51 protein-coding genes and 1 tRNA gene (1 of these 52 running past the window's edge) are annotated in these 57,671 nt (G+C 68.5%); 15 read left to right on the forward strand and 37 right to left on the reverse strand.

Annotated elements, in window-relative coordinates; all coding sequences use genetic code 11:
* Positions 1-96: 96 nt before the first annotated feature.
* The 3 genes from ABIC28_RS23515 to ABIC28_RS23525 form a co-directional block, all read right to left on the reverse strand.
* On the reverse strand, positions 97-567 hold the full coding sequence (locus ABIC28_RS23515; protein ID WP_097211442.1) for a DUF5130 domain-containing protein: 471 nt from the start codon (positions 565-567) through the stop codon (positions 97-99).
* A complete protein-coding gene (ctaJ, locus tag ABIC28_RS23520) occupies positions 554-811 on the reverse strand; it encodes an aa3-type cytochrome oxidase subunit CtaJ (RefSeq protein WP_097211443.1) in 258 nt (85 codons plus the stop codon). The genes ABIC28_RS23515 and ctaJ overlap by 14 nt, the downstream gene beginning before the upstream one ends.
* A 63-nt stretch (positions 812-874) precedes the next feature.
* Complete coding sequence (locus ABIC28_RS23525; protein WP_097211544.1) at positions 875-1,537, reverse strand: HNH endonuclease; 663 nt, start codon at positions 1,535-1,537, stop codon at positions 875-877.
* Positions 1,538-1,690: 153 nt separating this feature from the next.
* Here ABIC28_RS23525 and ABIC28_RS23530 point away from each other — a divergent pair, with 153 nt between their 5' ends.
* The 3 genes from ABIC28_RS23530 (at position 1,691) to ABIC28_RS23540 (ending at position 4,489) form a co-directional block, all read left to right on the forward strand.
* Entirely contained in the window at positions 1,691-2,086 is a 396-nt protein-coding gene (locus ABIC28_RS23530) for a globin (protein WP_097211545.1), read from the forward strand.
* Positions 2,087-2,154: 68 nt separating this feature from the next.
* Complete coding sequence (locus ABIC28_RS23535; RefSeq protein ID WP_097211444.1) at positions 2,155-3,744, forward strand: glycoside hydrolase family 13 protein; 1,590 nt, start codon at positions 2,155-2,157, stop codon at positions 3,742-3,744.
* Positions 3,745-3,847: 103 nt separating this feature from the next.
* Positions 3,848-4,489, forward strand: a complete 642-nt coding sequence (locus tag ABIC28_RS23540; RefSeq protein WP_097211445.1) for a hypothetical protein — start codon at positions 3,848-3,850, stop codon at positions 4,487-4,489.
* A gap of 271 nt (positions 4,490-4,760) precedes the next feature.
* On the opposite strand, the gene gad is transcribed toward ABIC28_RS23540, so the two are convergent.
* From gad to ABIC28_RS23605, 13 genes are all read right to left on the reverse strand, one after another.
* Positions 4,761-6,137, reverse strand: a complete 1,377-nt coding sequence (gene gad / locus ABIC28_RS23545) for a glutamate decarboxylase (protein ID WP_097211446.1) — start codon at positions 6,135-6,137, stop codon at positions 4,761-4,763.
* Positions 6,138-6,235: 98 nt separating this feature from the next.
* Entirely contained in the window at positions 6,236-8,218 is a 1,983-nt protein-coding gene (locus ABIC28_RS23550; RefSeq protein ID WP_269589174.1) for a YhgE/Pip domain-containing protein, read from the reverse strand.
* A 3-nt stretch (positions 8,219-8,221) separates the two neighbouring features.
* Positions 8,222-8,962 (reverse strand): ATP-binding cassette domain-containing protein, encoded by a 741-nt coding sequence (locus tag ABIC28_RS23555; protein WP_245220983.1) that lies wholly within the window; start codon positions 8,960-8,962, stop codon positions 8,222-8,224.
* A gap of 93 nt (positions 8,963-9,055) precedes the next feature.
* Complete coding sequence (locus tag ABIC28_RS23560) at positions 9,056-10,336, reverse strand: metal-dependent hydrolase family protein (protein ID WP_097211448.1); 1,281 nt, start codon at positions 10,334-10,336, stop codon at positions 9,056-9,058.
* Positions 10,337-10,622: 286 nt separating this feature from the next.
* The gene (locus tag ABIC28_RS23565) at positions 10,623-11,306 is read right to left on the reverse strand and encodes a DUF8010 domain-containing protein (RefSeq protein ID WP_097211449.1); all 684 of its coding nucleotides are present in this window, start codon (positions 11,304-11,306) and stop codon (positions 10,623-10,625) included.
* Positions 11,299-11,751 carry an acyl-CoA thioesterase gene (locus tag ABIC28_RS23570; protein ID WP_257017437.1) on the reverse strand — a complete coding sequence of 151 codons (453 nt, stop codon included), beginning with the start codon at positions 11,749-11,751 and terminating at the stop codon, positions 11,299-11,301. The genes ABIC28_RS23565 and ABIC28_RS23570 overlap by 8 nt, the downstream gene beginning before the upstream one ends.
* Before the next feature lie 17 nt (positions 11,752-11,768).
* Positions 11,769-16,658, reverse strand: coding sequence for an NAD-glutamate dehydrogenase (locus ABIC28_RS23575; protein WP_354581136.1), 4,890 nt, complete (start codon positions 16,656-16,658; stop codon positions 11,769-11,771).
* Positions 16,659-16,754: 96 nt separating this feature from the next.
* On the reverse strand, positions 16,755-17,177 hold the full coding sequence (locus tag ABIC28_RS23580) for an acyl-CoA thioesterase (protein WP_097211450.1): 423 nt from the start codon (positions 17,175-17,177) through the stop codon (positions 16,755-16,757).
* A gap of 3 nt (positions 17,178-17,180) precedes the next feature.
* A complete protein-coding gene (ettA, locus tag ABIC28_RS23585; RefSeq protein WP_027499846.1) occupies positions 17,181-18,860 on the reverse strand; it encodes an energy-dependent translational throttle protein EttA in 1,680 nt (559 codons plus the stop codon).
* Positions 18,861-18,971: 111 nt separating this feature from the next.
* Positions 18,972-20,138: a lipase family protein gene (locus ABIC28_RS23590; RefSeq protein WP_097211451.1), complete on the reverse strand. Its 1,167-nt coding sequence runs from the start codon at positions 20,136-20,138 to the stop codon at positions 18,972-18,974.
* Positions 20,139-20,288: 150 nt separating this feature from the next.
* The gene (locus ABIC28_RS23595) at positions 20,289-21,416 is read right to left on the reverse strand and encodes an alpha/beta hydrolase family protein (RefSeq protein ID WP_307861260.1); all 1,128 of its coding nucleotides are present in this window, start codon (positions 21,414-21,416) and stop codon (positions 20,289-20,291) included.
* Positions 21,417-21,490: 74 nt separating this feature from the next.
* Positions 21,491-21,961, reverse strand: coding sequence for a single-stranded DNA-binding protein (locus ABIC28_RS23600; RefSeq protein WP_097211453.1), 471 nt, complete (start codon positions 21,959-21,961; stop codon positions 21,491-21,493).
* A gap of 163 nt (positions 21,962-22,124) precedes the next feature.
* On the reverse strand, positions 22,125-22,778 hold the full coding sequence (locus ABIC28_RS23605; protein WP_097211454.1) for a TetR/AcrR family transcriptional regulator: 654 nt from the start codon (positions 22,776-22,778) through the stop codon (positions 22,125-22,127).
* A gap of 139 nt (positions 22,779-22,917) precedes the next feature.
* Between ABIC28_RS23605 and ABIC28_RS23610 the strand changes: the two genes are divergently transcribed.
* On the forward strand, positions 22,918-23,874 hold the full coding sequence (locus ABIC28_RS23610; RefSeq protein ID WP_354581140.1) for an oxygenase MpaB family protein: 957 nt from the start codon (positions 22,918-22,920) through the stop codon (positions 23,872-23,874).
* Between the two features lie 3 nt (positions 23,875-23,877).
* Here ABIC28_RS23610 and ABIC28_RS23615 read toward each other — a convergent pair whose 3' ends face one another.
* Together ABIC28_RS23615 and ABIC28_RS23620 are read right to left on the reverse strand one after the other, a co-directional pair.
* The gene (locus ABIC28_RS23615) at positions 23,878-24,816 is read right to left on the reverse strand and encodes a serine/threonine dehydratase (protein ID WP_097211456.1); all 939 of its coding nucleotides are present in this window, start codon (positions 24,814-24,816) and stop codon (positions 23,878-23,880) included.
* On the reverse strand, positions 24,813-26,843 hold the full coding sequence (locus ABIC28_RS23620) for a bifunctional copper resistance protein CopD/cytochrome c oxidase assembly protein (protein WP_097211457.1): 2,031 nt from the start codon (positions 26,841-26,843) through the stop codon (positions 24,813-24,815). The genes ABIC28_RS23615 and ABIC28_RS23620 overlap by 4 nt, the downstream gene beginning before the upstream one ends.
* 122 nt (positions 26,844-26,965) lie before the next feature.
* Between ABIC28_RS23620 and ABIC28_RS23625 the strand changes: the two genes are divergently transcribed.
* Positions 26,966-27,039: transfer RNA gene (locus tag ABIC28_RS23625), tRNA-Arg, on the forward strand.
* Positions 27,040-27,075: 36 nt separating this feature from the next.
* On the opposite strand, the gene ABIC28_RS23630 is transcribed toward ABIC28_RS23625, so the two are convergent.
* Positions 27,076-28,503, reverse strand: a complete 1,428-nt coding sequence (locus ABIC28_RS23630; protein ID WP_209926842.1) for a DUF2252 domain-containing protein — start codon at positions 28,501-28,503, stop codon at positions 27,076-27,078.
* A 121-nt stretch (positions 28,504-28,624) separates the two neighbouring features.
* Complete coding sequence (locus ABIC28_RS23635) at positions 28,625-29,149, reverse strand: DUF1269 domain-containing protein (RefSeq protein ID WP_245220984.1); 525 nt, start codon at positions 29,147-29,149, stop codon at positions 28,625-28,627.
* Positions 29,150-29,630: 481 nt separating this feature from the next.
* Here ABIC28_RS23635 and ABIC28_RS23640 point away from each other — a divergent pair, with 481 nt between their 5' ends.
* The 3 genes from ABIC28_RS23640 (at position 29,631) to ABIC28_RS23650 (ending at position 31,795) form a co-directional block, all read left to right on the forward strand.
* Positions 29,631-29,768: a hypothetical protein gene (locus ABIC28_RS23640; protein WP_169310513.1), complete on the forward strand. Its 138-nt coding sequence runs from the start codon at positions 29,631-29,633 to the stop codon at positions 29,766-29,768.
* 314 nt (positions 29,769-30,082) lie between these two features.
* Complete coding sequence (locus ABIC28_RS23645) at positions 30,083-30,475, forward strand: hypothetical protein (protein WP_097211459.1); 393 nt, start codon at positions 30,083-30,085, stop codon at positions 30,473-30,475.
* A 183-nt stretch (positions 30,476-30,658) separates the two neighbouring features.
* Positions 30,659-31,795, forward strand: coding sequence for a N(5)-(carboxyethyl)ornithine synthase (locus ABIC28_RS23650; RefSeq protein ID WP_209926845.1), 1,137 nt, complete (start codon positions 30,659-30,661; stop codon positions 31,793-31,795).
* Between the two features lie 60 nt (positions 31,796-31,855).
* Here the strand turns inward: ABIC28_RS23650 and ABIC28_RS23655 are convergent, their stop codons facing one another.
* From ABIC28_RS23655 to ABIC28_RS23670, 4 genes are all read right to left on the reverse strand, one after another.
* Entirely contained in the window at positions 31,856-32,026 is a 171-nt protein-coding gene (locus ABIC28_RS23655) for a hypothetical protein (RefSeq protein WP_179800520.1), read from the reverse strand.
* Between the two features lie 113 nt (positions 32,027-32,139).
* Complete coding sequence (locus ABIC28_RS23660) at positions 32,140-32,391, reverse strand: hypothetical protein (RefSeq protein WP_077043777.1); 252 nt, start codon at positions 32,389-32,391, stop codon at positions 32,140-32,142.
* A 14-nt stretch (positions 32,392-32,405) separates the two neighbouring features.
* Positions 32,406-33,578, reverse strand: coding sequence for a fatty acid desaturase family protein (locus tag ABIC28_RS23665; protein ID WP_354581145.1), 1,173 nt, complete (start codon positions 33,576-33,578; stop codon positions 32,406-32,408).
* A gap of 25 nt (positions 33,579-33,603) precedes the next feature.
* Positions 33,604-34,659, reverse strand: a complete 1,056-nt coding sequence (locus tag ABIC28_RS23670) for a ferredoxin reductase (protein ID WP_218840967.1) — start codon at positions 34,657-34,659, stop codon at positions 33,604-33,606.
* Positions 34,660-34,851: 192 nt separating this feature from the next.
* On the opposite strand from ABIC28_RS23670, the gene ABIC28_RS23675 reads away from it, so the two are divergent.
* From ABIC28_RS23675 to ABIC28_RS23685, 3 genes are all read left to right on the forward strand, one after another.
* The gene (locus ABIC28_RS23675) at positions 34,852-35,469 is read left to right on the forward strand and encodes a TetR family transcriptional regulator (protein ID WP_097211462.1); all 618 of its coding nucleotides are present in this window, start codon (positions 34,852-34,854) and stop codon (positions 35,467-35,469) included.
* Positions 35,470-35,516: 47 nt separating this feature from the next.
* Complete coding sequence (locus ABIC28_RS23680; RefSeq protein ID WP_354581148.1) at positions 35,517-36,443, forward strand: LysR family transcriptional regulator; 927 nt, start codon at positions 35,517-35,519, stop codon at positions 36,441-36,443.
* A 116-nt stretch (positions 36,444-36,559) separates the two neighbouring features.
* The gene (locus ABIC28_RS23685; protein WP_097211464.1) at positions 36,560-37,600 is read left to right on the forward strand and encodes an FUSC family protein; all 1,041 of its coding nucleotides are present in this window, start codon (positions 36,560-36,562) and stop codon (positions 37,598-37,600) included.
* On the opposite strand, the gene ABIC28_RS23690 is transcribed toward ABIC28_RS23685, so the two are convergent.
* From ABIC28_RS23690 to ABIC28_RS23730, 9 genes are all read right to left on the reverse strand, one after another.
* A complete protein-coding gene (locus tag ABIC28_RS23690) occupies positions 37,575-38,291 on the reverse strand; it encodes an HNH endonuclease family protein (RefSeq protein ID WP_245220985.1) in 717 nt (238 codons plus the stop codon). The genes ABIC28_RS23685 and ABIC28_RS23690 overlap by 26 nt on opposite strands.
* 137 nt (positions 38,292-38,428) lie before the next feature.
* Positions 38,429-38,995, reverse strand: coding sequence for a hypothetical protein (locus ABIC28_RS23695; RefSeq protein ID WP_097211465.1), 567 nt, complete (start codon positions 38,993-38,995; stop codon positions 38,429-38,431).
* Positions 38,996-39,308: 313 nt separating this feature from the next.
* Positions 39,309-39,992 (reverse strand): response regulator, encoded by a 684-nt coding sequence (locus ABIC28_RS23700; RefSeq protein WP_097211466.1) that lies wholly within the window; start codon positions 39,990-39,992, stop codon positions 39,309-39,311.
* A complete protein-coding gene (locus tag ABIC28_RS23705) occupies positions 39,989-42,541 on the reverse strand; it encodes a sensor histidine kinase (protein ID WP_097211467.1) in 2,553 nt (850 codons plus the stop codon). Before ABIC28_RS23705 ends, ABIC28_RS23700 begins: the two co-directional genes overlap by 4 nt.
* Before the next feature lie 10 nt (positions 42,542-42,551).
* Positions 42,552-43,487 carry a potassium-transporting ATPase subunit C gene (locus ABIC28_RS23710; protein WP_097211468.1) on the reverse strand — a complete coding sequence of 312 codons (936 nt, stop codon included), beginning with the start codon at positions 43,485-43,487 and terminating at the stop codon, positions 42,552-42,554.
* A 1-nt stretch (position 43,488) separates the two neighbouring features.
* A complete protein-coding gene (kdpB, locus tag ABIC28_RS23715; RefSeq protein WP_097211469.1) occupies positions 43,489-45,636 on the reverse strand; it encodes a potassium-transporting ATPase subunit KdpB in 2,148 nt (715 codons plus the stop codon).
* Positions 45,636-47,306 (reverse strand): potassium-transporting ATPase subunit KdpA, encoded by a 1,671-nt coding sequence (gene kdpA / locus ABIC28_RS23720; RefSeq protein WP_097211470.1) that lies wholly within the window; start codon positions 47,304-47,306, stop codon positions 45,636-45,638. Before kdpA ends, kdpB begins: the two co-directional genes overlap by 1 nt.
* Positions 47,306-47,395, reverse strand: a complete 90-nt coding sequence (gene kdpF, locus ABIC28_RS23725) for a K(+)-transporting ATPase subunit F (RefSeq protein WP_099459046.1) — start codon at positions 47,393-47,395, stop codon at positions 47,306-47,308. Before kdpF ends, kdpA begins: the two co-directional genes overlap by 1 nt.
* 660 nt (positions 47,396-48,055) lie before the next feature.
* On the reverse strand, positions 48,056-49,600 hold the full coding sequence (locus ABIC28_RS23730; protein WP_097211472.1) for a Na+/H+ antiporter: 1,545 nt from the start codon (positions 49,598-49,600) through the stop codon (positions 48,056-48,058).
* A gap of 194 nt (positions 49,601-49,794) precedes the next feature.
* On the opposite strand from ABIC28_RS23730, the gene ABIC28_RS23735 reads away from it, so the two are divergent.
* Positions 49,795-50,589: a TetR/AcrR family transcriptional regulator gene (locus ABIC28_RS23735; RefSeq protein WP_354581154.1), complete on the forward strand. Its 795-nt coding sequence runs from the start codon at positions 49,795-49,797 to the stop codon at positions 50,587-50,589.
* Here the strand turns inward: ABIC28_RS23735 and ABIC28_RS23740 are convergent.
* Positions 50,571-51,554 carry an endonuclease/exonuclease/phosphatase family protein gene (locus ABIC28_RS23740; RefSeq protein WP_354581156.1) on the reverse strand — a complete coding sequence of 328 codons (984 nt, stop codon included), beginning with the start codon at positions 51,552-51,554 and terminating at the stop codon, positions 50,571-50,573. The genes ABIC28_RS23735 and ABIC28_RS23740 overlap by 19 nt on opposite strands.
* A gap of 78 nt (positions 51,555-51,632) precedes the next feature.
* The gene (locus tag ABIC28_RS23745; RefSeq protein ID WP_354581158.1) at positions 51,633-52,874 is read right to left on the reverse strand and encodes a PucR family transcriptional regulator; all 1,242 of its coding nucleotides are present in this window, start codon (positions 52,872-52,874) and stop codon (positions 51,633-51,635) included.
* 248 nt (positions 52,875-53,122) lie between these two features.
* Between ABIC28_RS23745 and ABIC28_RS23750 the strand changes: the two genes are divergently transcribed.
* Both ABIC28_RS23750 and ABIC28_RS23755 read left to right on the forward strand, forming a co-directional pair.
* A complete protein-coding gene (locus ABIC28_RS23750; RefSeq protein WP_374102886.1) occupies positions 53,123-53,968 on the forward strand; it encodes an alpha/beta fold hydrolase in 846 nt (281 codons plus the stop codon).
* The gene (locus ABIC28_RS23755; RefSeq protein WP_097211476.1) at positions 53,965-54,546 is read left to right on the forward strand and encodes a DUF4203 domain-containing protein; all 582 of its coding nucleotides are present in this window, start codon (positions 53,965-53,967) and stop codon (positions 54,544-54,546) included. Before ABIC28_RS23750 ends, ABIC28_RS23755 begins: the two co-directional genes overlap by 4 nt.
* Here the strand turns inward: ABIC28_RS23755 and ABIC28_RS23760 are convergent.
* Positions 54,519-55,853, reverse strand: coding sequence for an MFS transporter (locus ABIC28_RS23760; protein WP_354581161.1), 1,335 nt, complete (start codon positions 55,851-55,853; stop codon positions 54,519-54,521). The two genes, ABIC28_RS23755 and ABIC28_RS23760, sit on opposite strands and share 28 nt — an antisense overlap.
* 10 nt (positions 55,854-55,863) lie before the next feature.
* Entirely contained in the window at positions 55,864-57,072 is a 1,209-nt protein-coding gene (locus ABIC28_RS23765; protein WP_354581163.1) for an amidohydrolase family protein, read from the reverse strand.
* Positions 57,073-57,134: 62 nt separating this feature from the next.
* On the opposite strand from ABIC28_RS23765, the gene ABIC28_RS23770 reads away from it, so the two are divergent.
* Positions 57,135-57,671: the 5' portion of a glutamine synthetase family protein gene (locus tag ABIC28_RS23770; RefSeq protein WP_354581165.1), read on the forward strand. 837 nt of this gene lie beyond the right edge of the window; the window shows 537 of its 1,374 coding nt (coding positions 1-537); the start codon lies at positions 57,135-57,137; its stop codon lies off the right edge, out of view.

The raw sequence follows: 57,671 nt of genomic DNA on the forward strand, positions 1-57,671 counted from the left end.
GGCGTGGCTGCACACCTACAATCACCACCGGCAACACTCCGCCATCGGCAGGAACGTTCCCTTCAGCCGCTTGACCAACGTCCCTGGGCAGTACAGCTAGCGCACCGCGATGGCCGCGCTCATCACGCGGATCGCGCTGACCAGGCCGTCGATCAGGTCGGCCTCCCCGAAGGAGGACACAGCTGCAGTCACGCCGAGCTGCACGACCCGGTCCGTGACCCGACCGGCGACCTTGCGCCCAGAGCGGATCTCGATGGCGCGCTGGTTCGGCGAGACCGCGATCAGCACCGAGCGCTCGGCCTCGGGGGTCTTCGGGAACAGCGCGTCGGCGCCCGCCGCGGTGTCCTCGCCGAGATCACCGATGAACGCGTTGAAGCGCACCTTGGTCGACCTCGTCGCGTCGGTCATCGCATCGTCGAGGGCCACCAGCTCGTCCACGCTGAACGGCAGATCGTCGTAGGGATCGCCGACGCGGTGCACGCTCGAGACGCGACCGCTCGCGGTCACCACCGAGCCCACCGGGAGCTCGGACTCGATCACCGCCGGGAAACTGCTACCACCTGCCACTTGCCGAACCTCCGATCAGATCTGCGGATCCGGACTCGATGGCCGCGTGCCCGCCGTGGTGACCGACCGTCACCTCGTCGACCGCGGACCACAGCACCGGCTTGTGGGTCCATTCCTCGTCCAGCGAGTAGTGCGCGGGGGTGGTGCCTGCCACCGGCTTGGCCAGGTAGCACAGCCCCGCGATGATCGCCGTGATGAGCGCAGGGATCCCTACGAAGATCAGCGATGTCTCAAGAATGCTCACGCACCAAACCGTAGCCCAGTGCGCCACAAATTGTGCCGTCGGGGGCACCTCGAGATCGGACGTTTACGCAGCGCCCTCGCCGAGATAGCGCAACCACACCGGGTCGAGCTCCTTGGTGCTCGCCAGCAGCCGCCAGTGCTGCCCCTTGGGCGGCACCAGGGCGGCCCGCAAGGTCCAGCCGAGCTCGCTGAGCAGCTTGTCGGCTTTGCGGTGGTTGCAAGGCGCGCAGCAGGCCACGCAGTTCTCCCAGGAGTGACCGCCGCCCCGGCTGCGCGGGATCACGTGGTCGACGGTCTCGGCCTTGTCGCCGCAGTACGCGCAGCGGAATCGGTCGCGGTGCATCAGCGCGGCCCTGGTCATCGGGATCCGGGCCCGATAGGGCACCCGCACGTAGTTGCGCAGCCGGATCACGGAGGGGACCTGCACCGACCAGTCGGCGGAATGGATGACCTGCCCGTCCGGATCCTCGTGGACGGCGCTGGCCTTCTCGCACACCAGCAGGACGACGGCTCGGCGGACGGGGAGCGCGGTGAGCGGCTCGTAGGTGGCGTTCAGAAGCAGCACCCGGCGCTTCACCCAGGAAGGAACCGCGTCGTCCTCACCTGGGGTCGAGGGTCTCAGACCCTCGTCTATCACTTGCAGCGAAGAAGCCCCCGATCCCCGCGGCAGGCGGGCATCAGTGGGCTGGAGTTGTCGGTGCGCTCGGGCGCTGTGCGAGTTCTTCATGCGACCTCCGGGAAGATTGCTCCCAAGTTGACCACGGATGGCCTGCTCGCGCACGTCCATTTGGTACAAAGATGCAGGACTTTCGGTGAACAACCGATGACAACACGAGCGCGTCGACGTCACGGCGCGAGTACGGGCACAATGGACGCCGACATGACTGATGCCGAAGTGAGCTTCTACGAAGCGGTGGGCGGAGCCGAGACCTTCCGCAAACTGACCGCGCGGTTCTACGAGGAAGTGGCGAAGGACGAGATCGTCCGGCCCCTCTACCCGGAGGAGGACCTCGGACCGGCCGAACGCCGCATGCGGATGTTCCTCGAGCAGTACTGGGGCGGCCCGCGAACCTACTCCGACGAGCGCGGACACCCCCGGCTCCGGCTGCGACACCAGCCGTTCCGGATCGGCCCGCTCGAGCGCGACGCGTGGCTGCGCTGCATGCACATCGCGATCGCGTCGATCGACGAGGCCACCCTCGACGAGCCGCACCGCCGCGCCCTCGTCGACTACATGGACATGGCCGCCGCCTCGATGGTGAACTCACCCGTCTGATCGGCGCGAACCGGGCCACATCCCGCCGAAGTCGTGCTGCCCGGACGGGTTTGGCACTATGGGTCCCTGTGACCACCGACGAGACCGTGCCGGAGACAACAGATCCCTGGTGGACGAACGCGGTCTTCTATCAGATCTATCCGCGCTCCTTCTCCGACTCCAACGGCGACGGCGTCGGCGACCTGGGCGGCGTCCGCGACCGGCTCGGGTACCTCGAGCTGCTCGGCGTCGACGCCATCTGGCTGAGCCCGGTGATGCGCTCGCCGATGGCCGACCACGGCTACGACGTCTCCGATCCGCGCGACATCGACCCGTTGTTCGGCGACCTCGAGGTGATGGACGCGCTGATCGCGCAGGCACACGCGCGGCGGATCCGGGTCACCATGGACCTGGTGCCGAACCACACCAGCGTGGCGCACCCGTGGTTCGCGGCCGCGCTGGCGGCCGGGCCGGGCAGCCCCGAGCGGGCCCGCTACCACTTCCGCGACGGCCTGGGCGAGGACGGCTCCCAGCCCCCCAACAACTGGCCGAGCATCTTCGGTGGGCCCGCCTGGACCCGGGTCACCGAACCGGACGGCTCCCCCGGCCAGTGGTACCTGCACATCTTCGCCCCCGAGCAGCCCGACCTGAACTGGGACAACCAGGAGGTCGCCGACGACCTCGCCACCACGCTGCGGTTCTGGCTGGACCGCGGCGTCGACGGTTTCCGGATCGATGTCGCGCACGGCATGGCCAAGCCGGAGGGACTGCCGGACTACGACTGGGAATCCAACCGGCTCCTGAGCAACGACGACAACGACCCGCGGTTCAACAACCCCGGCGTGCACGAGATCCACCGCGGCCTGCGCAAGGTGATGAACGAGTATCCCGACACGGTGGCCGTCGGCGAGATCTGGGTGCGCGACAACGAGCGCTTCGGCGAGTACATCAGGCCGGACGAACTTCACCTGGGCTTCAACTTCCGCCTCGCCGAGGCCGAGTTCGGCGCCGACAGCCTGCGCGAGGCCATCGAGAACTCGCTCGGCGCGGTGGCCGCGGTCGGCGGCACCCCCACCTGGACGCTGTCGAACCACGACGTCGAGCGCGAGGTCACCCGCTACGGCGGCGGCGAGATCGGCCTGGCCAGGGCCCGCGCCATGGCCGTCGTCGAGTTCGCGCTGCCCGGGGCGGTCTTCATCTACAACGGCGCGGAACTCGGGCTGCCGAACGTCGACCTCCCGGACGAGGCGCTGCAGGATCCGGTGTGGGAGCGGTCGGGGCACACCGAACGCGGACGCGACGGTTGCCGGGTCCCCGTGCCGTGGGAGGGCGCGGCACCGCCGTTCGGCTTCAGCTCGACGGAGACGTCGTGGTTGCCGATGCCACCGGAATGGGCCGACCGCACCGTGGAGGCGCAGATCGAGGACGTGACGTCCACGCTGTCGCTGTACCGGTCCGCACTCGAGCTGCGGGCCCTGCGACCTGAGTTCTCCGGCAACGAGATCGATTGGTACGGAAGCCCGTCCGGTTGCCTGGCCTTCCGCCGACGCGGCGGGCTGGTCTGCGCGCTGAACGCCACGGATGCGCCCATCCCGCTCCCGCCGGGAGAACTGCTGCTCGCCAGCGCCCCGCTGGTGAACGGGGAGCTGCCCCCGAACGCGGCGGCCTGGCTGGTCTGAAATCCCAGTCAGGCCGAGTGCGCAGGGAGCCAAACAGTAACGATTCGATTCCCCCGTACCAAATTACAGCTGCCTGTACGAAACGCCATCTAGACTGCGCCACATGCTGATTCACCCGACTTTGCGGATGCAATCGTGGGGATTCGTCATCGGTGCACTGCTGTTTGCGCTCGGGTCCGCACCCTGGATTTCCACGGCTCTTGGCGCCGCGAGCGCCAACACGGCCTTCTTCATCGGGTCTTGGTTCTTCACCGCCGCGGCTTTCATCCAACTTGTACTCAGTGGGCAGGCCACCACTACAGACCGCGGCAAGCCGGCAATTCGAGCCGAATGGCTCTCGGCGGCAATCCAATTCCTGGGAACGCTGTTGTTCAACATAAGCACGGGTGCCGCACTGCACGCGCACACGATCAACAGCGAAATGCACCTGGTGTGGAATCCCAATGCCGAGGGCTCGGTCGCCTTCCTTGCGAGCAGTGCCCTCGCCGTCCTGATTCTGCTGCGGGCCAACCAGTTCTGGGAACCAGGCTCGCGAGACTGGCAGAGTGTGTGGCTGAACATGCTCGGTTCCATCGCGTTCGGATTCTCAGCGGTCGGCGCGTTCATCACCCGTGACGGCACCACGATGGACGCGGCGGTCGCTGCGGGTGGAACGTTCGTCGGTGCGCTGTGCTTCTTCGCGGCCTCGGCGATATTTCTCGGTGGGGACGATCAGCCCGCCGAGGAGATGGCCGACGCGAGCTGAGTGCCTCCGCCGCCCTGCCGGTGTTCCGGGTCGGCCGATCCGACCCGCCCGCGAGAACCCCGGCCGGGGTGCCGTCGATCCAGGGCCGGTGCCCCACCCGATGGCCGGTGTTGCGTCTGCGCACCAGTTCGATGTTTCTCCGCACGATCCGGGTAGCGCACGGCACTACGCGCCCGGCGGTCCACGGTCCCCGCCACCGTGGCCTCCTTCCGATACGAGCAGGGGCGGCACAGGTACGGGATATGCACCTGTGCCGCCTGTGACTGTCAGCTCAGTGCGCGAAGCCCTTTGCGTTGTGCTCGGCACCGGACTTCAGCCGTGCCACGACATCCCTCATCGCCAGCACCAGCTTGTATGCCATGTCCCGGCTGAAACCCTCCCGCAAGACGATTCGCAGTACCGCGACATCCTCCGCGTCGGCCGGCATGGTGTAGGCGGGGACCTGGAAACCGCGGGCCCGCAGTTCGTGGGAGATGTCGAACACGGAGAACCCCGCGTCGCCGTCGACCTCGAACGACAGCACGGGAATCGCGGTGCCGTCGGTGATGATCCGCATGTGGTCGATCTTCGCGATCTCAGCGGAGAGCATCAGTGCGGTGTCCCGCAGCGACTCCATGATCTGGGTGTACCCGGCGACACCGAGCCGGATGAAATTGTAGTACTGACCGACGACCTGGTTGCCCGGACGCGAGAAGTTCAGTGTGAAGGTCGGCATGTCACCGCCGAGGTAGTTGACCCGGAAGACCAGGTCCTCCGGCAGGTGCTCCTTCGAACGCCACACGACGAAGCCGATGCCCGGGTACGTCATGCCGTACTTGTGGCCGCTGACGTTGATCGAGACCACCCGGGGCAGGCGGAAGTCCCACTTGAGTTCCGGGTGCAGGAAGGGCACCACGAAGCCGCCGCTCGCGGCGTCGACGTGCAGGGGAACGTCGGGGCCACCCTTCGCGGCGATCTCGTCGAGGACGTCGGAGATCTCGGCAACCGGTTCGAGCTCACCGGTGAACGTCGTACCGAGAATTGCGACCACACCGATGGTGTTCTCGTCCACGGCCTCCCGCACCTGCTCCGGCGTGATGACGTAGCGGCCCTTCTCCATCGGGAGGTACTTCGGTTCGACGTCGAAGTAGCGGCAGAACTTCTCCCAGACGACCTGGACGTTGCTGCCGAGGATGAGGTTCGGTCGGGTCGAGTCCTTTCCTGCTGCCTGCCGGGCCGCCCGCCACTGCCACTTCAGGGCGAGGCCGGCGAGCATGACCGCCTCGGAGGAGCCGACCGTGGACACCCCGGTCGCGGACGAGGGATCGGACTCGTCGAGATCGACCGCATTGAACAGGGCCGCAACCATGTTCACGCAGCGGGTCTCGATCTCGGCGGTCTGCGGGTACTCGTCCTTGTCGATCATGTTCTTGTCGAACGTCTCCGCCATCAGCCGGTCGGCCTGAGGGTCCATCCAGGTGGTGACGAATGTGGCCAGGTTCAACCGCGAGCTGCCGTCGAGCATCAGCTCGTCGTGGATGAACCGGTAGGCGGCTTCCGGATCCGATTCGGACTTCGGCATGCGCAGTGCCGGAACGGCGTCGGTTCCGAGCCGTCCGGTGTAGGCGGGAGCGAGGGATTCGGCGGGAGCTGCAAAGGAATCAGACATCTTCTCTCCAATACTCGGTTCCACAGATCACAGAGGTTGAGGCAAATCACCCGGGCTTGGTGACGAGCACCGCCCGGTCACCGGGTGGCTTCTCCTGGTCACACCTCCAGAGGTGGGTAGAGCCGCTCCATGGTGTAGTGGCGGTTGCGGCGGACGGAGAGTGCGCTGGCGGTCAGGCTCACGAGCAGGATCCCGACGAGCACCACGATCGCGATCCACAGCCGGGAGTCGACGTGCTCACCGATAGTGAGCTGCCGCAACCCGTTGACCGTGTAGGTCATCGGGTCGAACGGGTGGATGTACTGGAAAGGCTTGGCGGTCGTCGGCACGGGGTAGATGCCGCCCGCGGAGACCAACTGGAGCATCAGGAAGGCGAGGGTCACCACACGCCCGACGGCGATCCCGAACACTGCGTTGAAGGCCTGGATCATCGCGAGGTAGGTCGCGGAGATGAGCATCAGGAATGCGATCGTGCCGAACACGTGCTTCACGTCGAGGCCGACACCGAAGTGGACGACGGTGTACATGACGACCACCTGCAGGATCCCCACCAGCAACGCCGGCCAGTACGACGCGAACACCGTTCGATACAGTCCCAGCCCGCCGACTGTCGGCCGGGACTGCAACGGGGTCAGCAACATCCAGGTGATGATGCCGCCGACAAACAGGGCCAGTGAGAGGAAGAACGGCGCGAAGCCGGTGCCGAACGTGGGCGCCATGTTCGTGTAGTCCTGCTGGAGCTTCACCGGCGTCGAGAGCGTGTCCGCCGTCGCGGTCTTCTGCTCGTCCGTCCAGCTCGGTACCTGCCCGGCCCCCTCGTCGAGCGCGCTCGCGAGTTCCTTCGAGCCGGACTGCAGTTCGACCATCCCGGACGCGAGCTGACCTGCGCCGCTCGCGAGCTGGTTGCTGCCGTCCGTCAGCTGAACCAGGCCGGAGCTGAGCGTCGCGGCACCACTGCTGAGCTCGTCGGCGCCACTGCGCAACTGGCGCAGGTCGGAGGCGATCCCACCGTTCTGCAGCGTCGCCAGACCGGACTGCAGTGGGCTGCTCGGGTTCGTGAGCTGGTATTCGACCGCCCGGGCATCACCGCTGAGTCGATTGATCTCCGCCTGCAGCTCCGCGGTATCCCCACGCACCTGCTGGGCGGTGAGCGGCGACAACGCCGCCACTGCCCGCTGAACCAGGGGATCCGAGCTCTGCCGCAGGATGTCCAACGCTTGGGAGACCGCGGTGGCGGGCGCAGGCGTCGATTCGGGCAGCCGGCTCCCGAGTGCCTCCAGCGACTGCCGGAGCTCGGACACCTGACCGCCGACATTCGGTAGCGAACCGCTGTCGAGGGCATTGATCAACGGCGTGGTTGCACCGTCGATCGCCGTTGCGAGTTGAGCTGCGCCACTTGCCAGTTGTGCCGATCCGGATTCCGCGGTGACCATGTTCGTCGCCAGTTCGTTCGCACCCGAACTGAGCTGGTCCGCCCCGCTCTTGGCGGTGTCGATCCCGGCGGCCAACTGGTCGGCGCCGTCGGCGGCCTGCTTCAGGCCGGAGCCGGCGCTCTGCAGACCGGTGAGCACCTGCCCGACACCCTGCGCACCGATGGTCGAGTTGACCTGGTTGATGACCTGCTCCGAGGCGTCCTGCCCTATGACTGTCGCCAGGTAGTTGTTGGCGTCGTTGAACGTGAAGATCAGCTCCGCCTTCTCCGGGTTGGCCCCGTTCGGCGATTCGACTGCCGCGCTGAAGTTCTCGGGAAGGGTGATCGTGTAGTAGTACTTTCCGGACGCCAGGCCCTCGGATGCCTCCTCGTCGGAGACCTCCGCCAAGTCCAGCTGCCCAGAGGCGATGAGCGACTTGACGACCTGGTCACCGGCATCGAGTTGCTGCCCGTCCGCGGTGCGGCCGGTGTCGTTGTTGACGATTGCGGCGGGGATCTTGTCGACCGCGCCGAACGGATTCCAGAACGCCCACAGGTACATCGCGCCGTAGAGCAGGGGCATGAGGATGATGGTGATGATCGCGATGCGCGGCATGGTGCCACGGAAGTACCGCTTCGAATCGCTGCCGAGGGACACTCCTGCAAGCATGGGTCACCTCCCTTCGGTCATGACGCCGACGTCGCCTGCGCCGAGCAGTCCGTGCAGGTCGACCACCGCACGCACCCCGGTGTCCGGCAGTAGCGGGTTGACGTCCGCGGTGATCACCGACTGCTTTTCACCCAGCGCCACAAGGCGTTCGAGGACCCCGAGCCGTTCCTCGTCGTCGGCGATCTTGTCCATGCGCCCGACGACGAGCAGCGGTGGACGGCGAGTGTTGGCCACCGCGATCCGCAGCAGCAGCTGCTGGATTTCGGGGAGATCGTCGACGAAGGCGTTCAGCGCCGGCAACGGCACGTCACCGAACACCTCCGCGCACATGCGCTCCACACCGTCCTCGTGCACCCGGGGAACGAACTTGAACCACGGTGACTGCCACCGCAGTTGTTCGGTGACCATGTCGCGGACGGTGACCGACGGGCTGACGTCGTCGATCTCGTTCACGCACGCGATGGCAGACTCCGCAAACACCTTCGCGGGTTTGTTCGTGTGCCCCAGCACGGTCAGTGACCCGCCCGACAGACGCATCCTGCCGCACAAGGTCATGAGCAGGGCCGTTCGGGCGGCACCGGACTGCGCGGCAAGTACCGTCACCCCGCCCTCGTCGATGTCCAGGTCGAGCGGGCCGAACACGTGCCCCCACGGACCGTGAAGCTCAATCGCCCTCGCGGACACGAGCGACCCGGGGATCGGCTCCCAGAAGTCCTCGTGTTCCGCTGTCGCTGTTTCGACCAACTCACACCTCTCATCCGGCGCTCACCATCAGGTCGACGGCGCGCTCGTTCGACACTGCTGTTCGTGTTCGATCAGATGACTCGGCGGACCGGGTCAGAGTGTGTTCTTGACGATCTCGCCGTTCTTCACGATGACCGACAGGCTCTTACCCGGGTCCCCGATCAGGCTGAGGTCCTCGATCGGATTGCCGTCGACCAGCAGGACGTCCGCCCACGCGCCCTCGGCGATGACCCCGAACGGGGCCTCCCGGTAGGGGTCACGCTCGCCCGCAAGCCGGAACAGTTCGGCGTTGCCGGACGTCAGCATCCGCAGCGCGTCGACATTGCTGTAGTAGTCACCGAGTCGGGCCGCCATCACGCTCTGCCGTGGGGCGATCTGGGGCTCGAGGAGCAGATCGGTTCCCCAGGCGACGTTCACCCCATGCTTCTTCGCCCAGCCGTACACGTTCTCGACACCGGTGCAGATCTCGCGATCCTTCCCGGCACGATTGGCATCCGGGTAGTGGTGGTCGCCGAGCGCGAACGGTTGCATGGACAGCCAGATCTCCCGCTCGGCCAACAATGCAATGGTCGGCTCGTCCGCGAGGTGGCCGTGCTCGATGGATCTGACGCCGGCCTCGATCGCCCGGCGAATGCCGGTGACGTTGTAGACGTGGGTGGCGACGTAGGTGCCGTAGTCGGTGGCAGCGTTCACCGCCGCGCGCAACTCGCCGTCAGTGAACTGGACCGTGTACAGCGGGTCGTACATCGAGGCGGCCCCGCCCCCGACCATCACCTTGATCTGAGACGCGCCCTTCTTCAGCTGTTCACGCACCGACGCCAGCACCTGCGCCTCGCCGTCCGCGACACGCATGAACCCGATCTGCTCGGCACGCGACTCCGCACCGCCCAGCGCGGTCGGCGTTTCGTAGACGAAGCCGAAATCACCGTGACCACTGGTCTGCGAGACCGCGGCCTGCGACGGGTAGATCCGCGGGCCCAGAAACTGCCCACGATCGATAGCCGACTTGATGCTGCTCGTGTCGCCGGCCATGTCCCGGACCGCGGTGAACCCGCGCAACAGCATGTTCTTTGCTTCAGCGAGACCATTGATCGCGATGTGACTCTCCGAGCCCGTCACCATGTCGACGTATGAGTTCGCGTTGCCCACCAGGTGTACGTGGGCGTCACACATACCTGGCATCAGCACCCGGCCGCCGCCGTCGATCACCTTCGTCTCTCTGCCCGGTTCCTCACCCACCGGGGATTCCGACACCGCAGCAACTCGGTCGCCATCGATCAGGACGTCCCCGGCAACGAGCCGGTCGGACGTGCCGTCGAACACACGTACATCACGAAAAACAATCCGCCGCTTGGCTTTCGCTGAAGTCGTCATACCGGCGAATGGTAAGCAATCTCCAAAGGGCGGGTGCGGCAGTACCCGGCGGACCGGACACAAAGTTATTCAAACGAGACGGTCGTTCGCAACGAAAAGGAGAATTAGTACGTCGAATTCATGCCGTACAAGGTTCCCGATCACGCAATTCGTACAACGGTAAATCCCTTGCAAATACCTGGCCAAATCACATGAGGATTTGCAGGATCAGCAGGTCAACCACACCCACACACGGGAAACCATGATGCGACGGCGTGGACTCGTCACCGGACGCCCACGGTGCGGACTAGAGCACAGACAGTGGGATCTCACCCCCGCGCCGTGCGAACACCGAACCGAAGCGTGCGTCCAGGCGCAGCCAGGTCTTGGTCGCGCGCACCCGCACCATCTCGGCCGCATCGATGCGCTCGAGATCGACGGCCGCGGTCATCGGATCCGAGCTGACCTGCGGGATGAATCCCATTGCGGCCAGCGCGAACACCGTGCGCATGGACACCCCGACGACCTCGCCCGCACCCTCGACGCTGAGCACCTCCTGCGCGAGCAACGAGGCAGGCGGGCCGTGGCTGCTGCCGTGCTCCTTGGCCAGCGCCGCACCCTGCTGAGCCAGGTCGATCAGCACCCGAGCCGGAACGTCGTCGATGTGCGCGAAGCCGGCCTCCGGCGGCAGGGCGCCACGCCAGGCCGAATCCATCGAGAAGCCGGGGTCGATGTCGGCGCCCTCGGCCGCGGTCACGCCGCGCAACAGTCCGTCACCGGCGGCCGAGGTGTCGTCCGGGCTGATCCGTCCGGAGACGACCCGCGCCGCGAGCGCGTCGAAACCCGTCGGGACGAAGGCCACCAGCCGACCCTCGTCCCGCTGCCGCATCCGGACGATCACCGCCTCGTCCAACCGGATCGCCCTGGCGAGGAAGGTCGCGAGGTTCTCCCGTTCGCCCGCGTCCGGGATGGTCAGGACCCGCTCATGCACGCTTCCACTGCTCCAGGTACTCGCGCTCGGGCGCGGTCAGCCTGCGCAGCCGCTGGGTGTCGATGTCGAAGGCCGCGATCTGCGTGGACGCCACGATCGACGGCGCCGAGTCCGGCGCCGCGCCGCCTGCCCGCACCTCGTACCCGATGGTGAAGTCCACCGCACGGACCGACTCGATCCACATGAGCACGTCCAGGGGGCCGTCGTCGTGCCGCAACTGGCCGCGGTAGCGCACGTGCAGGTCGGCGATCACCGCGCCGTCCCGGAGGGTGACCGTCGGCCTGCCGTCCTCGAACAGCCACGGGATGCGCGCCTCCTCCAGGAGGGTCACCATCCTCGCGTGGTTGATGTGCTGGAAGACGTCCATATCCGACCAGCGCACGCCGACCTTCGTGTGGAAGCCGACCGCAGCCGCGGTCACCGACCCTGACGTTTCGACGCTCAAACTTCGATCCCTTCCGATCAGGTGCCCGCTCCGCGCACCATGCTGCGAACCTGACGCGCCGCCACCGAGAGCGTCGCGAGGTCAAGCGTCCCAGACTCCGCGATCTCGCCGAGCGCTGCCCTGGCCCTACTCAGCCGGGACGAGTTCGACGACTCCCAATCCAGGATCTTCTCCTCGGGCGTCTCGTCCGGTTCCCCACCCGCGAGTACGTCGAGGGTGAGCGAGCGCAGCGAGCTGTACAGGTCGTCGCGCAACGCGAGCCTGGCCAGCGAATGCCACCGGTCGCCGCGCTCGAGACCCGAGATGGCGGTGAGGAATCCGTCGATCCCGAGGCGCTCGTCGAGCGCGTAGTAGAGCTCACCGACCTCCTCGACCTCGCGATCGCTGATGTCCGAGATGTCGATGATGTCGAGCGAGGGGAACCCGTCGAGCAGGCCGTACACCCGCCGCGCGAGCGGCTCGGGGCAGCCGTGCTCGACCACGTGGGACATCCGGGTGGCGAGGTCGGTGACGTGATGTCCGCGCAGCCAGTTCGGGAGTTTCGGGGTCATCGCGCGGACCCGCGCGGCGTACCTGTTGATCTCCGCGCCCACCGCGACCGGCTGCGGACGGTTCGACAGCAGCCACCGCGCCGCCCGGTCGAGCATCCGGCGCGATTCCAGTGTCAGCTCGTCGGCCACCATCGAATCGATGGGCGCCTCGCGGATGTCGCTCCACACCGTGCGCAGGTCGAAGATCTCGGTCGCCGCGGTGAAGGCCCTGATGGAGTCGGTACTGCTCGCGCCGGCCTCCTCGGCGAGCCGGTACGCGAAGCTGATCCCGCCGAAGTCGATGGCCTCGTTGGCCAGGATGGTGGCCACGATCTGGCGGCGCAGGCGATGTGACTTGATCTGCCCGGCGAACCGCTCGCGCAGCGGCCGAGGGAAGTACCTGGGCAGCCGCACCGCGTAGGTGTCGCTGTCGGGCAGCTCGCTGGCCAGCAGATCGTCCTTGAGCGCGAGCTTGACGTGTGCGAGCAGGGTGGCCAGCTCCGGAGAGGTGAGGCCGGTGCCCTCCTGCAGTCGCTCCTCGATCTCCACGGGTCCGGGCAGGGCCTCGATCTCCCGGTCCAGCCCGCGACGGGCCTCGAGCGCGGCGAGCTGGCGCGCATGCACCCCCAGCATCGCCGGGGCGTCGGCGCGTGAGGTGCCCATCAGGTCGTTCTGGTCGATGTTGTCCCGCAACACCAGCCGCGACACCTCGTCGGTCATCGAGGCGAGCAGGCCGTTGCGCTCGGCCCCCGGCAACGCCCCGCCGCTGACCGCGGTGTCCAGCAGGATCTTGATGTTGACCTCGTGGTCGGAACAGTCGACGCCCGCCGAGTTGTCCATGGCATCGGTATTGATGCGGCCACCCGCGAGATCGTACTCGATCCGGCCGCGCTGCGTCACCCCGAGGTTGCCGCCCTCACCGATCACCCTGGCGCGCAACTCGTTCCCGTTGACCCGCACCGGATCGTTCGATTTGTCGCCGACGTCCGCATGGGTCTCCGTGGTGGCCTTGATGTAGGTTCCGATCCCGCCGTTCCAGAGCAGGTCGACCGGCGCGCGCAGGATCGCCCGCACCAGCTCCGGCGGCGACAACTCGGTGACGTCCTCGTCGAGGCCGAGCGCCGCCCGCGCCTGGGCGGTCAGCGGCACCGACTTGCGCGAGCGGTCCCACACCCCGCCGCCCGCACTGATGAGAGCCGGGTCGTAGTCCGCCCACGAGGAACGCGGCAGTGCGAAGAGCCGTTCCCGTTCGAGGAAGGACCTCGAGGCGTCCGGGTCGGGGTCGAGGAAGATGTGCCGGTGGTCGAAGGCCGCGACCAACCGGATGTGCGGGCTGAGGAGCATCCCGTTCCCGAACACGTCGCCGCTCATGTCGCCGATGCCCGCGACGGTGAAGTCCTCCGTCTGGGTGTCGATCCCCATCTCACGGAAGTGTCGGCGCACACTCACCCAGGCGCCCTTGGCCGTGATCCCCATGGCCTTGTGGTCGTAGCCGACCGAGCCTCCGGACGCGAAGGCGTCGCCTAGCCAGAAGCCGTACCGCGCCGCCACGTCGTTGGCGAGGTCGGAGAACTGGGCGGTGCCCTTGTCCGCAGCGACGACGAGATAGGTGTCGTCGCCGTCTCGGCGCACCACCCGGTCCGGCGGAAGCACCACCCCGGTCGCGGGTTCGACGTTGTCGGTGACGTCGAGCAGGCCGGAGACGAACAACCGGTAGCAGGCCTGTCCCTCCGCGAGGAGCGCCTGCCGGTCCACCACCGGGTCCCCGGTCGCCGCGGGCGCCCTCTTGACCACGAATCCGCCCTTCGCGCCGACCGGCACGATCACGGCATTCTTCACCGCCTGCGCCTTGACCAGGCCGAGGATCTCCGTCCGGAAGTCCTCCCGGCGGTCCGACCAGCGCAACCCGCCACGGGCCACCGGACCGAATCGCAGGTGCACGCCCTCCACCCGCGGCGAGTAGGCGAACACCTCGAAACGCGGTCGCGGTTTCGGTAATTCGGCGATCTGCTGGGGGTTGAGTTTGAACACCAGGATTTCGCGGTGATCGCCTGCCTCGTCGGTCACGTAGTAGTTCGTCCGCAGCGTGGCCAGGACGAGTCCCAGCATCCCGCGCAGGATCCGGTCGGCATCGAGGCTGACCACCTCGTTGATCCGGTCGCGCAGCTCGGCAGCGAGCTCCTCCGCACGCTGCGCCGAGGCCCGGTCGGGATCGAAGATCGACCGGAACAACTCGACCAGCAGCCCGGTCGTCTGACCGTGCTCGATCAGCACTCCCTCGATGTGGAACTGGCTGTACGGAAATCCCGCCTGGCGCAGGTACTTCGAGTACGCGCGCAGGACGGTGGCCTGCCGCCACTCGAGCCCGGCCCGCAGCACCAGCTCGTTGAACCGGTCGGGTTCGGACCGGTCGTACCAGACGGCGGTGAAGGCGTCGGTGAACCGGTGTTGGAGGGCGAGCGCCCTCGTCGACTCGATGGCCCGATCCGCCTCGTCCAGCTCCGAGTCCAGGTTCTCCCCGACCGTCGCATCGACCAGTTCGGGAGCCGCGGACAGCCCGAAATCGTAGATCCAGCACGGCAGCCCGTCCGGACGAACCACCCGGTACGGCCGCTCGTCGAGCACCTCGACTCCGAGGCTCTGCAGCACCGGCAGCACCTGGCTGAGCGAGACCCCGGCACCGCTGATGTACAGCGTGAAACGCCACTGACCCGGTCGGGCGTCCTTGTGCCGGTACAGCTTCAGATCGATCGCCTCGCCGGCCAGCGCCTCCAGTCGCACGATGTCCCTGACCGCTCGCGCGGCGTCGAAGTCCTGCTTGTATGCCTCGGGGAACGCCGCGGCGAAGCGCTGCGCGGTCACCGAGGTCACCGACGGATCCGCCGCGACGGCGTCCAGGAGGTCGTCCTCCCACGCCCTGGTCGCCGCCGCCAGCATCGACTCGATCCGGTCGCGGTCACCTGCCGAGAGCTGAGCCGACGACGGGGGCACGTCCGGCCCCTTGTGGATGGTGAAGTGCACCATCGCAAGATCCGATTCGGTGACCCTCGCGCTGTACTCCAGCATCCCCCCGCCCAGTTCCAGCAGCAGAATCGACTGCATCGCCAAGCGAACCCGCGTGGTGTAACGGTCGCGGGGCAGGTAGACGAGCGCAGACGTGAACCCGCCGAACTGGTCGTCCCGGAGGAACAGCCGGACCCGCCTCCGCATGCCGATTGCCAGCACGGAAGTGATGGTCTCGTACAGGGTCTCGGTGTCACTGGAGAACAGCTCGGTACGGGGGAAGGACTGGATGACCTCGAGCATCCGCTGGCCGGAGAACGAACCGATGTCGAATCCGGCCCGTTCGATCACCGTGCGCGCGCGTCGCTCGATCACCGGGATGTCGAGCACGTTCTCGTGCAGCGCGGTCACCGTGAACACGCCGACGAACCGGTGCTCGCCGGTGATCGCGCCGTCGCCGTCGAGGCCGGTGACGGAGACGAAGAACGGGTACACCGATCGGTGCACCGTGGCGGGCGCCGCCCCCTGCGCGAGCAGCAGGATGGGCCGGTCGACACTGAATTCGGGTGCGGGCAGGTCGATTCGGTGATCGGCCACCGATCCCGCACCGAGCACCCCCAGCCCACTCTCGGGCACGATGTGGGCGAGCGGCCGCCCGTGTTCGCCGGGATCGCGGAACTCGTACCGCCGGTAGCCGAGGGTCATGAAATGCCCCTCGGACATCCAGCGCAGCAGTGCGGCGGTGTCCCTGATGTCGACCGCCCGGTATCCCTGCGGTTCGCGGTCCGCGAGCGCATCCAGATGCTCGGCGAGCACCAACTGGCCATAGCGCATCGCGTCCGCATCGGCGACCACCTGCCGCACATCCGACAGCACGTCACGGACCGCGGCGCCTGCCTCGGCGAGCGTGTCCGGGTCGGTGGTCGGATGCAGCAGGACGAGCATCCAGGACTCGGTGAGCATTCCGGCTCCGGCCGCCGTGCCGTTGACGAGCACATCGAGGAGGCCGCCGTCCGGATCGCGCCGGACCTGGAAGACCGGATGGATCAGCTCGGTGACCGTGATACCGAGGCGGGCGAGCAGCGCCATGACCGACTCGACCAGCAAGGGCATGTCATCGGTGACGATCTGCACGGCGGGCTGGCCGGGCAGCGGCTCGAGCACCCGCGATACCGCGTGGCCGGCAGGGCGGCGCGAGGCCAGTTCGAGGTGGGTGCCGAACACCCTTTCGGCGTCGGCGCTCGGGCGACCGGGCGACCCCGCCCAGTCGATGTTCCTGAAGTACACATCGCGGACCGCGTCGAGGCGGGAGACGAGGTCCGAGGGCAGGCCCATCGTGGCCCCGTGGTCGAAGCGATCGGCTGATCTGGTCATCTCGCGGCCCACTCCCCTGGTCGAACTGACGTGACGGGTGTGCACGTCTGAGCCTAACCGTGGGGAGCGGGACGAGAGGTGAACTGACGGCGCCCTCTAGCGCACCGTTTCCGTGATCGCGTACTCCGACAGCACCGATCGCTCGAGTTCCGTGAGCGGAACCGACGTTTCGGTCTTCACGTCGAACCGCACCATCACCGCGTCCGCGACGCCACAGGTGACCCCGTGGACGTCGCGGAACAGGTGGCGGACGCCGAACGAGGAGTTCCCGACCGCGAGGACGGACACCTCAACGGTGACCGGGCCCGACTCGTCGGTGATGGGCTTGAGGAACTCGATCTCCACCTTGCGCACCACCATCGCCGACGGACGCACGCCCGCCGGGAAGACGCGCTCGCGGAAAAACTTGACCCGCGCTTCCTGCGCGTACTCGAGGAAGAGCGTGTTGTTCACGTGGCCGAGGCGATCGGAATCGCCCCAGCGCACCTGAACCTCACAGGTGAAGACCTTGTTCGGCACGTCCTAGCCCCGGGTGAGCTTGCGGTGGGTGACGCGGTGCGGCCGGGCCGCGTCGGCACCGAGCCGCGCGACCTTGTTCTCCTCGTACGCCTCGAAGTTGCCCTCGAACCAGTACCAGGCCGCCTCGTTGTCGCCGAAGGCGCCTTCCCAGGCCAGGATGTGCGTGCAGGTCCGGTCCAGGAACCAGCGGTCGTGCGAGATCACCACGGCGCAGCCGGGGAATTCCTGCAGCGCGTTCTCGAGCGAGCTGAGGGTCTCGACGTCGAGGTCGTTGGTCGGCTCATCGAGCAGGATCAGGTTGCCGCCCTCCTTGAGGGTCAGCGCCAGGTTCAGCCGGTTGCGCTCACCACCGGAGAGCACGCCCGCGGGCTTCTGCTGATCCGGGCCCTTGAACCCGAAGGCGCTCACGTACGCGCGCGAGGGCATCTCGTTCTGGCCGACCTCGATGAAGTCGAGTCCGTCGGAGACCGTCTCCCAGACCGTCTTGGTCGGGTCGATGTTGGCCCGCGTCTGGTCGACGTAGCTGAGCTTGACCGTCTCGCCGACCTTGACGGTGCCCGAGTCCGGCTCCTCGAGCCCGACGATGGTCTTGAACAGCGTGGTCTTACCGACGCCGTTGGGACCGATCACGCCGACGATGCCGTTACGGGGCAGCGTGAAGGACAGGTCCTTGATCAGCAGCCGGCCGTCGAAGCCCTTGTCGAGGTTCTCGACCTCCACCACGACATTGCCCAGGCGCGGAGGGGTCGGGATCTGGATTTCCTCGAAGTCGAGCTTGCGGTGCTTCTCCGCCTCCGCGACCATCTCGTCGTAGCGGTCGAGGCGGGCCTTGCTCTTGGCCTGGCGGGCCTTCGCGCCGGAACGGACCCAGGCGAGCTCCTCCTTGAGGCGCTTCTGCAGCTTCTGGTCCTTCTTGCCCTGGACCTCGAGTCGCGCGGCCTTCTGCTCCAGGTAGGTGGAGTAGTTGCCCTCGTACGGGTAGAGCCGGCCGCGGTCGACCTCACAGATCCACTGCGCGACGTGATCGAGGAAGTACCGGTCGTGGGTGACGGCGAGGATGGCGCCCGGGTAGGCGGCCAGGTGCTGCTCGAGCCACAGCACGGACTCGGCGTCGAGGTGGTTGGTGGGCTCATCGAGCAGCAGCAGGTCGGGCTTGCTCAGCAGCAGCTTGCACAGCGCGACGCGGCGCTTCTCACCGCCGGAGAGATGGGTGACGGGCTCGTCGGCCGGCGGGCAGCGCAGCGCGTCCATCGCCTGCTCGAGCTGGGAATCGATCTCCCAGGCGTCGGCGTGGTCGAGCTTCTCCTGGAGCTCGCCCATCTCCTCCATGAGCTCGTCGGAGTAGTCGGTGGCCATCAGCTCGGCGATCTCGTTGTAGCGCTTGAGCTGCACCATCGTCTCGCCGAGGCCCTCCTCGACGTTCTCGCGCACCGTCTTGGTCTCGTCGAGGTGCGGCTCCTGCATCAGGATGCCGACGGTCGCGCCCGGCGCGAGGAACGCCTCGCCGTTGCCCGGCTGGTCGAGTCCGGCCATGATCTTGAGGATGGAGGACTTACCCGCGCCGTTCGGACCGACGACACCGATCTTCGCGCCCGGGTAGAAGCTCATCGTGACGTCATCGAGGATGACCTTGTCGCCGTGCGCCTTGCGCACCTTTTTCATCGTGTAAATGAACTCCGCCATGGCGACCAGAGTATCGGGACACCAGGCGACTCCCCAATCCACACAGGCCTTGGGCCCGATCTGCGGCGGGCCACGACCGATTCACGGCCCGCCGCAGGTCAGATCAGGGGTTCAGGCGGTCCCGAACAGCGACCGGATGAAGGCGGTCGTATCGGGCAACGCCTCCATCACCGACGCCCCGTGACCGCCCGAGTAGGACCTGAAGGTGACGGGCTCGCCTGCCAGTTGCAGATCGAGTGCGAGCTTCGCACCGAGCGGATACGGAACCGTCCGGTCGCCGGTGCCGTGCCCGATGAACACGGGCCGGTCGTAGCCGGCTGTGGGGACCGCGAGGTAATCACGCATGGCCGAGCGGAACATCTCGTTGTCGAGCGGCTTGCTGAGCATCTCTCCGACACCGAAGGTTCCGGCATGCTTCTGGAGGGGGACGAAGCACATGGTCTCGGCGGTCTCGACCAACTCGCGACCGGCCGGGCTGAGGTAGTCGCCGATCGGCAGATCCGGTCGGGCCGCCTTCATCCCGTTGACCACGTACGCCGCGAAGGAGGTCAGCCCGTTGAGACCGAGATTGGGGAAGCCGGGACCGCCCAGTGGGAAGAGCAACTCGAGGTTCGCGGGGGTCCCTGTGGCGACCGCGCCGCGGTAGTCCAGCTCCGGCGCGTACTTCGTCGCCTCGTGCGCAGCGAACATGGCGGCATGCCCGCCCTGCGAATGCCCGATGGCCACCCAGGCGGTCGAGAGTTCAGGCGTCACCTCGCGGGCCGCCCGGACCATGTCGATGACCGAACGGCCCTCGCTTCGCCCGTGCAGGTAGGCATGGGTTCCCTCGGTGCCGAGCCCCACGTAGTCGGTGGCGACCACGGCGTAGCCCTGCGCCAGCCACGCCGAGACGTAGTCGCGGGTGAGCGCGGTGACGTCGAACCCGAGCGCGGGCGCGCAATCGTCGCCGACGCCCGTGGTGCCGTGTGCCCAGGACACCACCGGCCAGCCGCCTGCGGGCGCCGTTCCCTTCGGCAAGTAGACCGCTCCGGTGCTGAGGGCCGGCGCGCCCGTCGGACCCTCGGTCCAGTACGTGAGTTGGCGCGATCCACTCGCTGCCGCGCCGACCTCCGCGCCCACCGGAAGGGCCTTGTCGGCCACCACCGTGCCCGGTTCGCCGACCGGATCCGCCGCGGCCTGCCCGGCCGCCGGCACGGCCAGTGCGAGCACCGCCAGCACTGCTACGCCTGCGCGCAGGCCGAGGCGATGCCCAGCAGCGCGACCGAATTCGAACTCCATCGTGTTCCCCCACCCTCGGTTGGTTGTGTGTGCGGTCCCCCGCGACGGGCTCCGGACTCGGTGCAGCGTAGAACTCCGGCGCGGTCGCTACCCGCAAAACAGGACACTCGTCCAGTCACCGGTCGCCGATGCCTTGTTGCGAGCGGCCGGTCATCGGATCAGCGGCTCGACGAACGCGATGGAGTCCGCCGACGAGGCCCCGAGACTCTCGCCGTGCCCGGCACCCGGGTACGCGACGAACCGCGCGTCCGCCCCGGCGAGTTGAAGATCCGCGACCAGCTTCAGCGTCAGCACGATCGGCACCACGATGTCGTTGGTGCCGTGCCCGATGAACAGCGGCCGGTCGTAGCCACCGGTCGGCACGCCCAGATAGTCGGCGAGCGCCGATCGGATCTCGTCGTCGCCGAGCGACCGCGAGAACAGCTCACCCACCTGCACTCCCGCGACCTGGGGAGCCAGCTCGGGTGAGCAGAGGCGCTCCGCCAGCCCCGCCAGTTCCCGTCCGCGCGGCGACAGGTAGCTGTCGAGGTCCAGGTCGGGTCGAGCCGACCGCAACCCGACGATGGCGAACAGGGAGAACGTCGTCAGCCCACGCAGGCCGAGATTGGGGAAACCCGGACCGCCGAACGGAAACAGCTGTTCGAGGTTCGACGGCGCACCGATCGCGACCGCGCCTCGGTAGTCCAGGTCCGGCGCGTACGTCGTCGCCTCATGGGCTGTGTGCAGGGCCGCGTGCCCACCCTGCGAGAGCCCGATCACCACCCACCGCGGCGAGACCCCCGTGTCGATCGTCCGGGCCGCCCGCACCATGTCGATGACGCTGTGCGCCGCGGCCTTGCCGTCGAGGTACGGCAGCACGCCGGGCGTCCCGAGACCGATGTAGTCCGTCGCCACCACCGCGTACCCCCGCGCCAACCAGTCTTGGAGGTAGGCGGACTCGATGGCCTGCGGCCCGGTCATCGAGGGCGCGCACTGATCGGACACCCCGATCGTTCCGTGCGCATAGGACACCACCGGCCAGCCACCCTCGGGGGCCGGCCCCGGCGGCAGATACACCGCCCCTGTGCTGGTGGCGGGGGCACCCCAATGGTCGGCGGTGGCGTAGGTGAGGCGGTACGCCCGCCCGGTCCCGGGTATCCAGAGTTCTCTCGGCATGTCCTGCACCGCGATGACCGATCCGGGTGGTGCGGGCGCCGCCGCGGAGGTGCCGGATCCGACCGACACAGCGGTCATCGCGGCGACGATCAGGACCACGACCAACAACCTCAGGCGTGCCATGCGAGCCGCCCCCTCACCTGACGGGAAGACTCCTCAGCCTATGCCGCCGCCGTGACCGAAATGCCCGTTATCGGTCAGCTCGCCCGGAGCGCCGGATCGAGGCCTGCCCCCGCGAGGCCCCCTGGATCGCGTTCCGACTCCCCGGCCCCCGGGTCCGCATCCGGGTCGACGGACTGCGACGCCTTGGGCGCACGGTCGAGCCTGGCTCGGCAGCGAGCCAGGTCGGGGCCGACCGCGCTGGCGCGCATCTCCAGGTCGGCGCGGTCCACCCCGTCCTTTGTCGTGTACTCGTTGGTTCGCAGCTGCCCACAGGCGATCACCGGATCCCCCTTCATCAGCGAGGCGCCGACGCCCGCCACCAGCCGCCGCCAGCAGGTCACCGTCAGGTAGAGGGTGCCGCCGTCGGTCCACTCCCCGGTCGAGCGGTCCTGACGCCTGGTGTTGCTCGCCATCCGAAAGCTGAGCACCTCCTCCCCCGAGTTCGTCGGCCGCTTGACCGGATTGGTGATCACGGTGCCGACCACCGCCGTGTGCGTCTCGTACATGTCGTTCCCCCTTGGCATCCGTGGGCCACGCGGCCCCTCGATGCCAGCGTCCCCCGTCGGGTCGCCGGATTGTGGCCGCGGACGAATCTGTGGATGAACGGATGGGGCGTCCACAGACCCGCGAAAACGGCCACGCGGGAACACAGTTCGTCTCACCGGTGTGCTAGCGGGTGGACCGACCCGAGGTGATCGTGGCGGCCAGCGCCCCCGCGTAGGTGACGAGGCGCTCACTCGAATAGGTGACGGGATCACTGACCGCGAGCCTGCCGAGCATCTCGGCGAACGAGAGCATCGTGTGGGCCAGCAGCACCGGGTCAAGACCGGCCAGTCCGGGCTCCAGCGCGATCCCCATCCTGGCCAGTTCCTCCGCCTTCACCAGCACCGCCGCCCTGGAGGCGCGGAGGTGTTCCTGATACTCGGCCGGCGCCTGGTCGGGCGCGGTCAGGATCAAGCGCCACCGGGTGGGGTTCGCCACCACGACGCGCACGAACGAGGACACCGTTCCGGCGTAGGCCGCGGCCGGACCCAGCGCGCTGAGGTCGGTCGGTATCGCGGCCATCACCTGCTCGATCGCGCGCCGGTGTTCGCGCTCGAGCAGGGCCGCGACCAGCTCCGCACGGGTACGGAACACGTTGTAGAGCACCGGTTTCCCGACGCCGGCCTCCGCCGCGACGGCCTCCATGTTCAGCTCGTGCAGGCCCGACCGCCCGGTCACCGCCACCGCGGCGTCGAGCACCTGGTCACGGCGTTGCTCCGGCGGCAGTCGCGGCGCGTACTTGCGTCGCGGGCGCTCGTCCGCCGTCTGCGCTCTCGTCATCGATCCACCTCCGCGTCCACCTTAGAGATCGCCGCTCGCGGCCAGTCCCCGCCGGGGCCAATGCTACGCAACCGTTGTATTCACCGACAGCAATTGCTACGGTCGCGTTGCATTCACGAACCGCGCCGGAGGAGACACGATGAGCGAACCCCGCATGTTGGCCGACCGAGGCTGGCCGTTCGATCCCGCACGCAGGCGCGAGGACAACGGATTCTTCGGGCCGGGATCGCCGACGTGGAAGGTCTGGACCAACCCGACCGCACTGGTCGGGTTTCAGCGCTCGGTCACCCTGGAGCACTTCAACCCCTTCCTGACCGCCGCGGTCGCCGACGCCAAGGGGATCTACCTGGACCCGAGGGGGCGTCTCGACGGCACCCTCTCCTACTTCCTGATCGTGGCGGTCGGCGACGCCCGGTCGGCGATCGAGACGTCCGAGCTGCTGATGCGGGTGCACGCGAAGGCAACCGGGATCGAGCCGATCAGCGGGCAGCGGTACAGCGCCAACAGCCCCGACAGCCAGCTGTGGATCCACGTCACCGGCTGGCACTCGGTCCTCAAGTGCTACGAGATGTTCGGTCCCGGACCGCTGAGTCCGGACGAGGAGGCCCGGTACTGGGCCGAGTGCGCCGTCGCCGCCGAACTGCAGACCTGCAAGCCCGCGGACATCCCGCGCTCGCGCGCCGAGGTGCACGAGTACTTTTCCGCCGTGCGCCCTCGGTTGTGCACCTCCGAACGGGCCATCGAGGGCATGCACTACCTGCTGCGCACCCGCTTCGGGAAGGACCGGCTCGCCCTGTGGGCGATGAGTCGGCTGATGGCGCCCGCGACGATCGCCACCCTGCCGGGGTGGATGCGGGAGCTGGGCGACTTCGATCAGCCCGCCGTGATCGACCGGGTGGTCACGCCGCTCACCCGGGCCGCCGTGCGCTCCACGAGCAATCCGCGAACCGAACTGGCCGTGGTCAAGCGCCTGCTCCCGGCGACCCATTCGGTCCTCGACCAGCATTTCAACGGGGCGCCGCCAGTGCGTGCGGAGACCGTCACCCCGTCGGCGGCCCGTGAGCGCTACGGGGCTCGGGCGGGGCGGCCCGCGTAGCGGCTAGCCCGTGGGCAGCGTCGTCGGGTCCGTGTTGGCGCCACAGATCACGGCGGCGACCCGCTCCCCCGCGGCCGGCGTGTAGGCGCCGCTGAGCAGGGCGGCGATCGGCGCGGCCGCCGCATGCTCGACCGCCAGCCGGAACTCGCGCCACAGCAGGTTTCGTGCCTCGTCGATCGCCTCGTCCTCGACCAGCACCGAGCCGATCCCGGCCCGGCGGGCGACATCCATGGCGATGTCACCGAGTCGGGTCGCACCGAGCGCGTCGGCCGCGATGCTGTCCACCCCCACGTCCACCGGGAAACCGGCGGCGAGCGCGGAGCTGAGGGTCGGTGCGCCGCTCGGCTCCACCCCGACGACGGATTTCTCCCCCGCGAGCGCGGCGGCGATCCCCGCGACGAGTCCGCCGCCACCGACCGCGACCAGTACCGTGTCGGTCTCCGGCGCCTCCTCGGCCAGCTCGAGACCGATTACCCCCGCACCCGCGACCACATCGGGCAGGTCGTAGGCGTGCAACTGCTGGGCGCCGCGCTGCGCGGCGATGGCCGACGCCCGGAGGTAGGCGTCGACGTATCGCTCGCCGTCGAGCACGACCTCGGCGCCGAGCGCGCGCAGCCGATCCACCTTCACCGCGGGCGCCGAGGCCGGAAGGACAACCGTGCACGCGATCCCCAACATCCCGGCCGCCGTGGCGGCCGCGATCCCGGCGTTACCGCCGGACGCGATCACCACCGGCGAATCACGTTGCGCGCCATCCCGGTTCAGCATGGCGTTGAGGCTGCCGCGGATCTTGAACGAACCGCCGAGCTGCAGTTGCTCGAGCTTGAGCGCGACCGGGATGTCCCCGCCCGGCGTCGGCAGGACCACCAGGAGCACCGGGGTCCGCCGAACCCGGGGACCCACCCGCTCCCGCGCGGCGAGCACCTCCTCGCGAGTGGTCACTGGCCGGCTTCGTGGTCGCGCCGCGCCAGCTCCGCGAACATGGCGTTGTGCGCCGCGAGCTCGGCGTCGTCATCACGGTCGGCCGCACGATCGACCCGCTTGGCCGTCTTCTCGTCGCTGCGCGACCACTGCACCAGCAGCGCCAGCATCACCAGCACGAGCGGGATCTCGCCGGTGGCCCAGGCGATGCCGCCACCCAGCCGCTGATCACCGATGAGGTCCGCGTTCCAGTCCAGGCCGAGCGCCCGGTAGAACCAGCCACCCATCACCTCGCCCATGCTCATCAGCGCGATGCCGAAGAAGGCATGGAACGGCAACGACCCGAACACCATCGCCAGCTTGGTGATCGGCTGCAGGGTGCGCGGCGCCGGGTCGATGCCGATCACCACCCAGTAGAAGAGGTAGCCGCTCAGGATGAAGTGCACGTTCATCAGCAGGTGCGCGCCGTGCGAGTCGAGCGTCGCGCCGAAGATGCCGCCGAGGTACAGGGCGTAGAAGCCGCCGACGAAGAGCACCGAGGCCACCAGCGGGTGGGTCAGGAAACGGGACACGGGGCTGTGCAGCGCGGCCAGCAGCCACTCGCGCGGACCGGGTACCCCCTTGGGCCCTGCCGGGGACAACGCCCGCAGCGCCAGGGTCATCGGGCCGCCGAGCACCAGCAGCACCGGCGCGAGCATCGACAGCGCCATGTGCGCACCCATGTGCACGCTGAACACCGCGGGCGAGTACCTGCCCAGGCCCGACGAGGTGGCGACCAGGAGCGTCGCGCAGCCGAGCACCCAGGCGATGGTGCGGCCAACCGGCCACGTGTCCCCGCGCTTGCGGAGCCGCCGGACGCCGAGCAGGTACACCACCGCCATGATGATCGCCGCGGTGCCGAAGATGAGGTCGAAGCGCCAGTCGAACGCGAGCTTCGCGAACGTCGGCGGGCCGTCCAGGTTGTAGCCCAACTGCACCTCGGTCGGGGTCGGGTTGATGTTCTCCGCGGGGGGCGGTGTCCGGCCGAGGCCGACGGCGATGCCGATGGTCGCGGCGAAGATGATCGCCTCGCCGCCGGCGAAGCGGATCAGCGGGCCACGGGCCGTCGGGTCGGCGGCCAGCGCGGGCAGCGCACTGCGCCGCTGCAGGTATCCGAACACGCCCAGGACCACCAGCGCGACGGTCTTGGCCACGAGCAGCCAGCCGTAGGTACTGGTGAACAGCTCGCTCAGCGGCAGCCGCACCAGTCCGTTGAGGACACCGGAGATCGCCATCACGACGAACGCGACCGTGGCGACGTTCGAGAACCGGCGCGTCGCGACGTCGGTGTACGCGCCCCGCCTGCGCGCGTGCGCGAGCAGCGCGAACAACCCGCCCGCCCACAATGCCGCGGCGACGAGGTGCCAGATCAGGCTGTTGGTGGCCAGGTCGTGCGATCCACCGGAGGAGGAGTGCCCGGTCAGCGCGAGCGGCATCAGGGTGGCGACGCCGAGCAGCAGCAACGCCGGGGTCCAGGACCAGCGCAGCACCAGTCGCGTGCCCACCGCGAGCAGCACCGCGAGGATCGCGGTCGATCGCCACGCGCCCGCGAGCTCGATCTGCGGGATCGCCTTCCAGAGGTTGGCGGGTTGGATGGCCGCGCTCAGCGGCTGACCGGAGGTGTCCGAGACGGTCAGCGGCACCAGGACCAGCGCGCAGGCCGCCCAGACGATCGCGGCGTTCGACGCGGTGCGCACCGCCCGGTAGCCGTCGACGTCGAGCACCCCGCTGCGCTGCGGCGGCACCAGGAACGCGGCGAGCAGCAGCGACCCGATCGCGAGGACGGCGGCGACCTCACCGGCGGCCTTGACCGCAGGCAGTCCGTAGGTGGTGAGCGGACCCGGGTCGGGGATGCCGAGCAACACCAGCGCGTCCGAGGCGGACAGCCCGACGATGATCGCCGCGACCAGCCCCGCGATGATCCCGAGCGTGACGAAGATCGGTACCGAGTTCTCCCCCGCCCTTCGGATCGGCGACGGGGCGGAGGGGGCGAGCTCGGGTGATGCCATGCCCACAAGGGTAGGAGGCGCGCGCCTGTCGGGTTCGTCCAGGTTCGCCGACCCGTAAGCGAACCTATCGAATATTGGTCATGGTTACCGGTAGACTCCGGACCCGATCCTTCGCGGATCACGCCTCCGTAGCTCAGTTGGATAGAGCAAGAGCCTTCTAATCTCTAGGTCGCAGGTTCGATTCCTGCCGGGGGCGCTCACGTGTGCAGAGAAGCGGCGCTCCGGCCGCGGTTCACTCCCGGTGCGCGGCGATCCGCCCGTCGGCGATCGCATCGAGCAGCGCGGCGTGGTCGCGGGCGTTCTGGTCGGCGTAGGCCTCGGCGAATTCCGTCAGCGCCTTGTCGAAGTCGTCGTCCGAACCGAGGTACCCGGCGATGGCGAACCGGTCGCCCGCGCGGGCATGCGCGAACGCGAGAACGCGGGCGCAGAGCCGGCCGTAGAGGGCCATCAGGTCGGCGGACATGGTCTCGATGACCGCTGAGCCCTTGCCGTCGCGCAGTTGCCGGACGTAATAGTCCCGGACGGTCCCGTTCACGTCGGGCCCCTGCTGCCAGCCCAGGAGGATGTCGCTGGCGCTCTGGATCACCCGCTGTCCGGACACGACGCGTTCGCCCTGGTTCGCATAGGACGGACCCTCCAGGTATCTGGAAAGCACCGACGGCGCCGCCTCCTTGGCCTGCAGGAACAGCGGGTCGCCGCCGGGGCCGACGAGGAGGATGATCCAGGCCCGGGTGCCGACGCTGCCGACGCCGACGACCTTTCGTGCGGTCTGGACGTATTCGAATCGGTCGAACAGGACACGTCGGGCGGGTTCGAGGGTGTCGCGATACTCGCGTAGTCGCTGGATCATCTCGCGGTCGATCCGCTCGGCTTCGGTGTCGCTGAGGATTTCCTCGATGGGGACGATCAGCGGCGGTGCGCTCACGATCCGCGGTTGCCCGTTTTCCGTCGTGGTCAGTTTGGACAGCGCCTGCATGCTGTCGCGGCCCCAGGATTTACGGATCGTCTTCCGGACACGCTTACGGGTCGAGGAGTCCAGGACCTCGCGGAGCTCGTCCAGTTGGGCGGTCGCGTCGATGTGGGCGTAGCAGACCGCCAGCTCGCCGCGATTGGCCTGGTAGGTCATCGTTTCGCGGTACTCGGCCGCGCACGCGCGGGCGATACGTTTGCGCTGTTTGCCGGTGAACCCGTTGTCGCGACCGGCGACGGCGAGGCTCGCGACGAGCCTCTTGAGATCCCATTCGAATGGTCCGGGATAGGTTTCGTCGAAGTCGTTGAGGTCGAAGGCGAGTTCGCGTTCCGGTGTCGCGAAGAGTCCGAAGTTGCTCAGGTGGGCGTCCCCGCAGAGCTGGGTGTACAGACCCGTCGTCGGGGCGTGTGCGAGGTCGTGGGCCATCACCAGCGCGGCGCCTCGGTAGAACGCGAACGGCGAGTCGGCCATCCGCCCGTACCGGATGGGGAGGAGCTCCTGGACCCGGGTGGAGGCCTGGGACTCGAGCAGGCCGATCGCGTCACGGTCGGCGGTCGGACCGTGTTCGGCGATGGCGCCGAACGGGATCCGGCGCCGAACCTTTTCCCCGTGTTCGAAGCTGGCCGCCCGGGTCGGGCGGCCGACCGCACCGGCGGGTCGCAGGTCGGAGAGAGTGTCCAGTTCTGTCATGGTGTGCTCCCTTGAATGGCTGTCGTCCGCGGGTGTGGCCTGGGTTGCAGCCTGCGCGGCCACGGCGGCGGGCGCCTCCCCCGATGAGGGTGATCTGCCCGACCGCCGGACCGTGAAGTTCTCAGCTCTTGGTCGCCTCGTCGATCTCCTTGCTGACCTGCTCGGCGTCCGCCTCGAGCTGCTTCTTCGTCACCTTGGCTGCTCGTTTGAGCGCCTTCTCGACCCGCGCCTCGACATCCGTCGCCGCGATGACGATCAGCCCGCTGTCCCCCTCGTCGAGCAGCTCACCCACCTCCTTGAGGTCGGAGCGGCTCATCCCGGCCGCGACGTGCCCGCCGAGCGCCCCGAGACCGGCGCCGCCTGCGCCGCCGAGCAACAGCCCTGCCCCGAGCCCGACGGCGGGGAACAGGGCCACCAGCGCTCCCCCGACCAGGCCGATGCCGAGTCCTCCCCAGGCACCCTGCCGGGTCGGCTGCTCATGCTTCTTGACGATCTTGACCTTGCCCTTGTCCGTCCGGGTGATGACGGCCGCGTCGTAGGTGTCGACCAGGTGGAGCTCGACGTAGAGGTCGTGGATGGCGTCGTAGTCGGCGATCGCGGCATCCTCCGAGTCGTAGACCGCCGCGAGCAGAGCGAATGTATCCATGGCCATGGGTTCCTCCAGAGGGTTGTGTCCGGCAATGGGTCGTCGTCCGGCTTCCAGCCTCGCCACCCGCGGCGCGGGTGGCATCCCCCAAAACGGGTGACCACGAAGCGTGGCGTCCCGCCGCCGACGCAAACGGCCAAAATCGGTGGCGAATTCCTGCAACATTGAACCAAGACCCGGCGATATACAGGGTTGAGGTGAGTCCCCATGACGGACAGTTATGCCGCACGGCGCGCCGAAGCGGGTGGTGGACCAGACCGCGGGCATTTCGCGGTGGCCACCTGCCGCTCGCCACCGCCGCTGCGCACGCGCGTTCCCTGATCGCGCCCAAGGATTCCGGATCGCCCCGCGCGGTCGACGGAAGTCAGATAGGCGTTGCCGTCCTCACGAGCGGTGGGCGGGAATTGCTCGACTGGTGCGCCTCGCGTTCAGTTGCGACCACACCGCTCACCCGTGAAATACCCATGAAGGTGGCAAGAAGATGGACCTCGAAATGCTCGAGAAGCTGATCGATCTCATGAGCAAAGTGATGGACATGATGGGCGGCATGCAGGGCGGCGGAGGCGGAGGCGCCGGGCCCCTGGGCAGCCTCGGCGGGGGCGGCAGCCTCGGGTCGTGATCGAGCGCCCATGAAGGAAAGGCTCTCGGCCCACTCGGCCGGGGGCCTTTTCTCGTCACAGTTGCCTGGTGACCGCGGACGGGGGTCGCGATCTCTTCTGTTCCAGTCGTGGACAGGCGATCACCGCGCTAGTGTTTTTACCTGACTCTTGGCGACTCCGTGGAGGTGCGCTATGGAAGTGGCCGCACCATACGGCGCGATCCGAGCTCTCATTCCTGCGCGAAGTCCGTCGCCCCCAGCCGCCGACACGACCTGCCGACTCTACGGCGACTGAATTGGATCATGGCCATCCAAACCAGTATTGGAGTCCTGCAATGAATCCGACCAAATCTCTTGCCGCGTCTGCGCTCATCGTCGTCGCCCTCGGCGCCGGAGCGGGAACCGCCTACGCCCAGCCCGCGGTGGCCCCGCCCCCGGGCGCCGAAGCCGTCTCTGACGCGATCTGGCCCGACAATCCCACCAAGCAGTCCGCCTTCGATGCATTCGCCACCGAGGTCGCCGTCGGTTGGGGGAACGGCGGCGCACAGGGCGCACTGATCGGGCTGGGCGTCGGTGCGGGCGTCGGGTGCCTGTCGATCTTCCCCAACTTCATCGCCGGGTGCATCGTGGGCGGCGTGATCGGCGCCGGCGTCGGCGCCGTCAACGGGATCAAGGATTCCAATCCGAAGGTGATGCCGGCCTTCGACAAGCTCCTGGCGACCCCCTGAGATCGGGGCGCGGCGATTCGCGGTGCCGATCCGGCACCGCGGGGTCTTGCCCATCTGTGCCGGACGACGCGCAAGGTGCCCTAGACTCCGATCGGACGCCATCGCACAATCGTTCGAAGTCACGCCGCCCGTGGCCCACGGCCTGCAATAGGCAGGCATCACCAGTTAAGGGCGCACTTGAACATGCTCCGTCTCGGAATCACGTCGAACTCACACAAGGAAAACGAGCACCGGCTCCCGATCCACCCCCTGCACCTCGAGCGAATCGACGCGGGGCTCCGCGAGCACATCTACCTCGAGCGCGGGTACGGCGCGCACTTCGGGATCCCTGATGAACAGCTGGCCCCGCTCGTCGCGGGCCTGCTGTCGCGGGAGCAGCTCATCGCGACCTGTGACGTCGTCCTGATCGCCAAGCCACTCGCGGAGGATCTCGCGCAGCTGCGGGAGGGCCAGGTGCTGTGGGGCTGGCCGCACTGCGTCCAGGACGCGGCGGTCACCCAGCTCGCCATCGACCGGCGGCTGACCCTTATCGCCTTCGAGGCTATGAACCACTGGACGGCCGACGGTTCGCTCAGCCTGCACGTCTTCCACAAGAACAACGAGCTGGCCGGCTACTGCTCGGTGCTCCACGCCATGCAGATCGCCGGATCGACCGGCGACTACGGTCGCCGCCTGCGGGCCGCAGTTATCGGCTTCGGCGCGACCGCCAGGGGCGCGGTCACCGCGCTGAGCGCGCACGGCGTCCACGACGTCGAGGTGCTCACCGTCCGCGGGATCAGCGCGGTCGGCGCGCCCATCCACTCCGCCCGGATGGTGCAGTTCGATCACGACGACGCCGACCCGCGCCGCAGCCACGCCCACACCGAACGCGGTCGCGTGCCGGTGGCCGGATTCCTCGCCGAGCACGACATCATCGTCAACTGCGTCTTGCAGGACACCGACGCGCCGCTGACCTTCCTCGCCGACGAGGACCTCGATTCACTCGCACCGGGCACGCTGATCGTCGACGTATCCTGCGACGAGGGAATGGGATTCAGCTGGGCGCGGCCGACGTCGTTCGAGGAGCCCACCTTCGAGGTCGGCAACAACGTCGTCTACTACGGCGTGGACCACAGCCCGTCCTACCTGTGGAACTCCGCCACCTGGGAGATCAGCGAAGCGCTACTCCCCTATCTCGCGACCGTGCTCGGCGGGCCCGCGGCCTGGGATGCCGACACGACCATCCGGCGGTCCATCGAGATCCGTGACGGGATCGTCCAGAATCCCAGCATCCTGTCATTCCAGGAGCGCTCACCGGATTATCCGCACGTCCGGCTCTGACGACGACGTGGTCCGCGCCGACGGCAGTCGGCGCGGACCCGCGCTCCCAATCGGCGCGTCCTACTTCGTCGCGCCCTTGCGCACCACCGTGAGCTTGTGCAGCCGCGAGGAGATCCGCTTCTCGTCGCTGCCCCGCAGCAGGGCGATTCCGGAGCGGATCTCCTCCACCGCCCAGGTGCCGGCAGTATCCGAAATATGCACCAGGTCGCCGACCTGAACTGCCTCACTCATCGCCGTTCTCCGCATCCACTACTCCAGGCGGGCACGTGGAACCGTCCCGCCGATCATCATCAGCTGGGTCAATTATCACGCGCCGGGCGCGGGGTGTCGCAGACGGGCGGCGACTACTTGTCGGCGGGGCCCTCGCCGCCGTCCGTCTCGCCCTCCACGACGTCCGGTTCCTCATCGGCGGCGTCCGCCTGCGCCCGCTTCGACGCCTCGCGCATCTCGATGCCGTCGGTGATCCAGTCGCCGATCTCGCGGGTCACGTCCCGGACCGCGCCCGCGATGATCATCGCGATCTTGCCGACGTGCGTGGCCCCGGACTCCGTCAGCTCCTGCACGGTGTCCTTGCGTCGCTCGAACTTGCTCACCATGGACGCGTCACCTCTCACGCTGTGGCCTTCTGACGTTCGACGATAACACCGGGAGCGGACTCGGAGCCGGTCAGGAACGGCGGCAACGCGAGCTTGAAGATCTTGCCCCACACCGATCCGATCTGCTTGAAGAAGCCGCCGGTGTTGTACGGCAGACCGTGCTTCTCGCACAGCGCCCGCACGTGCGGCGCCATCTCGGGATAACGGTGCGCCGGGATGTCGGGGAACAGGTGGTGCTCGATCTGGTGCGAGAGGTTGCCGGACATGATGTGGAACAGCGGGCTGCCCTCGATGTTCGCGCTGCCGAGCATCTGGCGCACGTACCACTGCCCCTGCGTCTCCTCCGCGGTCTCCTCCTCACTGAAGGTCTGCACTCCCGTCGGGAAGTGCCCGCAGAAGATGATCGAGTAGGTCCACAGGTTGCGGACCAGGTTGGCGCCGGCGTTGCCGAGCAGGGTGGTCACGAACAGCGGGCCGGTCAGTGCCGGGAACACGATGTAGTCCTTGAGGACCTGGCGACCGGCCTTGCGCCACATGCCCTGCAACAGCGGCTTGACGTCGTGCCACTTGCGCTTGCCCTTGACGATGTTCTCGGTCTCGAGGTCGTGCAGCATCACGCCCCACTCGAAGAAGACCATGAGCGCGAACGCGTAGACCGGGTTGCCCAGGTAGTACGGATTCCACTTCTGGGCCTCGTCCATCCGCAGGATGCCGTAGCCGATGTCGCGGTCGCGGCCGACGATGTTGGTGTAGGTGTGGTGCATGTAGTTGTGCGAGTGCCGCCACTGGTCCGCGGGGCACACCGTGTCCCATTCGAAGACCCGCGAGTTCAGGCCCGGTTCACGCATCCAGTCGTACTGGCCGTGCATGACGTTGTGGCCGATCTCCATGTTGTCGAGGATCTTCGAGATGCCGAGGGCACCGGCGGCGGCGAGCCAGAACGGCGGCAGGAACCCGAGGTACATCAGGCCGCGGCCGGCGACCTCGAATCCACGCTGGGCCTTGATGATCTTGTAGATGTACTCACGGTCCTGCTCGCCGAGATCGGCGACGATCCGGGCGCGCAGCTCGTCGAGTTCGCGTCCGATCTCCTCGACCTGCTCGTAGCTGAGCACGATCGGGGCGGTGGTCTCTTCGTTCTTCGCGCCGCCGAGGAACGGCAGCGTCGGGATGGACAGTCCGAGCATGGGAGTTCTCCTTGGTCGAAGGTGATCAGATGTCGACGGAGACGTCGCCGACGGCCGCCGAGATGCACAGCTGGATCGGCTGGTCGGGGTCGGAGTCGGTCTCGCCGGTACGCAGGTTCCTGGTGCAGCCGGAGGTCTTGACCGCGGTGCAGGAGAAGCAGATCCCCATCCGGCACCCGTACTCGGGAGACAGACCGGCGGCCTCCGCCTGTTCGAGCAGGCTCGCGCCCGAGTTCTGGGCGGTCACCCCGGACGAGCTGAATGTGAGCAGGCCGGTGGCGTCCTCGTCGGCGGCGACCGGGGCGGTGAACTCCTCGGTGTGCAGCCGCTCGACCAGCCCGATCCGGACGTAGTGCTCGCGGACCCCCCGCATCAGCCCTGGCGGGCCGCACAGGTACGTCTGGGCCTCGCCATGCCAGGGCGCCGCGGCCTCGAGGTGCTCGCGACCGAAGAAGCCGTGCAGGTCGCCGCCCTCCGACTGGCCGGTGTAGGCCAACACCACCCGCACGTTGTCGCGACCCGCCACCAGCTGGGCCAGCTCGTCGCGGTGGGCAACGTCCCGCTCGGCGTCGGCGTAGTGCAGGAAGGTGATCTCGCCGTCGTGCCCCTCGTCCAGGAGTGTGCGCAGCATCGACAGCACCGGCGTGATGCCGCTGCCACCGCTGATGAGCAGGATCTTGTCGGGCCTGCGAGCGGGCATCCGGAAAACCCCGTCGGCCTGCGACAGGCTCACCACCAGCCCGGGGTGGGCGTTGGCGTGCAGGTACTGCGACACCAGGCCCTGTGGGTGCGCCTTGACGGTGAGCTCGATGCGGCCGTCCGAACGGTGCTGCGAGCAGGCGGGCGAATAGCACCGCGTGTGCCGGACACCGTCGATCACGACCCCGATCTGGACGAACTGACCGGCCTCGAAGCCCCGCCACTGCCGGGTGGGGCGCAGCGTGAGGGTGACGGTGTCGGCGGTCGTTCGGCGCACCTCGGTGACCTCGGCCCGCAGGTCGCGCACGGTCGCCATCGGGTTCACGAGCTCGAGGTAGCGGTCGATCTGGTGCGGGGTCGCCATCGCCTCGAAGAGCGACATCAGCGAGAGCCGGCGGATTCCGGTTCGGGTCTGCAAGGTCACCACGGCCTCCTGTTTGAGAGTTTCAGTGAACACTCGTACACAAACAAGTGTGTCAGGAAGTACCAGGTAGGTGTCAACCCCAAGGGCAATGTGACGCCGATTACAGACCGGTCGTACACAGAACAAGTGAACACACATACACTGATTGCCGTGACCGAACCGGAGAGCAGGGCCGAACGCAAGGAGCGCACAAGGACGGCGCTTCTCGACGGAGCGCTCGAGCTGCTGGAGGACCGCAGTTTCGCGAACCTGAGCCTGCGCGAGGTCGCGCGGTCGGCCGGGATCGTCCCGACCGCGTTCTATCGACACTTCGCCTCGATGGACGACCTCGGCGTCGCCCTGGTCGAGGACAGCATGCGAATGCTGCGCCGGATGCTGCGCGAGGCCCGCCGCGGCCCGAGCGCCAAGGACGCGGGGGCGTCGCTGGAGATCCTGCTGCGGCAGGTACACGCGCACGAGGGCCAGTTCCGGTTCCTCAGCCGCGAACGCTACGGCGGGGTCGCCGAGGTGCGCCGGGCCATAGCCTCCGAATTACGTTTGTTCGCAAGCGAACTCACCATCGACCTGTCCCGGGTTCCTGGCCTGTCTGAGTGGGAGGTCGAGGACCTCGAGATGGCCGCTGATCTGATCGTCAACACGATGATGTCCACCGTCGTCAACGTCCTCGAGGTCGATCAGCGCGACGAGCGCGAGGTGATCGCGCGCGCCGAGCGCCAGCTGCGCCTCATCATGATCGGGATGGGCGGCTGGCGGTCCGGGCCGCGGTAGACACTTCCGACCAGTCATTTCGGCACCGGGGCGTGGCCGAATAGGCCATGCAGTTCCGCCAGCTCGAGTACTTCGTTGCGCTCGCCCGGGAGCGACACTTCGCTCGCGCCGCGAGCGCCTGCTTCGTATCCCAGCCGGCGCTGTCGGAGGCGATCCGCAAGCTCGAGCACGAACTGAAGGTTCCGCTGGTCCGACGCGGGCGCGCCTTCGAGGGCCTCACACCCGAGGGCGAACGGCTGGTGCCGTGGGCCCGACGCATCCTGGCCGACCACGATCTGCTCAAACAGGAGGTCGCGGCGCTGCAGACCGACCTCACCGGCGAGCTGCGGCTCGGGGTGATCCCGGCGGCGTCGACCACCGTCGCACTGCTCACCGATCCGTTCTGCGCGGAGCACCCACTCGTCCGCGTCCAGGTCGAGTCGAGCCTGCGGTCGGCCGAGATCATCGAGCGAATCCGCCGATTCGAACTGGACGCCGGGATCGTCTATCCGGACGGTCAGGACACCGCCGACCTTCTCGTCACCCCGCTGTACGAGGAGAGGCACGTACTCGTCGTCGGCAGTGAACTGCTCACCGGCCGATCGGACACCATCGGTTGGCCGGACGCGCTGGAACTACCGATGTGCCTGCTGAACAAGGGCATGCACGGCCGCCAGCTCATCGACGATGCGCTGGCCGCGCTCGATCTGGCCGCGACTCCGCAGCTCGAAACCGACTCCGCCCTGACGCTTCTCGCCCACGTCGGCAGCGGCCGTTGGGCGAGCATCATCCCGCAGACCTGGCTCCGTAGCCTGGCCCCGGCCGCGGGCACGCGCGTGCTGCAACCGGACGGCCCGTCGGTCACCGCCCGGGTGGCGCTCGTCATCGCCGCGGCCGCGCCCGGCTCGGTACTGACCCGCGCCCTGATCCGGACCGCGCAGGCCGCCGGCATCGATGCCGCGCTGCGGGCGCCGTCCGAGCCTGCGGCCGACTGACACCCTCCGCTCGATCGGCCGCGCCTATCGAACGTTCGGAAACATGTCTTGGACATCCGCGGCGCTGCACCCTGAGACTGAGATCCATTCCCACGGACGACGATCGGAGTACCCCCTTGCGCGCGGCACCGGCACGTCGACTGCTCAGCGTCGTCCGCGTCGAGAACGACCACCTGCACGCCGGCCGGGTCGCGATCGGACTGATCGTTCCCGGGCTAGTACTGGTGCTCCTCGGCCGCCCCGACCTGATCATCTATGCCGTCTTCGGATCGTTCACCGGCATGTACGGCCGGTCCGAATGGCACCGCGAGCGACTCCGGCATCAGGTGCAGGCGAGTGCGGTACTGCTGACCGGCATCGGCATCGGCCTTCTGCTGTCCGGCCTCCACGCCCGACCGTGGGTCCTGGTGGTCACCGCGGTCGGGTTCAGCGCCATGGGATCACTGGTGACGGACCGGCTCGGTCTCCGACCCGCGGGCCCGTTCTTCGGGATCTTCGCGCTCGGCGCCGTCGCCGCCGTCCCTGCCGGCCACATCGCACCCTGTGCGGCACTGTCGATCTGCGCCGCGACGGCACTGCTCTGCATCGCCGTCGGCCAATCCGGTTCGATCCGAGCCCCGGCATTCCGGCTCGAGACGTCCGTTCGGCGGATGAGCCAGGACGTGGACCTGCGGGCCTCCGAAGCGATGGTCCAAGCCTCGCGCTATGCGTTGGCCCTATCCCTCGCAGGCGCGGCGGGGCTACTCCTCGGGATCGGTCACCTCAACTGGGCCCTGGCGGGCGCCGCCGTTCCTTTGGCGGCCACCGACGCGCGCAGCCGCGTCTATCGCGGCATCCACCGCGTGCTGGGCACGGTCGCCGGACTCGGCGTCGCCGCCGCGCTGCTCCTACCGGACCTGCCTGCGACCGTGCTCGCCATCCTCGTGATCGCCCTGATGTTTCCGACCGAGCTGTTCATGACACGCAACTACGGCCTGGCCATCGGGTTCTTCACACCGTTGATCATGCTGATGACCGAACTGGCCGACCCGACCGAGCCGTGGGCGCTCCTCGAAGCCCGGGTGATCGCCACCCTCGTCGGAGTCGCCGCTGGCGTCGCGGTCGCGGTCGTCACCCACCGACCTCCGGTCACTAGCAGGACGAGAGCACTCGCGTGATCGCGTCCTTCTCCGCCTGGGTGACCCACAGCCGGTAGGCGGCCTTGACCTCGACCTGCTTCGAGACGTAGGTGCACCGGTACGGCTTCGCCGGCGGCAGCCACGTCGCCGCGTCGCCGTCCGACTTCTGCGCGTTCGTCGGGCCGTCGACCGCGAGCAGGTTCCGCGGATCGTTGGCGAAGTCCCGACGGGTCGGCTCGTCCAATTGCTGCGCGCCCTTCTGCCAGGCGTCGCTGAGCGCGACCACGTGGTCGATCTGGACCGCGCTGGAGGTGCCCGAACCGCGGGTGAACGCGATCGACTTGCCGGTGTACGGATCGTGCAGGGTGCCGGTGAGCACGATGCAGTTCCTGGTCCCCGGCTTGACCGTCGTGTCGACGAGGTCGCGGGCGAGGATGTCGTTGCGGGTGTCGCAGCCGTTCCTGCCGCCCGCGACGGTGACGTCGTCGGTCCAGGACGGTCCGAACTGATCGCGCGAGTATCCCGTCTTGGGTGCCCGGCCCTTGACCGGGATCGTCTCGAGCGTGGCGAGGGTGGCGGCCACCCCGTCGGCCTGGGCGCTACCGGAGTCGCCCGCGCTCCCGGTCGGCATCGCCTCCGCCGCTGGAGCAGCGCAGCCGGTCAGGGCCAGTGCTGCCACCGCGGTGGCGATCAGGAAGAGACGCGGACGGGCGGCCGAACGAAAACGCAAGGGGGAACTCCTGTTCGAGATGTGAGCGGGCCGCCCAGTATGGCGCACAAAGGGGTCGGTCCCCGCGCGACGCGCGGGGACCGACCCCTTTGTTGACCCACATCACGGACCCGGTGCGGTCCCGATGCGCATCGCGGCTAGCGATGATCCCGGACGATCGGTCCGGACTGGTCGCGATGGTCGCGGACGATCGGTCCGGATCCATCGGAAGGCCCGACGATCACGCCACCGGGCGGGTTCGGGTCGACCCCGTCCCCCCGATGATCACGAACGACGGGATCGGACACCGGGCCAACGGGTCCCGGTTCGACCGGGTCCACCACCGGACCGGGATCCACCGGCCCTGCAGGCGGCGGGACCACCGGATCGGCCACGGGTCCGCCGGGCTTCGGGCCGGCCGGGCCGCCCGGGTTCTGACCCGCCGGTCCGACCGGATCGGTACCCACGGGCCCGCTCAGACCCGGGACCGTCGCCGCGTCGACCGGTGCCACGACGGCCCCCTGTCCCACACCGCCACCCGTGGCGCGGCTCGTATCCGAGCCCGGTACGACCGCACCCCCCGGCCCGACCGGGGCGTTCACGCTCGTCGCCGTTCCCGGATCGGTGTGCGATGCGATCGACACGGCACCGACCCCGGCGAGGGCGATGGCGGCGGCCGCCGCGGCTGAGGCGATGATGGTGCGGGTCATGGTGGTCTGGCGCATGGGATGTCGCTCCGTTCGGTTCGGTATCGGGTTCGAATTCAAGAGTCGCCCGCCGCGCCGTCTTCCGAAACACACCCAAGGGTGAGCAATCCGCTCCCCCTGCTCCCCCGTCCGGGCCCGCCACAGCACCCATGCCTGGATGCCGAGCACAACGGCGCCGATCAGTCCCACGATGTCCGGCCCGGTCGCACTACCTGTCCGCGGCCAAGCAGACACTCAAGGTCCCCGAACAGCGCTACCTCGAATCCTGTGCTGCCCAACCGGCAACGCGCACGGCAGGCGACGCACAGTGACCTGATCGGGCACCCCCGGATCATGGCTCGAAGCGGTAGCCCATGCCGGGTGCGGTGATGAGGTAGCGGGGCCGCGACGGGTTGGGTTCGAGCTTGCGCCGCAGCGACGACAGGTAGATCCGCAGGTAGTGCCTGTCGGCGGTGTGGCCGGGTCCCCACACCGCGGTCAGGAGTTGCTCTCCGCCGACGAGGATTCCGGGATTGCGCAGGAGTGGTTCGAGAATTCCCCACTCGATCGGTGTGAGGTGCACCCTCTCGTCGTGGGGGCCGGTGACCACCTTGCGGGCGAGGTCCACGCGCAGGTCGCCGACCTCGACGACAGCGGGCCGGGCGTCATCGGCGGCTCGGCGCAGTACGGCGCGGACGTGGGCGAGCAACTCGTCGATGCCGAACGGTCCGGTGATGTAGTCATCGGCACCCGCGTCGAGGGCCGCTACTTCGTCGTGGCATCGGGAGTGGCCGCCCACCACGATGATCGGCATGCGGGTCCGCTCACGCAGCCTCGCGATCAACTCGCTGCCGTCGCCGCCCGAGAGGTCCAGGTCGATGTCGAGAATGACCAGGTCGGGATGCCAGGTGGTGGCCTGTACCAGGGCCTGCGAGGCATCGGGGGTGGTGCACACGTCATAGTGCCGCGTCCTGAGTATGAATCCGAGTGCCTGCAGGAGTTGCGGCTCGGTCTCAACGAGCAGGATGCGAGTCATGCGGGGTCCCTCGGGCGGTCCCTCGTCACGGTCTCCTCCGCCGGCAGGGTGATGATCATCGTGACACCGCCACCGGGCGTGTCCGTGGGCACGATGGAGCCGCCCATCGCTTCGGCGAGGCTCTCGGCCACGGCAAGCCCGAGATCGACCCGGCGATCGTTCTCGCCGTCCGGCTCGGGCGCCGGTAGGCCGAGCGGATCCCGGTCGGCGTCGACGGGGAGGTCCGGGCCGTGGTCGATGACTCGCAATTCGACGATGTCGCCGAACACGCTTGCCGCGACCAGGACGTCCTCACCCGGTGGGGTGCGGTGCAGGGCGTGCGCGATCAGGTCGACGAGCACTCGCTCGAGTAGCCCGGGGTCGGCGAGCACGGCAGGCAGTTCTTCGGCGATCTGCACCCGGATTCGATCGGCGCCCGCGCCGATGGCGTCGAAGACCCGTGGAATGGCGTCGTCGAGCGCGACCGGTTGAACCGCCGTACCCAGCCCCCCGGCTCGCGGACGACCCATCTCGACCAGCGTGGCGGAAAGATGATCGAGCCGTTTCAGCGAGACGGCCGCAGTCGCGAGGAGCTCGTCCCGGTCCGCCGCGGTCCGGTTGCCGTCGGCGTGTCGGAGGCGTTCGATGGCCGAGGTGGCGGAGGCCGACGAGGTGCGCAGGTCGTGACCGACGGCCTCGAGGAGCGCGGTGCGCATTCGATCGGCCTCGGCCAGGGGCCGGGCATGTTCCGCCTCGTCCGCGAGCCGCTGCTGGCGCAACGCCACCGCCGCCTGGGCTGCGAAGGCCTCGAGGACCTGTCGGTCGGCGGCAGGCAGCGTCCGCCCACGCAGCGCAAGGGAGAGGTCGTCGTCGACGGCAACGACCATGTCGCCGTCGTCGGGGCTGAGGCAGGGCTCACCCCCGACCGTGGCAGCCACCCGCCACCGCGCCGGTTCCTGCTGGCGGGCCGGCGTCAGTGGGGTGTCGGGTGGACGCTCGAGCAGGGTGACCGATGTCAGCGCGTAGGTTTCGCGCAGACGATCGAGAATCGCGGACAGCGCCTTCTCACCGCGCAGCACGCTGCCCGACAGGTTCGCCAGGACGGCCGCGTTGGCACTCGCCTGCGCCGCGTCGCGGGTACGGCGGGCGGCCAGGTCCACCACCGCGCTGACCGCGATCGCGATCACGACATAGGCGATCAGCGCGAGCGCATTCTGTGCCTCGGCGATGGTGAACTCGTAGATCGGCGGGGTGAAGTAATAGTTGAGCAGCGCGGAGCCGAGAAGTGCGGCGACCAGCGCCGGCCACAGCCCGCCCACCAGCGCCACCCCCACGACGCCGAGCAGGAACAGCAGGATGTCGCTCGGCAGCGACAGGTGCCCCCGCAGGTTCGCCAGCACGACCGCCAGCAACGGCATCCCGACGACGGCGAGAACGAACCCGGCCACCCGCCGCAGCCGGGTCAGCGCCGACAACCGTTGGGCACGGCCTTGTTTCGTCGCCTCGTGCGTGACCATGTGCACGTCGATGCTGCCCGACAGCGCCGTCACTTCCACCCCGACCCCGCGGGAGAATATCTGGGCGAGCCGCCCCCGTCGGGACGCGCCCAGCACCAGCTGGGTCGCGTTGACGCCGCGAGCGAACTCGAGCAGCGCATCAGGGACGTTGTCCCCCACCACATGGTGGAAGGTGCCCCCGAGACTCTCCACCAGTGCCCGCTGCCGGGCCAGGTGGGCGGGGTTGGCGCCTGCCAGACCGTCACTGGGGGTGATGTGGATCGCGAACAGGTCGGCACCCTTGGATCGATCAGCGATCCGCGCGGCCCGGCGGATGAGGGTCTCCCCCTCTGGGCCTCCGGTCAGTCCCACGACGACACGTTCACGGGCCTCCCATGTGCCGGTGATGTGGTGGTCGGCCCGGTAGCGATCGAGTTGGTCGTCGACCTTGTCTGCGAGCCAGAGCATCGCCAGTTCGCGCAGCGCGGTCAGGTTGCCGACCCGGAAGTAATTCGAGAGCGCGGCACCCACCCTCTCCGGTGGATAGACGTTGCCGTGGGCCATCCTGCGTCGCAGCGCCTCGGGGGCCATGTCCACGAGTTCGACCTGGTCGGCGCGGCGGACAACCTCATCGGGGACGGTTTCACGCTGCGGGATGCCGGTGATCTGTTCGACGACGTCGTTGAGGGACTCGAGATGCTGGATGTTGACGGTCGAGACGACGTCGATGCCGGCGTCGAGGAGATCCTCTATGTCCTGCCACCGCTTGTCGTGACTGGATCCCGGAACGTTGGTGTGGGCGAGCTCGTCGACGAGGGCCACTCGCGGTGTTCGTGCGATCACCGCCTCGGTGTCCATCTCGGTGAACGTGGCACCGCGGTAGGTCATGGCCTTGGTGGGGACGACCTCGAGATCGTCGACCATTTCCAGCGTGCGTGGGCGGCCATGGCAGGCGACATACCCGATGACGACGTCGGTACCACGGTCGCGGCGTCGGCGCCCCTCACCGAGCATGGCGTAGGTCTTCCCGACCCCGGGGGCAGCGCCGAGGTAGATACGCAATGTGCCCCGCATGCGAGCCTGCCTACCTCGGAACCGGGTACTCGGCGTCGAGTGCGAGGTTCAGCTCGAGCACGTTGACGCGCGGTTCTCCGAGGAATCCCAACCCGCGCCCGTCCCCGTGGTCGTCGATCACCGACCGGACCTGGTCGACGGAGATCCCACGGGTCCTGGCCACCCGCGCCGCCTGCAGATCCGCGTAGGCCGGTGAGATGTGCGGATCCAGTCCGCTACCACTGGCGGTGACCGCGTCCGCCGGGACCACCGGTGTCGCCGGGGCGTCACCGCGGATCGGCACGATCTGACCGATCGAATAGTCCTCACCGAACTCGGCACATTCGACCCTGACACCGTCGTACGCCCCGATAAACGGAGTGACCGGTGTCGACTTGTCCGTCGAGCATTGCTCATTGACGCTGACCACCCGTGTGGGGTGCACGACGTTGCCGCCCTGGTCCCGTGGACCGATCACCGACAACACCGCGCCGACACCACCTGGGGTGCAGAACGGACGGGACCCGTCGACACCCTCCAGTTCACCGACCGAGCGGCTTCGTGAGCACACCAGGGTGAGCAGTCCGGCTTTGAACCCGGCGTCCTCCGGCGTCGCACCCTGTGCGATCAGGGCCGGATCCGGCAGTATGTCCCGGACGCTCTCGGGCCCGAGGTTGCTCGCGCCGGTAGCGGTCGGGTCGTAGCCGTCACCCGCGGCGGACGGGCGGGGTTGGACATATTGCGGCAGCGGGTTCCCGTCGGAATCGGTGAAGGATTGCCCGATCAGGGCGCTGCCCACAGCCTGGCCGTTGACCTGGATGATCGATCCTTCCGCGTTGTCATGCAGGCCGGGAAGGGACGCCACCACCCAGACCACGAGCGGGTAGGCGATGCCGGTGATGACGGTGAGCACGACCAGGGCGCGCAGCGCGGCCAGGTGCTGCCGGATCCACGAAGAGGTTTGCATGTCAGGACATCCCGGGGAGGAACTGAACGATCAGGTCGAGGAGCTTGATCCCAACGAACGGTGCGATGATGCCGCCGAGTCCGTAGACGTAGAGGTTGCGGCTGAGCAGTTTCGACGCGCTGCTCGGCCGGTACTTCACCCCGCGCAGCGCCAGCGGTATCAACGCGACGATCACGAGCGCGTTGAAGATCACCGCAGACAGGATCGCGGACTCCGGGCTGTGCAGGCGCATGACGTTGAGCAGATCCAGTCCGGGGAACAGTGCCACGAACATCGCGGGGACGATGGCGAAGTACTTGGCGATGTCATTGGCGATCGAGAAGGTCGTGAGCGCGCCGCGGGTGATGAGCAGTTGCTTGCCGATCTCCACGATCTCGATGAGCTTGGTCGGGTCGGAATCGAGGTCGACCATGTTGCCGGCCTCCTTCGCCGCCGAGGTGCCGGTGTTCATCGCGACCCCGACGTCGGCCTGCGCGAGCGCGGGGGCATCGTTGGTGCCGTCGCCGGTCATCGCGACGAGCTTGCCGCCCTCCTGTTCCCGCCTGATCAGCGCCAGTTTGTCCTCGGGTGTCGCCTCGGCGAGGAAGTCGTCCACGCCGGCCTCGTCCGCGATCGCCTTGGCCGTCAACGGGTTGTCGCCGGTGATCATCACGGTGCGGATCCCCATCCGGCGCATCTCGTCGAAGCGTTCCCGCATGCCCTGTTTGACGACGTCCTTGAGGTGGATGACACCGAGTACCGCGGCCCGCCCGTCGGCGACCTCGCCGACCACCAGCGGGGTGCCGCCGGAGGCGGAGATGCCGTCGACGAGCTGCCCGAGCTGCGGGGAAACCTCGCCGCCCTGCCTGCGGACCCAGTCCGCGACCGCGGTGGCGGCCCCCTTGCGGAGCATGTGGCCGTCGAGGTCGACACCCGACATGCGGGTCTGCGCGGTGAAGGCCACCCAGCTCGCCTGTGAGAGCTCCCCCGGGGTGCGTTCGCGCAGACCGTAGGCCGCCTTCGCGTACACCACGATCGAGCGCCCCTCCGGGGTCTCGTCGGCGAGGCTGGAGAGCTGCGCCGCATCTGCCAGCTGATCCTCGGAAATCCCCGCGACAGGGAGGAATCTCGATGCCTGCCGGTTACCCAGGGTGATCGTGCCGGTCTTGTCGAGCAGCAGCGTGTTCACGTCGCCTGCCGCCTCGACCGCACGCCCGGACATCGCCAGCACGTTGCGCTGCACCAGGCGGTCCATCCCGGCGATGCCGATGGCCGAGAGCAGCGCCCCGATAGTGGTCGGGATGAGACACACCAGCAACGACACCATGACGATGCCGGTTACACCGTGAACGTCCAACGCCGCCGTGTCGGGAACGCCGGGGTTGTTCGCCTTCGAATAGATCGCCAGCGGCTGCAGGGTGGCGACCGCGAACACGAAGATGATCGTCAGCGCGGCGAGCAGGATGTTGAGGGCGATCTCGTTCGGCGTCTTCTGCCGGTTCGCGCCCTCGACCAGCGCGATCATCCGGTCGATGAAGCTCTCGCCCGGTTTCTGCGTGATCTTCACGACGATCCGGTCGGAGAGCACCCGGGTGCCGCCGGTGACCGCGGACCGGTCGCCGCCCGACTCGCGGATCACCGGCGCGGATTCGCCGGTGATCGCGGACTCGTCCACGGAGGCAATGCCTTCGACGACGTCTCCATCGCCAGGGATGGTCTGGCCTGCCTCCACGACGACGTAGTCGCCTTGCTGCAGTTGCGGCGCTCCGATCTGCTCCTCAGTGCCGACGACGCCCGGCGCCCAACCGTTGATCCGGCGCGCGATCATGTCGGTCTTGGCCCTGCGGAGGGTTTCGGCCTGGGCCTTGCCGCGGCCCTCGGCGACTGCCTCGGCGAGGTTGGCGAAGATCACTGTCAGCCAGAGCCAGAACACGATCGCCCAGGCGAACCACGAGGGATCCGTGACGGCAAGCACGGTGCTCCAGATCGCGCCGACCCAGACGATGAACATCACCGGGTTGCGCCACAGGGTGCGGGGGTCGAGCTTGCGCACGGCGTCGGGCAGCGATCTGATCAGCATCTTCGGATCGAGAAGCCCGCCCGCCACGCGCCCGACCTGTGTCGGCGGCGGTGACGCCCCTCCAGGCGGTGCCATGGTCGTATCGGACATCAGTGCATTCCTTCCGCCAGCGGTCCGAGCGCAAGCGCCGGGAAGAAGGTCAGCGTCACGAGGATGACGGTGACCCCGGCGACCATGCCGACGAACTGCGGCCGGTGGGTGGGCAGTGTCCCGATCGACGCCGGGGTGGTGCCCTGCGAGGCCAGCGCACCGGCGAGGGCGAGGACGAAGATCATCGGCAGGAACCGACCGAACAGCATGGCCAGCCCCAGCGCCGTGTTGTACCAGGTGGTGTTCACGGACAGGCCGGCGAACGCGGAGCCGTTGTTGTTGGCCGCAGAGGTGAAGGCGTAGAGGACCTCGGAAAGTCCGTGCGGGCCGGTGTTCAGCATCGCGGCTCGTTGTGCGGGCAGTGCCGTCGCCACGGCGGTGCCGACCAACACGACCAAGGGTGTGATCAGGAAATATGAAGCGGCCAGCTTGATTTCGCGGGGGGTGATCTTCTTTCCCAGGTATTCGGGTGTCCGGCCGACCATCAGCCCGGCCACGAACACGGTGATCACCGCGAGCACGAGCATCCCGTACAGACCGGACCCGACGCCGCCGGGGGCGACCTCGCCGAGCTGCATGTTGAACAGCGTCATCAGGCCGCCGAGGCTGGTGTACGAATCGTGGAAGGAGTCGACCGCACCGGTCGAGGTCAAGGTGGTGGCGTCGGCGAAGGTGGCCGAGTTCGTCACGCCGAACCGCCCTTCCACCCCTTCCATCGATGCGCCGATCGCGGTCGGCACCGTGCCGTGGTGTTGCAGTTGGAAGACGCTCATCAATGTCACGCTGACCACGGCGAGTGTCGCCATGACTGCGGCGATCGCATAGCCCTGCTTCGTGCTGCCGACCATCCGTCCGAACGTGCGCGGCAGGGAGAAGCTGATCATCAGCAGAAGAAAGATCTCGACCCAGTTCGTCCACGTGGTGGGGTTCTCGAACGGATGCGAGGAGTTGGCGTTGTAGAAGCCGCCGCCGTTCGTGCCGAGTTCCTTGATCGCTTCTTGGCTGGCGACCGGGCCGCCGGTGATGGTTTGCCGCGTCCCGGCGAGAGTGTCGACGATCTGAGTGTGCAGGTGGAAGTTCTGAATCACCCCGCCGGCGATCAAGACGATCGCGGCGACGAAGGCGATCGGAAGCAGGATTCGGATCGTGCCTCGCACCAGGTCCACCCAGAAGTTGCCGAGATTGCCGGTCCGGGTGCGGGCGAAGCCGCGCACCAAGGCCATCGCCACACTCATCCCCACCGCGGCCGATACGAAGTTCTGTACGCCGAGACCTGCCATCTGCACCAGGTACCCCATGGTGGATTCACCGGAGTACGCCTGCCAGTTGGTGTTCGTCACGAAGCTGGCCGCGGTGTTCCAGGCAAGCGCCGGGGTCATCGGCGTGGCCGGATCGGACAGGTGCAGTGGCAGATGCTGTTGCAGCAGTTGGAAGCCGAACAGAAAGAGGATGCTCACCGCGGAGAACGCCAACACGCTCCGTGCGTAGGCGGGCCACGCCTGCTCTCCATCGGGGTCGGCGCCGATCATCCGGTAGATCGCCCGCTCCACGCGTGAGTGTGTGGTGCGGCTGTAGACGCGATACATGTAGTCGCCCAACGGCTTGTGCACCAGGACGAGTGCGAGCACGAGAGTGCCGGTGAACACGATCCCCGCGGTCGCGGTATTCACTAGAATCTCTCCGGGAACAGCAGGGCCGCGATCAGGAAGACGGCCAGCAGCACGACCAGAATCAGGCCGACGGCGTTGTCGACGTTCACAACCGCTCCACGGCCTTTTGGATCAACCCGAGCACGGCGAAGACCGCCACAGTCAGCACGATGAACGCGAGAACCATCATCTTTACGTTCCTTTTGCCGAACGCCTGTCGAGATTCGTGCCGGTACCGACCGCGGCTTCGAAAAGTAGGGTCGACAAATCGATCGGCCGAATCCCCAGCATCAAGGTGGGACGGTCCACCGGACCACCCGCACGTTTCTGTGTCAGTCAACACCCGTCAGCGCCGGATTCGACATTCCTTACGGATTCATAGCGCCCACGACATGGACATTGACGAGGCGTTGACACCACGACCTCTCCTGGCCGGCCGTGGCCCGGCCACTTCACGCGGTGTGCACGTATAGATCTCGCGAAGAATGTGTCGGCAGCCTTCTCGCCGAACCGCCGTGGGTCGACGCTGGTCTTGCACGGTATCGAGATATGAATAGGAAAGAAGCCTCGTCGTGGGTGATCAACTCATCACCATCCTGCTCCTGGGTTCGTTCCTCGGCGCTGCCCTGACGATCCGCCATCTCAACCATGGCGGTCCCACCCCAGCTGGCGTGAACCCGGTGCCCCGGTGACCCGGCGGAATCGCCACGGGTTCTTCACCCCAGGTGCGATTCCGCACGTGGCCCATCGACCGTGTCGTGCTCGTGCCGTCAGCGGTCGCCGAGGGCTGCGTCCTCCCGGTCGAGGTCGCGTTGCAGGCTCTTGCGGGTGGTTTCACTGATCTGGTGCTCGTCATATAGGCGGCGCAGTTCGACGTTCTGGACGGCGATCACCTCGTGCCGCAGTTCGCGATATGCGGCGTCGAGGGTGCTGCCGTCGGGGCTGTCGGTGGTGTGGTCCAGCCGGGCACCGAGGCCGCGCCGCACGCGGTCGATAACAGGCTCTGGCTGGGTCTCCAGGTCGGCGAGGCGGTCGACGAAGGCAAGGGCGGCGCGATCGAGGATGTCGCGGGCCTCGACCTCCTCGCGGGCGGTGTGCTCTGGCTCCAGGGCCAGGCCGGAGCGGTTGACCACCCGAGCCAGGCTCAGCCCCTGTACGACAAGGGTGAAAACGACGACGGCTGTGGTGAGCACGAGGGCAAGGGGCCGCCCGGGCAGGAGCTCACCGCTGGTGGTTGTCAGCGGGATGGACAGGGCGGCGGCCAGGGGCATCACGCCGCGGGTGCCTGCCCAGGTCACTACGGCGGCCATACGCCACGAGGATTGACCGCCGGTGGACTTCGTGACAATGGACAACGGCACCATCCACAGCACCCGGACACCGATCAGGACGGCCGCGAGGACCAGTGCCTGCAGCGGCCACCGGCCGGTGCCACTGGGCAGGTCCCGCACGAGCGTGGGCAGTGCCAGGCCGACGAGGCTGAAGACCACACTCTCCAGCAGGAAGACCACGACCGCGTAGACAGCCTGGATCTGGAGACGGATCTGGGCGTCGCTGAAGCGATGGCTGGAGCGGCCGAGCAGGACTCCCGCGACGACCACCGAGGTGACGCCTGAGGTGTGTGCGAATTCCGCGAGCACGAACGCGGTGTAAGGGGTGACCAGGGCGATCACGGTCTCGAGGACCGGGTCCGTGGTACGCCTGTGGATCAGGGCGACCACCCCCGCGACGGCGGCGCCGATGAGGCTGCCGCCGCCCGCGAGCACCACGAACTCCCAGCCGGCCGCCGGCCAGCTCACCGCGCCCGCCGCCACCGCGATGCCGACGGCCACCTTGAACAGCACGAGCGAGGTGGCGTCGTTGAACAGGCTCTCCGCCTGCACGAGGACTTGCACGCGCCCTGGCAGGGCCAGGCGCCGACCGAGCGCGGTGACCGCCACCGGATCGGTACTCGCCAAGACCGAACCCAGTACGAACGCCATCGCCGGAGACAGGCCCGTCACCGCCACCGCGGCATAGCCCACCGCCGCCGCCGAGGCCAGGACGAGGCCGAAGGCGAGGATTGTCACCGGCCGCCACACCGTCCGCAGATCCCGCAGCGACAGTTCCTCGGCGGCCGCGTACAGCAGCGGTGGAAGCACCACCAGCGCGATGATCTGCGGCGGGATCCGCAGCGCGGGCGCCCCCGGTATCAGGGCCACCGCGAGACCGGCGAGCACCAGCAACGATGGGGCGGGGATACGCCAGCGCCGAGCGAAGGTGGCCACTGCCGTGGCCAGTACCACCAGGAACAGGACGGTTGCCACTTCGCGCATTTGCGATGCCCCTGATCACGAGAGACGGGGTCCCTGCCGCCGATCGCTGCAGTCCAGCACCCGCGCCGACCAGGCTTCCCGACACACCAAGGTTGATTTTATCGGAGCCTTGACGGGCAAGGACATCGATCGCGCTCAACCGTGGCGCCGTATGGCTCGAGGGGTTCCATGACGGGCGGGAGGAGAATGTCCCCGTGACGTCAAAAAGGGAGGTCCCCTCCGATCCGGCCCGCACCCTCGGACTGCTGTGGGGGCTGCATGGGAAGGCCGGGCGCAAGGGCCTGACGGTCGAGGCGATCGTGGCCGCGGGCATCGAACTCGCGGACGCCGAGGGCCTGGACGGTGTCTCGATGAGGCGCGTCGCCGACCGGCTCGGTTCCGGTGCCATGTCGCTGTACACGCACGTCCCTGGCAAGGACGACCTGGTCGACCTGATGCACGACAGCGTGCTCGGCGGCCTCTACGCGGATCTCGACGAACCCGCCCAGGCACCGGGCGGCTGGCGCGGCGGCCTCGCGTTCATCGCCGCCCGCAACTGGGACCTCTACCAGCGCCACCCCTGGATGTTCCAGCTCGTCGGGATGCGTCCCGTCCTCGGCCCGAACACCGTTCGCAAATACGAGGCCGAACTGCGACCGCTGGACGGAATCGGTCTCTCCGACGTCGAGATGGACTCGGTCCTGACGCTGGTGTTGACCCATGTGGTCGGGACCGCCCGCCTGCTCGTCAGCGTCGGCGCGACCGCCGAGAAATCCGGGCTGACCGACGCGCAGTGGTGGGACCTCGTCTCGCCGACCCTAGAACGACTGATGGATCCCGCCGAATTCCCGGTGTCCGGGCGGGTGGGCGAGGCGGCAGGGACCGAGTTCGAGTCCACCGGCGACCCGGTACACGCGCTCCGATTCGGGCTCGACCGCATCCTCGACGGCGTCGCGGTCCTGATCAACGAACGGACGCCGTCGGACCAGGGTCAGTCGGAACCGGAGTAGTCGTCGGGGGCGTTCAGGTCGATCTCCGCGACCACGCCGCGGTGATCCGAACCCGGCAGGTCCACCGCCTCCGCGTTCACCGCAGCCGCCCCGGAGACCAGGATGTGATCGATCCCCAGCACCGGGGGCCACCAGCGGTCGGCCGGATAGGTGCGCAGCACACCGGCACCGGACTGCTCCGCCGCGTCGCTGTACCCGTCGCCGATCAGGGCCCGGAACTGCGCGTGATCGTAGGTCGCGTTGAGATCGGCGCCCATGATCACCGGCTCGCCGCGCCCGCGGAGGCCCTGCAGGATGTCGCGCACCTGGCCAATCTCCTGGGACCACGTCGTCGTCTGCGGGCGGGGCCAGGGTGGCAGCGGGTGTGCCGCGACCACCATGAAGGGCCGCTGCTCCGGTTTGTGCACCCGCACGGAGACCATGTTCAGCACGAAACCCATGTGCTCGGTCTGCTCGCTGATCGGGTGTCGGCTCCAGATCCCGGTCCCACCCCCGCCCCACTCCATCGGTCGCAGGTACCGGTACGGCAGCTCGGCGTCCAGACCGGCGGCACCGAGCTGCGGGATCGCGCCGTCGGTCAGCTCATTGACCGTCAACACATCGACGCCACGCGAGCGGACCTGCGCGACAAGGGCTTCCGGGTCACCCTTCCCGAAAAGGATGTTCGCCTGCATCACCGTCAGCTCCGGGTCACCGTCGGAGGCACGGTCGCCCAGGTAGAGCGGCAGCTGCGTCCACGCCGCGGCCGCCACCACCACCGCCGCGACCCCCGCCCCGCCCCATTGGCGCGTACAGGCCAGCGCCGCAAGGCCGACCACGCCGCACGCCATCAGGAACGGCGCGAACGACGCGAGCACGACGAGCACGGTGACCGTCGAGTCCAAGTAGTGCGCGAGGACACCCACCGCGGCCGCCAGCACCGCCGCCCACCCGAGGGTCGTCACCGTCCATCGAACCAACCGCATCGAATCCCCCTCGTGGTCGCGGCGCCGGATCGCCGCGAGCCCTCCACTATGCCCGAGACGGTCCGCGGGGCCCTCCGCTCAGGCGAGCGCCCTGCGGGCCGCCAGCGCCGCCCCCACGTGCGGGAGGTCGGCGGGGTCCGCCGGGTTCAGCCCCGTCAGCTCCGCGACGCGCCGCATGCGGTAGTCGACGGTATTGGCGTGTACCTGGAGCGCGGACGCCGTCGCGCGGCGGTTCAGTCCGCTCGCCACATAGGCCTCGAGAGTCTGCATCAGCTCCGGCCTCGCGACCAGTGGCTCGAGCAGGCCTGCCAGTTCGGGGTGTGCGGGGCTAGGCCTGCTCAGCTGATACTCGAGCAGCACGTCGCGCAGCCGGTACAGCCCCGGTGGGCGGCCCGATCGCGAGATGAGCGCGATGATCTCGGCCGTCTGCTCCACCGCCGCGGGCACCTCGGCGGGCGCAGCAACCAGCGCCGCCGCCCGGATCTCGGTGCCCACCACCGCCTGCGCGCGATCGACCATCCGTTTCAGCACGTCCCATTCCGGAGGGTTCCCCGGACACGGGATCAGGGCCGTCCCCCCACTGCTGTCGATGACGGTGAGCGCGGGCTCCCCGGTGATCCGGTCCAACTCGGCCTGCAGCCTGCGCAGTTTTCGCCTGCCCGCGACCGTCCCGCTGACGCCGTCGCCGCGCTCGTCGACGTGCTCCCCGATCGACAGACTCATCGCGAGATAGTGCGGGGCGAGTCGGAGCCCGGTTCGCTGCGCGATGGCATCCAGCGGCTCCCCGGCGACCAGCGCGGCCATCAGTGAGCGGCGGCCGGAGTTCTCCTGACTGTCCATGATCTGACGCTCCTCGAGGTACGACGAACTCACCTCGAGGGTCAACTGGCGCAGGAAATCGAGCACCATCACCATGATCGTCTGCACGTCGCCGATGTCGCCGGGTTCCGCGTCGGCGAAGAGTTCCTCGGCCGCCATCCCGATGCCGACGTGGTACGCGTGCAGCACGGCATCGAGTGGGACGCCCTCCTCCGCGCGTCTGGCCGAGGAGTTCCGCTGTTCGACGTACTCTGCCTTGCGCCCGGGCCGACGCTCACGGACGAGCGTCGCGAACAGTTCCATGTTGTGGTGCACGATGTCCGCGATCTCGCCCTGCACCACCTCCTGCGGCAGCTCCTTGTAGATCGGCAGGTCGTCGACGAGGCGCTCGATCACCGCGGCGGTCAGGTCGGTCGCTGCGGCGTCCAGCCAGTTCGCCACCGACCGTCCGGCGATTCGCAGGGGCTCGTCATCGCGGACCCCACCATTGGCAATCGTCACAGTTCACTCCCGAAAACCCCTCAAGTACCACGCCGGGTCACCTGGTACCAAGAGATACTTAGCATGCTTCCGGAACCGGACGAACCGGATCGGCCGATGCGCTCACCTCATCGTCACAAACCCCGGGCACACGGCCGAAGTGGGCACGATCGGGGCCGCCCACGAATGTCGCCCTTTTCGAGGCCCGAGCGGTAATCTCAGCCCATACCGGGTATGCAACGACGAGCGTTGAGGGACAAATGGATTCCGTGGACGATCGTACTCACACCGCAGTGACCGCCGGCGGACTCACCTTCGACGTCGAGGACTCCGGTCCCGCCGACGGCCCCCCGATCGTGCTGCTGCACGGCTTCCCGGAGACCTCGGCCTGCTGGCGCCCGCTGACCCCGCTGCTGACCGCGGCCGGACACCGGGTGATCGCGCCGTCGCAGCGCGGCTACTCCCCCGGCGCCCGACCGGTCGGTGTCGAGCACTATTCGATCGAACTGCTCGGCGCCGATGTGGTGGCCCTGATGGACGCCACCGGCATCGCGTCGGCACACGTGGTCGGGCACGACTGGGGTGCGGTGGTCGCCTGGTGGCTCGCCGCACACCACCCCGAACGCGTCGAGAGCCTGACCGCGGTGTCCGTTCCGCACCCGTCGGCGTTCGGCTGGGCGCTGCGCGAGGACGCGGACCAGCAGAAGCGGTCGCGCTACATCAGCGTCTTCCGGGATGGCCAGGTGGCGGAGAAGTTGCTGCTCGACGACGACGCCAAGCGCCTGCGCGCGGCGTACGGCGACCTCGATCCCGATCAGGTCGCCGAGCACGTGCGGGCCCTCACCGAGCCGGGCGCGCTGACGGCCGCGCTGTCCTGGTACCGCGCCATGCGCGCCGACTTCGGCGGCATTCCCCCGGTCCGGGTACCCACCACCTACGTCTGGGGCTCCGCCGACGAGGCGCTCGGCCGCGCCGGCGCGGAGCGCTGCGGCGAATTCGTCGACGCCCCTTACCGTTTCGTCGAGCTCGACGGCGTCAGCCACTGGATACCGGAACAAGCACCCGACGCGCTGGCCGAAGCGGTCCTCGCGCGAATCGAAGGGAACGAAAAATGAGCGGGATCGCGGTACTCCTGGTCGGTGTCGTCCTCTGCTTCTGGGGCATCGGCTCGCTGCACGTCGCCGTGCTCGCCGCCGGCTTCGGGCTCGGCTGGCTGATCGCGGACCTGTTCAACGCCTCGCTGACGACGCTGATCCTGTTCGCGCTCATCGGCGCCGTCGCCTCGTGGGTGGTCACCACGCTGATCTTCAAGTTCTCCGCCTACTTCATCGGCGGCCTGACCGGCGCGATGGCGGGCGCGAAGCTCGCGGACGTCCTGCAGCCAGGGGACAACAACTGGGCGCTCAGCGGGATCGTGATCCTCGCGGTCGCGGTGGCGTCCGCGTTCCTCGCCGACAAGTACCGGGCCAGGGCGCTGCTGTGGCTCACCTCGATCGGCGGCGCGAGCATGATCCTGGCCGGTCTGGGACGAACCAGCGACACCCTCTCCTTCCTGCACGAACCGGAGGCCGGTTGGGAGCAGGTCACCTCGACCCTGCTCTGGATCGCGCTCGCCGCGGCCGGCTGGATCGTGCAGCGACGACTGTTCGCCGACAAGCTCAAGGTTCAGACCGACGAGGGTTCGCGGCGGTAGTCGCGCTCGGGCGCCCGCACCGGCAGCACCGCCGCCAGCCCGAGCGCCAGCACCACGAGCAGGCCGACGATGCCGGCCCGATCGCTGGCGAAGAGCCACGCGAACACCCCGAACAGGGTCGGCGCCAGGAACGAGACCGCCCGGCCCGTGGTCGCGTACAGGCCGAACATCTGCCCCTCCCGCCCGGTCGGGGTGATCCGCACGAGGAAGGTCCGCGACGCCGACTGCGCGGGGCCGACGAACACGCACAGCAGCAGCCCGAACACCCAGAACGCCACCGGACCCGAGACCACCAGCAGGATCCCGCCGGCCACCAGCATCGCGACGAGCGAGGCGACGATGACCGTCTTCGGCCCGAGGGTGTCGTCGAACCGCCCGGCCGCCAGCGCCGCGACCCCGGAGACCACGTTCGCGGCCACGCCGAAGAGAAGCACGTCGGAGGACGCGATGCCGTAGACATTGACCGCGAGGACCGCCCCGAAGGTGAACACCCCGGCCAGGCCGTCACGGAAGAGCGCGCTGGCAAACAGGAACCCGACGGTGCGGCGATCCGCCGTCCACAGCTCCTTGAGGTCTTGCCACAGCACACCGTAGGACGCGAAGAACCCCGCCTGGGCCGCTCCTGGATCAGCCTCCGTGCGGGGCAGCTCCGGTACCGCGACCAATACGGGAATCGCGAACGCCGCGAACCACAGTGCCGCCACCAGAGCCACCATCCGGATGTTGAATCCCCCGTCGGTGCTCAGGCCCAGCAGTCCGCGGGTGTCGCCGTCGCCGACGATGAACCCGAAGTAGCAGACCAGCAGCAATACGATGCCGCCGAAATAGCCCATCGCCCAGCCGAACCCGGACACCCTGCCCACATTCGCCGGGGTGGACACCTGGCGCAGCATCGCACTGTAGGGCACCTCGGCGAGCGTGAACAGGACCGACCCGATGCCGAGCAGGGCCAGCCCGGCCCACAGGTACTGGTACCGGTCCTCGATCAGGAACATCGCCGCCATCACGACCACCACCGCCGCCGTGAGGAACGCGAGCGAGCGTCGCCGGTGCCCGGTCGCGTCCGAGCGCTGCCCGGTGACCGGCGCCAGGACCGCGATCAGCAGGCCGGAGGCGCCGAGCGACCAGCCGAGCCACGTGCTCGCCGAGATCGAGCCCGGCAGGTCGTCGCCGACCGCGTCGGTGAGGTAGACGGAGAAGACGAACGTCACGATCACGGCGTTGAACGCGGCCGAGCCCCAGTCCCACAGCCCCCACGCGAAGACCTGCTTGCGGGTGACGCCGGTACCGATCGCCTCGGGGCCCATGACCGCGAGCCTAGGCGAGCGAACCGCGTCCGGCTCCCCCGTCGTCGAGACCGTATGCGCGGCGGGCGTTCTCCGCGGCGATCAGGTACGCGATCCGCTCGGCGTCCCGCTCGGACCAGGCATCGCCATCGACTCCCGCCGCCAGGAAGTCCGACAGCGCGCGGCGGAACAGCATGGCGCTGACGTGGAACAGCTCCGGCAGCCCGTAGCCGTCGGAGGAGAACAGCACCGAACCGAAGGGCGCGAGTTCGAGCAGTTCGGCCACCACCTGGCCGGCCCGGCTCCCGACGTTCTGCACCGCGAGGCCGACGTCGACGAAAACATGGTCGAACACCTGCGCCAGGCAGCCCGCGTTCCGATGAAAGGGGTAGGTGTGCAGCAGCATGATCGGTACCCCGCGACCGGCCGTTGCCCGCAGCAGCGGCGCCAGCAGCAGCGGATCGCAGCGGCCGAGATCCGCATCGGCGTCGCCGAATCCGGTGTGGAACTGGATCGGCCGGCCGAGATCGACGGCGGTCCAGATCAGGAACCTGATCAGGGTCTCGTCGGCCATCCGGATCGGCGCGCCCCGCTCGATCCCGGCAGCCCACCGTGCGGCCGCGGCGGCCACCTGGTTCGTGGGCGGACGCTCCGGGGCCAGATCCAGACCGACCCGATACGCGGCGATCGACTTGAAGCCGATCGCGGTCGCCGCCGCGGCCGCCAGACGGTCCCGGCAGGCCTCGACGAAATCGCCAGCGCCATGGACGGCGATCACCCGTTCCGCGACCGATTCGAGCCGGGCGATCTCCCGCGCCGAGGCCCCGGCACAGGCGGCCAGCTCGTCCGGCGAGGTCAGTCCGTCGGGCCGAAAGCCGGTGTCCACGAAGAACTCGGAGATCCCGGCGCCCCGCAACAGCCGCCGGGCCACCTCGTCGGGGCCGAGCTCGGCGCGGCGCGCGAGGTAGTCGTCGGCGGGCGCGTGCGCCGGCAGGTCGAGCACGGGCCCGCACAGGCGCCGGACCGCGAGCCCGACCTGGGTGTCGAACAGCGTCCCGTGCCAGCGACCGGGCGCATCGGCCTCACAGAGCAGCGATTCGAACCCGGCCCGGTCGAGTGGGCCCCGCACGATCCCGTGGCAGTGGTGGTCGACGAGCGCGATCTGTCCGACGAGCTCCTCCAGGCGCCGTTCGCCCGGTCTCGATGGCCGCGCCGACGTATCGTCTGAGGATCGTGCCATGACCGCCATTCTGCCGCTGAAGGGCAATCGCCGCTGATCAGGGACCGCGCGAAGGAGCCGCAATGGACCGGGACGAGCGTGAGCGGCGGGCCGCGGAGGCCGGCCCGGTGGCGGCGCGGCTGGCCGATCAGGGCGTGGTCGGGGTGGCGCTCACGTGGGTCGACAACAGCGGGATCACCCGGACGAAGGCGGTCCCGGTCGATCGGCTGGCGAACGCCGCGGCCTGGGGCGTCGGCGCGTCGCCGGTGTTCGACGCGTTCGCGACCGACGATTCGATCATCGCGGGCCGCTGCGCGGGTGGGCCCGTTGGCGACCTGCGGCTGCTGCCGGACCTGAACCGGACCGTCGCACTCGCCGCGCAGCCCGGCTGGGCGTGGGCGCCCGCCGACCGCTACACGCAGGACGGTACTCCGCACCCGCAGGATGCCAGGGACGTCACCCGTCGCGCGGTCACGGCACTGGCCGACGCCGGCCTGACCGCGAAGTCCGCGATCGAGGTGGAATGGACCCTCGGGCTCGACCAGGACGACTTCGTGCCCGCCACCCGTGGGCCCGCCTACGGGTTCACCCGTCTCGTCGAACACTCGGACTACCTGGCC

Origin of the sequence: Rhodococcus sp. PvR044, assembly GCF_040548995.1 — a bacterium.
In the GTDB taxonomy this organism is placed as follows: Bacteria; Actinomycetota; Actinomycetes; order Mycobacteriales; family Mycobacteriaceae; genus Rhodococcus_G; species Rhodococcus_G oryzae.

What these genes read in the sequence shown, in the direction of transcription:
- ABIC28_RS23525 (WP_097211544.1), bottom strand. Translation starts at nt 1,537, where the DNA reads ATGAAGAACTCGCACAGCGCCCGAGCGCACCGACAACTCCAGCCCACT.
- ABIC28_RS23530 (WP_097211545.1), top strand. Translation starts at nt 1,691, where the DNA reads ATGACTGATGCCGAAGTGAGCTTCTACGAAGCGGTGGGCGGAGCCGAG.
- ABIC28_RS23540 (WP_097211445.1), top strand. Translation starts at nt 3,848, where the DNA reads ATGCTGATTCACCCGACTTTGCGGATGCAATCGTGGGGATTCGTCATC.
- gad (WP_097211446.1), bottom strand. Translation starts at nt 6,137, where the DNA reads ATGTCTGATTCCTTTGCAGCTCCCGCCGAATCCCTCGCTCCCGCCTAC.
- ABIC28_RS23550 (WP_269589174.1), bottom strand. Translation starts at nt 8,218, where the DNA reads ATGCTTGCAGGAGTGTCCCTCGGCAGCGATTCGAAGCGGTACTTCCGT.
- ABIC28_RS23560 (WP_097211448.1), bottom strand. Translation starts at nt 10,336, where the DNA reads ATGACGACTTCAGCGAAAGCCAAGCGGCGGATTGTTTTTCGTGATGTA.
- ABIC28_RS23575 (WP_354581136.1), bottom strand. Translation starts at nt 16,658, where the DNA reads ATGACCAGATCAGCCGATCGCTTCGACCACGGGGCCACGATGGGCCTG.
- ettA (WP_027499846.1), bottom strand. Translation starts at nt 18,860, where the DNA reads ATGGCGGAGTTCATTTACACGATGAAAAAGGTGCGCAAGGCGCACGGC.
- ABIC28_RS23590 (WP_097211451.1), bottom strand. Translation starts at nt 20,138, where the DNA reads ATGGAGTTCGAATTCGGTCGCGCTGCTGGGCATCGCCTCGGCCTGCGC.
- ABIC28_RS23595 (WP_307861260.1), bottom strand. Translation starts at nt 21,416, where the DNA reads ATGGCACGCCTGAGGTTGTTGGTCGTGGTCCTGATCGTCGCCGCGATG.
- ABIC28_RS23600 (WP_097211453.1), bottom strand. Translation starts at nt 21,961, where the DNA reads ATGTACGAGACGCACACGGCGGTGGTCGGCACCGTGATCACCAATCCG.
- ABIC28_RS23605 (WP_097211454.1), bottom strand. Translation starts at nt 22,778, where the DNA reads ATGACGAGAGCGCAGACGGCGGACGAGCGCCCGCGACGCAAGTACGCG.
- ABIC28_RS23610 (WP_354581140.1), top strand. Translation starts at nt 22,918, where the DNA reads ATGAGCGAACCCCGCATGTTGGCCGACCGAGGCTGGCCGTTCGATCCC.
- ABIC28_RS23620 (WP_097211457.1), bottom strand. Translation starts at nt 26,843, where the DNA reads ATGGCATCACCCGAGCTCGCCCCCTCCGCCCCGTCGCCGATCCGAAGG.
- ABIC28_RS23630 (WP_209926842.1), bottom strand. Translation starts at nt 28,503, where the DNA reads ATGACAGAACTGGACACTCTCTCCGACCTGCGACCCGCCGGTGCGGTC.
- ABIC28_RS23635 (WP_245220984.1), bottom strand. Translation starts at nt 29,149, where the DNA reads ATGGATACATTCGCTCTGCTCGCGGCGGTCTACGACTCGGAGGATGCC.
- ABIC28_RS23640 (WP_169310513.1), top strand. Translation starts at nt 29,631, where the DNA reads ATGGACCTCGAAATGCTCGAGAAGCTGATCGATCTCATGAGCAAAGTG.
- ABIC28_RS23645 (WP_097211459.1), top strand. Translation starts at nt 30,083, where the DNA reads ATGAATCCGACCAAATCTCTTGCCGCGTCTGCGCTCATCGTCGTCGCC.
- ABIC28_RS23650 (WP_209926845.1), top strand. Translation starts at nt 30,659, where the DNA reads ATGCTCCGTCTCGGAATCACGTCGAACTCACACAAGGAAAACGAGCAC.
- ABIC28_RS23655 (WP_179800520.1), bottom strand. Translation starts at nt 32,026, where the DNA reads ATGAGTGAGGCAGTTCAGGTCGGCGACCTGGTGCATATTTCGGATACT.
- ABIC28_RS23660 (WP_077043777.1), bottom strand. Translation starts at nt 32,391, where the DNA reads ATGGTGAGCAAGTTCGAGCGACGCAAGGACACCGTGCAGGAGCTGACG.
- ABIC28_RS23665 (WP_354581145.1), bottom strand. Translation starts at nt 33,578, where the DNA reads ATGCTCGGACTGTCCATCCCGACGCTGCCGTTCCTCGGCGGCGCGAAG.
- ABIC28_RS23670 (WP_218840967.1), bottom strand. Translation starts at nt 34,659, where the DNA reads ATGTCGCTCTTCGAGGCGATGGCGACCCCGCACCAGATCGACCGCTAC.
- ABIC28_RS23680 (WP_354581148.1), top strand. Translation starts at nt 35,517, where the DNA reads ATGCAGTTCCGCCAGCTCGAGTACTTCGTTGCGCTCGCCCGGGAGCGA.
- ABIC28_RS23695 (WP_097211465.1), bottom strand. Translation starts at nt 38,995, where the DNA reads ATGCGCCAGACCACCATGACCCGCACCATCATCGCCTCAGCCGCGGCG.
- ABIC28_RS23700 (WP_097211466.1), bottom strand. Translation starts at nt 39,992, where the DNA reads ATGACTCGCATCCTGCTCGTTGAGACCGAGCCGCAACTCCTGCAGGCA.
- ABIC28_RS23705 (WP_097211467.1), bottom strand. Translation starts at nt 42,541, where the DNA reads ATGCGGGGCACATTGCGTATCTACCTCGGCGCTGCCCCCGGGGTCGGG.
- ABIC28_RS23710 (WP_097211468.1), bottom strand. Translation starts at nt 43,487, where the DNA reads ATGCAAACCTCTTCGTGGATCCGGCAGCACCTGGCCGCGCTGCGCGCC.
- kdpB (WP_097211469.1), bottom strand. Translation starts at nt 45,636, where the DNA reads ATGTCCGATACGACCATGGCACCGCCTGGAGGGGCGTCACCGCCGCCG.
- ABIC28_RS23730 (WP_097211472.1), bottom strand. Translation starts at nt 49,600, where the DNA reads ATGCGCGAAGTGGCAACCGTCCTGTTCCTGGTGGTACTGGCCACGGCA.
- ABIC28_RS23740 (WP_354581156.1), bottom strand. Translation starts at nt 51,554, where the DNA reads ATGCGGTTGGTTCGATGGACGGTGACGACCCTCGGGTGGGCGGCGGTG.
- ABIC28_RS23755 (WP_097211476.1), top strand. Translation starts at nt 53,965, where the DNA reads ATGAGCGGGATCGCGGTACTCCTGGTCGGTGTCGTCCTCTGCTTCTGG.
- ABIC28_RS23760 (WP_354581161.1), bottom strand. Translation starts at nt 55,853, where the DNA reads ATGGGCCCCGAGGCGATCGGTACCGGCGTCACCCGCAAGCAGGTCTTC.
- ABIC28_RS23765 (WP_354581163.1), bottom strand. Translation starts at nt 57,072, where the DNA reads ATGGCACGATCCTCAGACGATACGTCGGCGCGGCCATCGAGACCGGGC.